Origin of the sequence: Aeromonas sp. 1HA1 (genome assembly GCF_029237385.1) — a bacterium.
GTDB classification, from domain to species: Bacteria; Pseudomonadota; Gammaproteobacteria; order Enterobacterales; family Aeromonadaceae; genus Aeromonas; species Aeromonas popoffii.
The window spans coordinates 1-56,022 of sequence record NZ_JAACGC010000001.1; the positions used below are offsets into that span (position 1 = coordinate 1).

General features: G+C 60.2%; 52 protein-coding genes, 7 pseudogenes and 1 riboswitch. Of the genes and pseudogenes, 31 read left to right on the forward strand and 28 right to left on the reverse strand.

Features of this window, described 5'->3' with window-relative positions:
* Positions 1–463, reverse strand: a pseudogene (locus GWQ22_RS00005) (ISAs1-like element ISKpn31 family transposase); the annotation flags it as partial.
* A 94-nt stretch (positions 464–557) separates the two neighbouring features.
* A pseudogene (locus tag GWQ22_RS00010) lies at positions 558–725 on the reverse strand (transposase family protein); the annotation flags it as partial.
* Between GWQ22_RS00010 and GWQ22_RS00015 the strand changes: the two are divergent.
* On the forward strand, positions 724–1,026 hold the full coding sequence (locus tag GWQ22_RS00015; protein ID WP_275929108.1) for a hypothetical protein: 303 nt from the start codon (positions 724–726) through the stop codon (positions 1,024–1,026). The pseudogene GWQ22_RS00010 and the gene GWQ22_RS00015 sit on opposite strands and share 2 nt — an antisense overlap.
* On the forward strand, positions 1,016–1,804 hold the full coding sequence (locus GWQ22_RS00020) for a TSUP family transporter (RefSeq protein WP_275929109.1): 789 nt from the start codon (positions 1,016–1,018) through the stop codon (positions 1,802–1,804). Before GWQ22_RS00015 ends, GWQ22_RS00020 begins: the two co-directional genes overlap by 11 nt.
* A gap of 22 nt (positions 1,805–1,826) precedes the next feature.
* Here GWQ22_RS00020 and GWQ22_RS00025 read toward each other — a convergent pair whose 3' ends face one another.
* On the reverse strand, positions 1,827–2,057 hold the full coding sequence (locus GWQ22_RS00025; RefSeq protein WP_275929110.1) for a DUF3624 family protein: 231 nt from the start codon (positions 2,055–2,057) through the stop codon (positions 1,827–1,829).
* Between the two features lie 25 nt (positions 2,058–2,082).
* Complete coding sequence (locus GWQ22_RS00030) at positions 2,083–2,613, reverse strand: N-acetyltransferase (RefSeq protein WP_275929111.1); 531 nt, start codon at positions 2,611–2,613, stop codon at positions 2,083–2,085.
* 186 nt (positions 2,614–2,799) lie between these two features.
* Here GWQ22_RS00030 and GWQ22_RS00035 point away from each other — a divergent pair, with 186 nt between their 5' ends.
* Positions 2,800–4,245 (forward strand): RimK family protein, encoded by a 1,446-nt coding sequence (locus tag GWQ22_RS00035; RefSeq protein ID WP_275929112.1) that lies wholly within the window; start codon positions 2,800–2,802, stop codon positions 4,243–4,245.
* Positions 4,246–4,269: 24 nt separating this feature from the next.
* Positions 4,270–4,806: an MgtC/SapB family protein gene (locus GWQ22_RS00040; RefSeq protein ID WP_275929113.1), complete on the forward strand. Its 537-nt coding sequence runs from the start codon at positions 4,270–4,272 to the stop codon at positions 4,804–4,806.
* Between the two features lie 60 nt (positions 4,807–4,866).
* Here the strand turns inward: GWQ22_RS00040 and GWQ22_RS00045 are convergent.
* Together GWQ22_RS00045 and GWQ22_RS00050 are read right to left on the reverse strand one after the other, a co-directional pair.
* A pseudogene (locus GWQ22_RS00045) lies at positions 4,867–6,475 on the reverse strand (alpha-amylase family protein).
* Positions 6,476–6,596: 121 nt separating this feature from the next.
* Positions 6,597–8,564, reverse strand: coding sequence for a TonB-dependent copper receptor (locus GWQ22_RS00050; RefSeq protein WP_275929114.1), 1,968 nt, complete (start codon positions 8,562–8,564; stop codon positions 6,597–6,599).
* Here GWQ22_RS00050 and GWQ22_RS00055 point away from each other — a divergent pair.
* The gene (locus tag GWQ22_RS00055) at positions 8,563–8,817 is read left to right on the forward strand and encodes a hypothetical protein (RefSeq protein WP_275929115.1); all 255 of its coding nucleotides are present in this window, start codon (positions 8,563–8,565) and stop codon (positions 8,815–8,817) included. The two genes, GWQ22_RS00050 and GWQ22_RS00055, sit on opposite strands and share 2 nt — an antisense overlap.
* Here the strand turns inward: GWQ22_RS00055 and GWQ22_RS00060 are convergent.
* Both GWQ22_RS00060 and GWQ22_RS00065 read right to left on the reverse strand, forming a co-directional pair.
* Positions 8,810–9,067, reverse strand: coding sequence for a DUF2442 domain-containing protein (locus GWQ22_RS00060; protein WP_108535832.1), 258 nt, complete (start codon positions 9,065–9,067; stop codon positions 8,810–8,812). The genes GWQ22_RS00055 and GWQ22_RS00060 overlap by 8 nt on opposite strands.
* A 275-nt stretch (positions 9,068–9,342) precedes the next feature.
* The gene (locus tag GWQ22_RS00065) at positions 9,343–9,813 is read right to left on the reverse strand and encodes an Lrp/AsnC family transcriptional regulator (protein WP_042038432.1); all 471 of its coding nucleotides are present in this window, start codon (positions 9,811–9,813) and stop codon (positions 9,343–9,345) included.
* Positions 9,814–9,970: 157 nt separating this feature from the next.
* Between GWQ22_RS00065 and GWQ22_RS00070 the strand changes: the two genes are divergently transcribed.
* Positions 9,971–10,489 (forward strand): cyclin-dependent kinase inhibitor 3 family protein, encoded by a 519-nt coding sequence (locus GWQ22_RS00070; protein ID WP_275929116.1) that lies wholly within the window; start codon positions 9,971–9,973, stop codon positions 10,487–10,489.
* A gap of 18 nt (positions 10,490–10,507) precedes the next feature.
* Here the strand turns inward: GWQ22_RS00070 and metA are convergent, their stop codons facing one another.
* Positions 10,508–11,452 (reverse strand): homoserine O-succinyltransferase, encoded by a 945-nt coding sequence (gene metA, locus GWQ22_RS00075; RefSeq protein WP_275929117.1) that lies wholly within the window; start codon positions 11,450–11,452, stop codon positions 10,508–10,510.
* 145 nt (positions 11,453–11,597) lie between these two features.
* Here metA and GWQ22_RS00080 point away from each other — a divergent pair, with 145 nt between their 5' ends.
* The 5 genes from GWQ22_RS00080 to GWQ22_RS00100 all read left to right on the forward strand — a co-directional run bounded on the left by GWQ22_RS00080 (position 11,598) and on the right by GWQ22_RS00100 (position 18,121).
* Positions 11,598–12,836, forward strand: a complete 1,239-nt coding sequence (locus tag GWQ22_RS00080; RefSeq protein WP_275929118.1) for a DUF3391 domain-containing protein — start codon at positions 11,598–11,600, stop codon at positions 12,834–12,836.
* A 58-nt stretch (positions 12,837–12,894) separates the two neighbouring features.
* A complete protein-coding gene (locus GWQ22_RS00085) occupies positions 12,895–14,046 on the forward strand; it encodes a CinA family nicotinamide mononucleotide deamidase-related protein (RefSeq protein WP_275929119.1) in 1,152 nt (383 codons plus the stop codon).
* A 299-nt stretch (positions 14,047–14,345) separates the two neighbouring features.
* Positions 14,346–16,016: a FapA family protein gene (locus GWQ22_RS00090; RefSeq protein ID WP_345893604.1), complete on the forward strand. Its 1,671-nt coding sequence runs from the start codon at positions 14,346–14,348 to the stop codon at positions 16,014–16,016.
* Positions 16,017–16,172: 156 nt separating this feature from the next.
* The gene (gene yidA, locus GWQ22_RS00095; protein ID WP_275929120.1) at positions 16,173–16,982 is read left to right on the forward strand and encodes a sugar-phosphatase; all 810 of its coding nucleotides are present in this window, start codon (positions 16,173–16,175) and stop codon (positions 16,980–16,982) included.
* Between the two features lie 365 nt (positions 16,983–17,347).
* Positions 17,348–18,121 (forward strand): gamma-glutamyl-gamma-aminobutyrate hydrolase family protein, encoded by a 774-nt coding sequence (locus GWQ22_RS00100; RefSeq protein ID WP_275929121.1) that lies wholly within the window; start codon positions 17,348–17,350, stop codon positions 18,119–18,121.
* On the opposite strand, the gene GWQ22_RS00105 is transcribed toward GWQ22_RS00100, so the two are convergent.
* The gene (locus tag GWQ22_RS00105; RefSeq protein WP_042038421.1) at positions 18,122–18,535 is read right to left on the reverse strand and encodes a hypothetical protein; all 414 of its coding nucleotides are present in this window, start codon (positions 18,533–18,535) and stop codon (positions 18,122–18,124) included.
* A 115-nt stretch (positions 18,536–18,650) separates the two neighbouring features.
* On the opposite strand from GWQ22_RS00105, the pseudogene GWQ22_RS00110 reads away from it, so the two are divergent.
* A pseudogene (locus GWQ22_RS00110) lies at positions 18,651–18,992 on the forward strand (hypothetical protein); the annotation flags it as partial.
* A gap of 70 nt (positions 18,993–19,062) precedes the next feature.
* Entirely contained in the window at positions 19,063–19,452 is a 390-nt protein-coding gene (locus GWQ22_RS00115; protein WP_275929123.1) for an STY0301 family protein, read from the forward strand.
* Between the two features lie 29 nt (positions 19,453–19,481).
* Here the strand turns inward: GWQ22_RS00115 and GWQ22_RS00120 are convergent, their stop codons facing one another.
* From GWQ22_RS00120 to lysA, 5 genes are all read right to left on the reverse strand, one after another.
* Positions 19,482–20,192 carry an HAD-IA family hydrolase gene (locus tag GWQ22_RS00120; RefSeq protein ID WP_042038418.1) on the reverse strand — a complete coding sequence of 237 codons (711 nt, stop codon included), beginning with the start codon at positions 20,190–20,192 and terminating at the stop codon, positions 19,482–19,484.
* 34 nt (positions 20,193–20,226) lie between these two features.
* Positions 20,227–21,183 carry a tyrosine recombinase XerC gene (xerC, locus tag GWQ22_RS00125; protein WP_275929124.1) on the reverse strand — a complete coding sequence of 319 codons (957 nt, stop codon included), beginning with the start codon at positions 21,181–21,183 and terminating at the stop codon, positions 20,227–20,229.
* Positions 21,176–21,856, reverse strand: a complete 681-nt coding sequence (locus tag GWQ22_RS00130) for a DUF484 family protein (protein WP_275929125.1) — start codon at positions 21,854–21,856, stop codon at positions 21,176–21,178. The genes xerC and GWQ22_RS00130 overlap by 8 nt, the downstream gene beginning before the upstream one ends.
* Before the next feature lie 81 nt (positions 21,857–21,937).
* Positions 21,938–22,768 (reverse strand): diaminopimelate epimerase, encoded by an 831-nt coding sequence (gene dapF / locus GWQ22_RS00135; RefSeq protein ID WP_042038414.1) that lies wholly within the window; start codon positions 22,766–22,768, stop codon positions 21,938–21,940.
* An 88-nt stretch (positions 22,769–22,856) separates the two neighbouring features.
* Complete coding sequence (gene lysA, locus GWQ22_RS00140; protein WP_042038412.1) at positions 22,857–24,107, reverse strand: diaminopimelate decarboxylase; 1,251 nt, start codon at positions 24,105–24,107, stop codon at positions 22,857–22,859.
* Between the two features lie 269 nt (positions 24,108–24,376).
* Here lysA and cyaY point away from each other — a divergent pair, with 269 nt between their 5' ends.
* Positions 24,377–24,691 carry an iron donor protein CyaY gene (gene cyaY, locus GWQ22_RS00145; protein ID WP_212512544.1) on the forward strand — a complete coding sequence of 105 codons (315 nt, stop codon included), beginning with the start codon at positions 24,377–24,379 and terminating at the stop codon, positions 24,689–24,691.
* Positions 24,688–25,341: an alpha/beta fold hydrolase gene (locus GWQ22_RS00150; RefSeq protein ID WP_212512545.1), complete on the forward strand. Its 654-nt coding sequence runs from the start codon at positions 24,688–24,690 to the stop codon at positions 25,339–25,341. The genes cyaY and GWQ22_RS00150 overlap by 4 nt, the downstream gene beginning before the upstream one ends.
* Positions 25,342–25,467: 126 nt before the next feature.
* On the opposite strand, the gene GWQ22_RS00155 is transcribed toward GWQ22_RS00150, so the two are convergent.
* On the reverse strand, positions 25,468–27,999 hold the full coding sequence (locus GWQ22_RS00155) for a class I adenylate cyclase (protein WP_275929126.1): 2,532 nt from the start codon (positions 27,997–27,999) through the stop codon (positions 25,468–25,470).
* A 324-nt stretch (positions 28,000–28,323) separates the two neighbouring features.
* On the opposite strand from GWQ22_RS00155, the gene hemC reads away from it, so the two are divergent.
* The 4 genes from hemC to GWQ22_RS00175 are packed head-to-tail and all read left to right on the forward strand — an operon-like array spanning position 28,324 to position 32,254.
* Complete coding sequence (gene hemC, locus GWQ22_RS00160; protein ID WP_146181529.1) at positions 28,324–29,253, forward strand: hydroxymethylbilane synthase; 930 nt, start codon at positions 28,324–28,326, stop codon at positions 29,251–29,253.
* 46 nt (positions 29,254–29,299) lie between these two features.
* On the forward strand, positions 29,300–30,034 hold the full coding sequence (locus GWQ22_RS00165) for a uroporphyrinogen-III synthase (RefSeq protein ID WP_275929193.1): 735 nt from the start codon (positions 29,300–29,302) through the stop codon (positions 30,032–30,034).
* Entirely contained in the window at positions 30,031–31,080 is a 1,050-nt protein-coding gene (locus GWQ22_RS00170; protein WP_275929127.1) for a uroporphyrinogen-III C-methyltransferase, read from the forward strand. Before GWQ22_RS00165 ends, GWQ22_RS00170 begins: the two co-directional genes overlap by 4 nt.
* Before the next feature lie 10 nt (positions 31,081–31,090).
* Positions 31,091–32,254 carry a heme biosynthesis HemY N-terminal domain-containing protein gene (locus GWQ22_RS00175; RefSeq protein ID WP_275929128.1) on the forward strand — a complete coding sequence of 388 codons (1,164 nt, stop codon included), beginning with the start codon at positions 31,091–31,093 and terminating at the stop codon, positions 32,252–32,254.
* 102 nt (positions 32,255–32,356) lie between these two features.
* On the opposite strand, the gene GWQ22_RS00180 is transcribed toward GWQ22_RS00175, so the two are convergent.
* Both GWQ22_RS00180 and glpX read right to left on the reverse strand, forming a co-directional pair.
* Complete coding sequence (locus tag GWQ22_RS00180) at positions 32,357–32,608, reverse strand: YkgJ family cysteine cluster protein (RefSeq protein WP_042038401.1); 252 nt, start codon at positions 32,606–32,608, stop codon at positions 32,357–32,359.
* A 288-nt stretch (positions 32,609–32,896) separates the two neighbouring features.
* On the reverse strand, positions 32,897–33,907 hold the full coding sequence (glpX, locus tag GWQ22_RS00185) for a class II fructose-bisphosphatase (protein ID WP_042038400.1): 1,011 nt from the start codon (positions 33,905–33,907) through the stop codon (positions 32,897–32,899).
* 218 nt (positions 33,908–34,125) lie between these two features.
* Here glpX and GWQ22_RS00190 point away from each other — a divergent pair.
* The 4 genes and pseudogenes from GWQ22_RS00190 to GWQ22_RS00205 all read left to right on the forward strand — a co-directional run bounded on the left by GWQ22_RS00190 (position 34,126) and on the right by GWQ22_RS00205 (position 37,635).
* Positions 34,126–35,190, forward strand: a pseudogene (locus GWQ22_RS00190) (porin).
* A gap of 133 nt (positions 35,191–35,323) precedes the next feature.
* Positions 35,324–36,238, forward strand: a pseudogene (locus tag GWQ22_RS00195) (ABC transporter substrate binding protein).
* A 281-nt stretch (positions 36,239–36,519) separates the two neighbouring features.
* The gene (locus GWQ22_RS00200) at positions 36,520–37,077 is read left to right on the forward strand and encodes a hypothetical protein (protein WP_275929129.1); all 558 of its coding nucleotides are present in this window, start codon (positions 36,520–36,522) and stop codon (positions 37,075–37,077) included.
* Positions 37,078–37,206: 129 nt separating this feature from the next.
* Positions 37,207–37,635, forward strand: a complete 429-nt coding sequence (locus GWQ22_RS00205; protein ID WP_275929130.1) for an N-acetyltransferase — start codon at positions 37,207–37,209, stop codon at positions 37,633–37,635.
* Between the two features lie 193 nt (positions 37,636–37,828).
* On the opposite strand, the gene GWQ22_RS00210 is transcribed toward GWQ22_RS00205, so the two are convergent.
* Positions 37,829–38,452 carry an outer membrane beta-barrel protein gene (locus GWQ22_RS00210; RefSeq protein WP_275929194.1) on the reverse strand — a complete coding sequence of 208 codons (624 nt, stop codon included), beginning with the start codon at positions 38,450–38,452 and terminating at the stop codon, positions 37,829–37,831.
* 242 nt (positions 38,453–38,694) lie between these two features.
* On the opposite strand from GWQ22_RS00210, the gene GWQ22_RS00215 reads away from it, so the two are divergent.
* On the forward strand, positions 38,695–39,327 hold the full coding sequence (locus tag GWQ22_RS00215; RefSeq protein ID WP_275929131.1) for an exopolysaccharide biosynthesis protein: 633 nt from the start codon (positions 38,695–38,697) through the stop codon (positions 39,325–39,327).
* Positions 39,328–39,393: 66 nt separating this feature from the next.
* Here the strand turns inward: GWQ22_RS00215 and GWQ22_RS00220 are convergent, their stop codons facing one another.
* Positions 39,394–40,410: an HAAAP family serine/threonine permease gene (locus tag GWQ22_RS00220; RefSeq protein WP_258224557.1), complete on the reverse strand. Its 1,017-nt coding sequence runs from the start codon at positions 40,408–40,410 to the stop codon at positions 39,394–39,396.
* A 944-nt stretch (positions 40,411–41,354) separates the two neighbouring features.
* Here GWQ22_RS00220 and GWQ22_RS00225 point away from each other — a divergent pair.
* Positions 41,355–41,672: a hypothetical protein gene (locus GWQ22_RS00225; RefSeq protein ID WP_042037900.1), complete on the forward strand. Its 318-nt coding sequence runs from the start codon at positions 41,355–41,357 to the stop codon at positions 41,670–41,672.
* Between the two features lie 2 nt (positions 41,673–41,674).
* Positions 41,675–42,007, forward strand: a pseudogene (locus GWQ22_RS00230) (GNAT family N-acetyltransferase).
* Between the two features lie 67 nt (positions 42,008–42,074).
* Here the strand turns inward: GWQ22_RS00230 and GWQ22_RS00235 are convergent.
* Positions 42,075–42,656, reverse strand: coding sequence for a penicillin-binding protein activator LpoB (locus GWQ22_RS00235; RefSeq protein ID WP_212512555.1), 582 nt, complete (start codon positions 42,654–42,656; stop codon positions 42,075–42,077).
* Positions 42,657–42,893: 237 nt separating this feature from the next.
* Between GWQ22_RS00235 and GWQ22_RS00240 the strand changes: the two genes are divergently transcribed.
* From GWQ22_RS00240 to GWQ22_RS00260, 5 genes are all read left to right on the forward strand, one after another.
* On the forward strand, positions 42,894–43,529 hold the full coding sequence (locus GWQ22_RS00240; RefSeq protein ID WP_275929132.1) for a Vat family streptogramin A O-acetyltransferase: 636 nt from the start codon (positions 42,894–42,896) through the stop codon (positions 43,527–43,529).
* Between the two features lie 28 nt (positions 43,530–43,557).
* Positions 43,558–43,974, forward strand: coding sequence for a GNAT family N-acetyltransferase (locus GWQ22_RS00245; protein ID WP_275929133.1), 417 nt, complete (start codon positions 43,558–43,560; stop codon positions 43,972–43,974).
* The gene (locus GWQ22_RS00250) at positions 43,974–44,525 is read left to right on the forward strand and encodes a GNAT family protein (protein ID WP_275929134.1); all 552 of its coding nucleotides are present in this window, start codon (positions 43,974–43,976) and stop codon (positions 44,523–44,525) included. Before GWQ22_RS00245 ends, GWQ22_RS00250 begins: the two co-directional genes overlap by 1 nt.
* A gap of 332 nt (positions 44,526–44,857) precedes the next feature.
* Positions 44,858–45,049: a hypothetical protein gene (locus GWQ22_RS00255; protein WP_131730208.1), complete on the forward strand. Its 192-nt coding sequence runs from the start codon at positions 44,858–44,860 to the stop codon at positions 45,047–45,049.
* 53 nt (positions 45,050–45,102) lie between these two features.
* Positions 45,103–46,704: an anti-phage dCTP deaminase gene (locus tag GWQ22_RS00260; RefSeq protein WP_131730209.1), complete on the forward strand. Its 1,602-nt coding sequence runs from the start codon at positions 45,103–45,105 to the stop codon at positions 46,702–46,704.
* Positions 46,705–47,171: 467 nt separating this feature from the next.
* Here the strand turns inward: GWQ22_RS00260 and thiH are convergent, their stop codons facing one another.
* The 7 genes from thiH to aerA all read right to left on the reverse strand — a co-directional run bounded on the left by thiH (position 47,172) and on the right by aerA (position 55,775).
* Positions 47,172–48,440, reverse strand: coding sequence for a 2-iminoacetate synthase ThiH (thiH, locus tag GWQ22_RS00265; RefSeq protein ID WP_275929135.1), 1,269 nt, complete (start codon positions 48,438–48,440; stop codon positions 47,172–47,174).
* Complete coding sequence (locus GWQ22_RS00270; RefSeq protein WP_275929136.1) at positions 48,437–49,204, reverse strand: thiazole synthase; 768 nt, start codon at positions 49,202–49,204, stop codon at positions 48,437–48,439. Before GWQ22_RS00270 ends, thiH begins: the two co-directional genes overlap by 4 nt.
* 1 nt (position 49,205) lies before the next feature.
* Entirely contained in the window at positions 49,206–49,418 is a 213-nt protein-coding gene (gene thiS, locus GWQ22_RS00275; protein ID WP_275929137.1) for a sulfur carrier protein ThiS, read from the reverse strand.
* Complete coding sequence (locus GWQ22_RS00280) at positions 49,415–50,191, reverse strand: HesA/MoeB/ThiF family protein (RefSeq protein ID WP_275929138.1); 777 nt, start codon at positions 50,189–50,191, stop codon at positions 49,415–49,417. Before GWQ22_RS00280 ends, thiS begins: the two co-directional genes overlap by 4 nt.
* Positions 50,181–51,755, reverse strand: coding sequence for a thiamine phosphate synthase (thiE, locus tag GWQ22_RS00285; protein ID WP_275929139.1), 1,575 nt, complete (start codon positions 51,753–51,755; stop codon positions 50,181–50,183). Before thiE ends, GWQ22_RS00280 begins: the two co-directional genes overlap by 11 nt.
* A complete protein-coding gene (thiC, locus tag GWQ22_RS00290) occupies positions 51,752–53,788 on the reverse strand; it encodes a phosphomethylpyrimidine synthase ThiC (RefSeq protein WP_212512565.1) in 2,037 nt (678 codons plus the stop codon). Before thiC ends, thiE begins: the two co-directional genes overlap by 4 nt.
* A 289-nt stretch (positions 53,789–54,077) precedes the next feature.
* Positions 54,078–54,191: riboswitch (TPP riboswitch) on the reverse strand.
* Positions 54,192–54,296: 105 nt separating this feature from the next.
* Positions 54,297–55,775, reverse strand: a complete 1,479-nt coding sequence (aerA, locus tag GWQ22_RS00295) for a beta-barrel pore-forming toxin aerolysin (protein WP_275929140.1) — start codon at positions 55,773–55,775, stop codon at positions 54,297–54,299.
* Positions 55,776–56,022 lie beyond the last annotated feature (247 nt).

The following is a 56,022-nucleotide window of genomic DNA, read 5'->3' on the forward strand; positions in this document are numbered from 1 at the left end:
CGGTGATTTCATTGGACTTGGCGTCGGTTTTTATCTGTCCGAGCACCAGTTTATTAGCGGCGGCATAGGCGCTTACCATGTGAATGGTCGACGTTCGATCTTCACGGTTATAGGAACTGCGCAGGGTTTTGCCATCGATAGCGACCAAGGCGCCTTCGGTGTGCTGGTTGATGGCTTGAGTCCAACGTACGAACGCGGCCTGAAACGGCTCTGGTTTGATACCGGAGATGATCCTGGCGATGGTGTCATGGACAGGAATACCATTTTTAAACAGCCCCTTGGATTGAAACCAAGGAAGATGAACCTCACCGAAATCTTCAATATCTTCCCACCCGTCTGCGCCACCGATCACTGCGCAGACGGTGAGAAACAGGACATCGTAGAAAGGATAATAAATCTTGGCATGCTGGCGAGGGTCGGGAATATTATCGAAAAACTGAGCAAAAACAGCATCAATAGACATGAAGGCACTCCTGAAAAAGGAGCATAAGATCACAGCTGGATCGCAGGGTCAAACCTATTTTTCTTGGTCAAAAAACGTTCGCGATCTTGCCCTGAAGATGAACCTCACCGAAATCTTCAATATCTTCCCACCCGTCTGCGCCACCGATCACTGCGCAGACGGTGAGAAACAGGACATCGTAGAAAGGATAATAAATCTTGGCATGCTGGCGAGGGTCGGGAATATTATCGAAAAACTGAGCAAAAACAGCATCAATAGACATGAAGGCACTCCTGAAAAAGGAGCATAAGATCACAGCTGGATCGCAGGGTCAAACCTATTTTTCTTGGTCAAAAAACGTTCGCGATCTTGCCCTGGGAGCCTGGGCAAGTGCTGACCTTCGACAACCAGAGAACGCTGCATTCCAGAAATGGTTTCGTGCCGGATTTCAACGGCCGCGATCGCTGGTTATTAAGGATGTTCGGTCTCTACCAAAAACCGGACAACTCATTATTTATCTCCACCGACTGTCGCCATCATCTCAAGACGGCTTAATTACGATAGGAAATCGCTATGTTTATTGAAGGTAGTTTGATCGCCGAATATTTTTACGTCGGGCTGGGCATCCTGGTCCTGGCCTCTTTCGTCGCCGGTTATATCGACGCGATCGCCGGTGGGGCGGGCCTGATCCTGATCCCCGCCTTCATCATGACGGGATTGCCGCCCCAACTGGCCCTGGGCCAAGAGAAGCTGGTCAGCACCATAGGCACAGTGGCCGCGATCAAAAATTTCATGAAGAGCAGCGCCATCGTCTGGGCCATAGTACCGGCCGGTATCGCCTCGGCCCTGCTTGGCGCCTACATCGGCGCCAAGGCAATCCTCTGGCTGCCGACCGAGACGATCACCTATGTGATCTTGGGCATGCTGCCGTTGGGGCTGCTCGCCACCCTGTTCAAGGGCAAGATGCAGGACGGCGGCGAGGATCGCCCGCTCAAGAAGTCGGCGCCGGCCGTCTCCCTGACCTGTCTGGTGGTGGGTTTCTATGACGGCTTCTTCGGGCCCGGAACCGGCAGCTTCTTCATCATCGCCCTGTGCCTGCTGAACAATCTCAACCTGCTCAAGGCCTCCGCCACCTCCAAGATATTCAACTTCGCCTCGAACATCGGTGCCTTCGTGGCGTTCTGCATCGCCGGCCAGATGGCTTTCGTGATCGGCATCCCCATGGTCATCGCCAGCCTGATCGGCAACCATCTGGGTAGCAACCACGCCATCCAGAGCGACGGCAAAATCATCAAGAAGGCCCTGATGGTGACCGTCATGGCCATGATGGCGACCCTCTGCTACAAGCTGTTGACTGCCTGACGACACGGGGGCGATGGGACGCTCATCGCCCCCCGACCTGGTGCCAGAGGAAGGCTAGCAGATGGAGCAGGAGCAGGCCCCCTCCCCCCAGCGCAAACAGCAGGCCGGTGAGGGCATTGACCGAAGTGTCGGCGCCGCACCACCACCACACCAGCCAGCCGATCAGCCCGATGATCAGGGTCTGGCCGGCGCATACCGGGCAGCGCCCCAGCTTAGCCTTGATGGCGGTGGCCAGACAGTCATCACAGCTCATGTCAATCCTCCGGATTCATTGCCGCTCAAGGCGTGGACTTGGCGACGCCGGGCAGTGTATGCATGGCACTGCGGCGCTGGCGCCTGAGGGTGCGCACCTCGTCGCTCACCAGCGGCAGCACCAGCCGGTGGGCATGCTGGTCGCGGCCATAATAGTCCGGCAACCTTTGCTGGGGTCTGAATCCCAGCCTCTGGTAGAGGGCCTGCGCCTCTTCGTTGGCATCGCCGACCTCGAGGCGGATCGCCCCCCAGCCTGCCTCGCGCCCCTCCCTGATCACCTGCTCCAGCAGGCGACGGGCCCAGCCCTGGCGACGAATGGTCCAGCGGATGGCAAGGGTCTGGATCACCAGTCGATCCCAGCCCCTGTGCTCCAGCAGACTGAGATAACCCATCAGCTGATCCTTTTCATCTAACACCAGCAGGGTGCGGCCCTTGGCGTGGGTCAGCAGATAGTGCCAGCGACTGCGGCCAAAGGCGACTTCAGGGGGAAAACAGTAGCGTTCCAGCTTAACGATGGCGCCCAAATCATCAGTTCGGGCCGCTCGTACGGTCAACACGGGGAGTCCTTGTTCGGTTATTTATCTTCAGCACCAACAATGCGACTTGTATCACAAGTTACCAAAGCAGAATATTAGGCACTGTAACCTCTTGTTTCCCCTCGCGCCATTGTCGTGCTTGTCGGTGCATCGAAGCCCACTGGGGATCCTGCCATTCAAGGCAGTCTGATCTGTGGAGCCGAAAATATGAGTACCTACGTCATCGTCGAAGAGCTGGGCGACTGGCCTTGCCATGCCAATTATCTGCTGACCGCCCGCACCTATCTGCAACACGGCGTGCCGACTACCGGCGGCCGCCCTCGCATCATCAACCTCTGCCGCAATCTGGAGCACCTGAGCGCGGGCTACTACTGCTCCCTGCTGGCACAGGCCCGTAGCCACCACTGCCTGCCGGGATTGCAGGCCATCAGCGTGCTGCAACCCCAGCAGCCGCCGGCCAAGCTGTGGCGCAAGGTACAGGGCTGGCTGGCCCAGCAGAGCGATGATCGCATTCGGGTGCGCGCCATCTTCGGCCAGAGCGAACAGATCGAGCTGGCGGGGCTGGCCCGCTACTATTACGGCCTGAGCCAGCTGCCGCTGCAGGAGCTGACCCTGAAACGCGGCCGCCACGGCTGGTCGGTGCGCCAGCAGCAGAGTCTGTCGCCGCTGGAGTTGAGCCAGAGCGAGAAGACGCTGATGCTGCACCACGCCCAGGCACTGGTTGGTGCTGGCGGCGATGAGGAGCACGCGGCCCCGCTCTACCAGCTCGCCATCCTGGTGGATCCCGATGATGGCCGCGCCAGCAGTGACACCCTGGCACTGGATCGCTTCATTCAAGCCGCCGCTGCCCAGGGGATCCAGGCCGAGAGGCTGGCGCCGTCCGCCATCGAGCGGCTGCCGGAGTACGATGCCCTCTGGTTACGCGCCGAAACCGCGGTCGGTCACTACACCTTCGAATTTGCCCGCCGCGCCGAACAGCTCAAGATGCCGGTGATCGACAGCTCCCGTGCCATCCTCGCCTGTAGTAACAAGCTCTACCTCTACGAGCTGATGGTGCGCAGCGGCGTGCCCATGCCGCCCACCATGGTGGTGACCCGTCGTGGCCGCCACCACGTGGATGAGCTGGTGCAGCGGCTCGGCTTGCCGCTGATGGTCAAAGTACCCGACGGTGCCCAGGGGCGGGATCTCGCCATGGCCAGCGACGAGCAGCAACTCGCCCGCCTGCTGGATGAAGGGCTGGGCCGCTCCGCCCTGCTGCTGGTGCAGAGCCGGATCCCCGCCGAATTTGATTGGCGTATCGGCTTTCTCGACGGCTCGCCGCTGTTCGCCTGTCGCCGCTACCGGCCCGAGCCGGGCAACCGCATTCGCCGCCGCAAGCATCCCCTCGACATGAGCCGGATCGAAGCACTGCCACTCACCGAGGTGCCGGAGCGGGTGCTGCAGACCGCCCGCCGCGCCGTGCACCAGCTCGGCAATGGCCTGTTCGGGGTGGATCTGCGCCAGCAGGATCGCGACTGCGTGCTGCTGGAAATCATCGACAATCCCTGGATACGTGGCGATATTGAGGACAGGGAGGCAAAGGACCTCTACGAGCGCCTGGCCAGGGCCTTCCGGCAACGGCTGGAAAACAGGGGGCAGAGCGCGGCAGGATAACAAGCATCGACAGCAGAGGTGATTATGATGACAACTGATTGGTGGGACATAGCGCCCCTTGGCTGGGAGAACATCCTGGCCTGCCTGGTGTGTGGCACTCTCGTGGGGGTGGAGCGGCAACTGCGCGGCAAGCCGGTCGGGATCCGCACTTCTTCGCTCATCATTCTCGGCACTTACTGCTTTCTCGCCATCGGTGCCGCCGTCAGCCCGGAAAGCGCCGATCAGGCGCGGGTACTGGGTCAGCTCATCACAGGCATCGGCTTTCTCGGCGCCGGCGTCATGATGACCCGGGATGGTCAGGTGCTGGGGGTGACCTCGGCCGCCACCGTCTGGATGCTGGCGGCCCTCGGCGCCCTCATCGGCATGCAGATGCTGCATCAGGCCGTGCTGCTCACCGGTGTCACCCTGGCCATCCTGGTGGGAGTGGATTATCTCGAAACCAGCTTCAAGAGCCTGCGCCGCGGCGTGCACAACCGGCTGGAGAACTGGCGCCACGGCAATGGTCACCCCCCGGCCACCAACACCCCTCAAAAGGAGCTGGGCAGCGGCATCGAGAAGTGATCCCGCCTCGATTTGCCAATGAAAAGGGCTCCCGCAGGAGCCCTTTTGCTGTCAGCCATCTTATTGCAGCAGCAGGAAGCGGCCGCTCAGCGGCGGCAAGTCCACCGTCACGCTGCTGCCACCTGTGGTCAGGCTCTCGCCACTTTGCAGATCCAGCAGGGTGCTGCCACTGCGTAATTTGCCGACCGGCAGGGCATAGCTCTGGGGCGTGCTGGAGACGTTGAGCAGGTAGACGATCTGCTCACCCGCCGTCTGCTTGATGTCGCCATAGACGCTGCCATCGACCACCAGCTTGACCCGCTCCCCCTGATAGAGGGCGGGATGCTTGGCACGCAGGGCCAGCAGCCTGGCGAGCCACTCTTTCAGCTCAGCCTGTTCGGCACTGGGCACGAAGCCGGTAACGCCGGGCACCTTGCCATCGCTGCGGGCCACGTGATCGTCACAGAGCCCCTGCGCCGCGCAATCACCGCTTACCTGCTTGGTAAAGCCCGGCACCTCGTCACCAAACTCCTCACCGTAATAGAAGGTGATGGGGCCAGAGCGAGCCGCCAGGAAGCTGAAAGCCGCCTTGTGACGCAACCAGTACTCGGCCGGTTTGAAGCGGCCGCGCTCCAGCAGATCGCCGAAACGCACCAGATCGTGGTTACCCAGCATCAGGTTGGGCATGGCGTGGTCGGGGTAGTTCTCCACCTTGTTCCAGCTGGCGTCGAGCACGCTGGCGCCCTGCCCCCCCCTTGCCGGACTCCTCCACTGCCAGTGCCTGCACCAGGCTGTAACGCTGCGGGAAGTCGAACGCCGAGGCGAGCGCCGGATTGTCGCTCGGGCCGTAAGCCTGGGCACGGATCTCGTCGGCCCCCTTCCATACCTCGCCCACCATATAGCCGAGGGAGCCCCACTGCTGACCGGCTGCCTTGCGCGCTGCGCTGGCCTGCTCCACTTCGCTGCGAATGGCGCGCCACTCGTCCAGCCCCAGCTGATAGGCCTGATCGAGGCGCCAACCGTCGATGCCATACTGCTCGACCCAGTAACGGGCAACCTCCTTGAAGTAGGCAAGGCTCTGGGGCTGGCTGTAATCCACCAGCTGACCGGGATAACCTGCACCGCCGCTCTTGAGAGCAGGCAGGCGCCCCTCTGGCGACGGCTTACTCACCCCCACCTTGTTGACGTGGCCAAACACCCCGTCGAGGAAGAGATAGAGGCCGCGCTGGTGCGCCGCATCCACCAGCTGTTTGAGCTGGGCATTGCTGCCAAAGTTGGGATCCACGGTGAAGAAGTCACAGGCGAAGTAGCCGGTGGCATCCAGTTTGTCATCCCCGCCCTGACCGGCGCAAGAGTCGAAGACCGGCGTGAGCCAGATGGCATTGACGTTGAGACTCTTGATGTGATCCAGGCTGTCGATGATCCCCTGCAGATCACCATTGTGCCGGGAGGGACCGTAACCGACGCCGTAGTTGGCGGCGTTATCGCCATCGACGAAGGATTCCACCATCACCTGATAGGTGCGCAGGTTGCAGGCGGGCTGATCATGGCCGTGGCAGGCGCGGCTGGCGGTGGCAAGCGGCGGATTGACCACGGGAGGCTGGGGCTCGCTGCGGGATCCACTGCAGCACGCCGTCAGTAACAGGGCGGCCCCGAGCAGGCCGCCATAGCACAACGTTCCTTGTTTCATTGTTATGTTCCCGCTGGGGTGATATCGGCACAGAAGGCGCCACTTCGGGGCCATGATAACGGCCCCGCCAGTACCGGTCCGTGACTGAAAACGTTACCTGCCTCAGCCGACGCTCACTCGCCTAGAGCACGCCAGCGGAGGCGAAACGGTAGTTGAGGGAGAGCCAGACGGCGCGACCCGGCTCCGGAATGCGACCGACCTGTTCATAGCCCAGCCCCGCCTGACTGGCGTGCACCGACTTGGAGAGGTGCTCGTAATAAAAGGTGTCGAACAAGTTGTCCACCCCGGCCGACAGCTGCCACCGCTCTGCAAACTGCCAGGCACCGCTCAGGTTCAGGGTGAAGAAGCCGGGGGTCTCCCCCTGATCCTGACCCGCGACCGTGCCAGCGCCCACATCCACCCTGCCCTGCGCGGCGACAGCGCGGCCAAGCAGGGTGACGTTCCACGCCTCGGCCGGTTGCCAGCCAAGCGCCAGCTTGCCATCGAGCGGCGGCATCTGTGCCAGCGGCTGGTGGTCGCTGTGGTTTTCGCCGTAGACCACCGCCAGGCCGCCATCGAGGCGCCACTGCTCGGCAAACTGCCAGCGCCCTTCCAGCTCACCGCCCCGGGTCTGGGCATCTATGTTGCGCACCTTGTTCGACTGGTTGTTATAGAGCAGGTAATCCTTGATGTCGGCGCTGAACAGGGAGAGGGTCAAGTCCAGCTCGCTGCTGCGCAGAGCCAGCCCCGCATCCCACTGGCGGCTACGCTCGGGATTGAGGGTGAAAGGGACGCTGTCCTTGCTGCGCTCCCAGTAGTCCGGCGCCCGCTTGGCCTGACCCCAGGCCAGATAGCCGGACCAGGCTGGCGACCACTGATATTCGTAGCGGCCAAAGCCGCTGCCCAGAGTCAGGGTATCGCTGTAGAGGGTCTGATCCCCTGCGCCATAGCGGGTGGTCTCGACCCTGTCCTGCCGATACCCCCCCTTGTAACTGTGCGATCCCTGCTGGCGGCCCAGCTCGGTAAAGCCCCCCTGCTGTTCGAAACGCAGGGTACGCTGGCGCGGCTGGCTGGCATAATCGACCCCGCTGCGGGCCCTGTGCTGATCCCGGTTGGCATCCAGCCCGGCGGTCAGCAGCCAGTCGGCCGGCAGGGCGATGTCGTTAGCCCAGCGGCCGCCGGTGTTGCGCCGATTCGGGTTGGAGAGCATCTTCATACCGCTGCTTTGCCGCAGACTGAAGTTGTCCATGATGTGGTCTATGTCGTTGTCCCACAGGGTCAGCTCGCTGCGCTGCCAATGGCTGCTGATCTGATCCTGCCTGAGCTTGAGGCCGAAGGACTCCCGATCGAACATGGGGCCGTCCATGGTGCGATCCGCATAGGCGGCGCGGGCATTGCTGCGCTCGGCGGTGAGTTCGAGCCAGCTGTGCTCCCCCGGCGTCCAGCCAAGCTGGGCGGTGCCATTCTCCCGGCGATAGAAAGAGCGCACCCTGTCGCCATGGCCATCTCGATAGTCATCGCTGTCGGAGTGGGTGAACTGACCGCGCAGATAACCCTCGGGGGAACCGACAGTGGCATCCAGCATCTGGTCGTCACGCCCGAAGCTGCCATAGAGCGCCGAGGCCTCCGCCTTGACGCCGGGGGCCGTGAACTCGGGCCGGTCGCGTTCGAACAGCACAGTGCCCGCCAGGGTCGCGCCCTGCTCGAGAGATTGCGGCCCCTTCAGCACCCGGATCCGGTCGAAGGATTGGGGAAACACATAGGCGGTGGGCGGGTCCATGCGGCCTCCGCAGCCACCGGCCAGCATGCCACCATCCATCTGCACATTGAGGCGGGACATCCCCATCCCCCGCAACACAGGATCGCCCCCCAGCCCCCCCTTGCGCACCATGCTCATGCCGGTGACATTCTTCAGATAACCGGCACCGTCGGCGGCAGGCATGGGAGAGCCCGGGGCCTTGGGATCCAGAGTCACTTCCAGGGTGCTGGCGGGGCGGCTGGCGACCACCACCATGGGCTCCAGCTGCTGGACCCGCTCCTGACCGGCGGCGCCGTGACAGGCGAGACCGCCCACCAGCAGGGCAAGTGGGGTGCGCATATGACAAGCCATGTTTCTTCCTTATTTTTTTGTTTATTTTGTGTTTTTCATCCCTCCCGGCAAACCTTTCATCTGGGGAAAGGTTTGCCATCCGGCCGTAAAAAAGGCCTGCGGCGGGAAGCGGCAAGCCTTGACGGGCAAAGCTAAGAGAGGGGTTGGCAAAATGTTGCGCAGGTTTTACCCAAATTGGGTAGAGAAGGCAAACACACAAACATTCCAGTTGAAGGAATCTGGGGATGGCTCACAAAAACAGGGGCTTAGCTGAAGGCCTCCCACTCATTGATGGGTCTGATCAGGTGATAAACATCATGGGCCGACAGGGTGCAGCCGGCAGGCCACTCCAGCTGGTGGTGACGATTGATGAAGACCCGGGCACAACGCTGCTCCGAATCCAGCGCTGCAAACAGGGGCTGCGCGCGCCAGGGGGTCAGATCCAACGCCCCCGTGGTGCCGTCGGAGAGCACCACAAACAGGCGCCATCCCTGCAAATATTCCACATCGATAAAGACCGGCATCCCTTCGGCTCCGATTGATAAAATCCGGCGCCATTATAAATAAGCTTCCTACGTTGCTTTGCAAAAGGGATCACAGTTTCTCCAGCCGTTTATGCTGTCTTGGAGCCCTGCACTCCCTCACATGAAAATCATGAATCGTGCCGCGCTCGGGCTGGCGCTGTGGGGCAGCCTGGCTTATCAGAAAGGACTCAACCAGACTGCGCGGCACTGAACCCGCCACCGCAACCACATAAAACCCGCCAATTGGCGGGTTTTATGTGGGGTGCAACACAGGATCAGGTGTTGAGAAAACAGGGCAGCGAACGACTGAACCTGTGTTCGAACACCAGCGAGGTCTCGAGGTGCACCACTTCCTCCCGGGAGGTGAAGTGATCGAACACGAAGTTGCGCAGGTGCTCGGTGTCGGAGACACACAGATGCACCAGAAAATCATCCTTGCCTCCCATGTGAAACAGGCTGATCACCTCGGGCAGCGCCAGTATGGCGTCGCGGAAGGCATCGATGATCTGGCGGCTGTGTCGGGCCAGCTGCAGGGAGACCATGGCCTGGATATGGCCACCGAGCGCCTGATGATCCACTTCGCAATGCGCCCCCTTGAGCACCCCATCCTGTTGCAGCTTGCGCACCCGCTCCAGGCAGGTGGACGGCGCCACGCCGACCAGCGCGGCCAGATCTTTGTTGGTCATGCCCGCATCGCGAAACAGATGGGCCAGGATATCCAAATCCAGTTGATCCAGGTTTCTCATCTTAACTCCTTGCACCGATCAATTTTTTAGACTCTGCCCGTAAACCGGGCCGAACACAACGCAGATTGACATCGGGGCCGCGCGCCCTATGCTTTGGCGCACTCAGAAACCGGCCATGCCGGCTCGCCTCGCCCTTGCTGGCCTCATAAGGACCTTTATGCTCCCGTCTCACCCTTTCTGGAGCCAGGAAGTGCCCCGCGTCGATGGCCAGCTACTGCTGACCCCCTGCCCCGGCACCCAGCAGGTGGCGCTGCCACTGACGCTGGATCAGCTCAGGCTGGCGGGTGCCCATGGCGTCCTGACCCTGATGACAGAGGCCGAACTGGCCCGACTCGCACTGAGCCAACTTGGCCCGCTGGTCGAGGCGAGCGGCATGCGCTGGTTCCACCTGCCTATCGAAGACGATCAGGCCCCCGATGCCACCTTCGAACAGGCCTGGCAACAGGCCCTGCCGCAACTGACCGGGCTGCTGTTCGAAGGCAAAAACCTGGTCATCCACTGCAAGGGGGGCAGCGGCCGCACCGGTCTGATCGCCGCCGCATTGCTTGTCTCCCTCGGCCAGCCACAGCAGGAGGCCATGGCCGCCATCCGGGCCCTCAGGCCCAAGGCCTTCACCCTGGCGGTGCATCGCCAGTGGCTCGACGCCCTGACCGCACGACGGGAGCAGGCCGACTGAGCCCCACCACGCTGATCCTTACTTGGGCTGCTGGTAGGTAAACACCTTGCCTATGTCTTCCACCCGATAGCTGGTGAGCTGATAGACGTAGTAGTTGAGCCAGTTGGAGAACAGCAGGTGGCCGTGGCTGCGCCAGCTGGCGCGCGGGGTCTGGTCGGGATCGTTGGCCGGATAATAGTTGACCGGGATGACGGGCTCGAGCCCGGCCGCCAGATCCCGCTGGTACTCCCCATCCAGGGTCAGGGCATCGTATTCAGGGTGACCGGTGACGAACACCTGGCGACAATCCTTGGTCGCCGCCAGATAGACCCCCGCCTCTTCGGACTCGGCAAAGATCTGCAGGTCGGTGTGGGCGCGGATAAGATCCCCGTCGAACGCGGCATAGCGGGAGTGGGGCGCCACGAACTCGTCATCGAAGCCGCGCAGCAGCGGCTCGTGCTCATCGAGCCTGTGATGGCGGTAGACGCCGGAGAGCTTCTCGCCGTGGGTCTGTTTTTCCATGCCATACAAGGCTTTCAGCGCCGCCTGTACCGCCCAGCAGAGGAACAGGGTCGAGGTCACATGCTGATGGGACCACTCGATGATCTCGACGATGCGCGGCCAGTAGACCACCTCCTCGAACTCCACCAGCCCGAGTGGCGCTCCCGTGATGATCATGCCGTCGTAGTTGTTGCCCCGTACCTGTTCGAAGTCGTGATAGAAGTTCTCGAGGTGCGCCTGGGGCGTGTTCTTCGACTCCCGATCGTCGATACGCAGCAGATCCACGTCCACCTGCAACGGCGAGTTGGAGAGCATCCGCATCAGCTGGATCTCGGTTTCAATCTTCTTGGGCATCAGGTTGAGGATCAACACCCGCAACGGGCGTATGTTCTGGGTGACGGCCCGGGATTCCGTCATCACGAAGATGTTCTCCTGCCCCAGCACTTCGGCGGCGGGTAACTGATCCGGGATCTTGATCGGCATGCTTACTCCCTGTACTGCATCGGTAAATATGTCTGGACATCTAGAAGCCTATAATAAAGCGCTTACCCTGTCATCAGATACCTTTTGTATTCACCTCCGCCTTTGACTAGCATACGGCTCACATGTGTCTCTCGCAGCCAAGACAATGACAGGTATCAAGATTTCCGTAGACCGACTGCAAGTCGGCAATTTCGTCTCTCTGCCACTGGGTTGGCGCGAACACCCTTTCCTGTTTTCCAGCTTCAAGCTCAAGAATGAAGAGGAGATCGAGCTGATCCGCCGGCTCGGTCTAAAACTCGTCACCATCATCCCCGACAAGAGCGACGTCCCGCCCAAACCGCTGGACCAGATCCAGAGCCAACCGGTGGAGGCGCCCGACACCTCCCAGCGCCAGGCCGAGATGCAGCTGGAGAAGACACGCCGCATCGAGCAGTTACAGCAGTATCGCCGCGATCTGCAGCTGTGCGAGAAGCAGTTCCAGCAATCCCTGGCACAGGTGCGCAGCGTCATGAGCAAGCTCCAGTCCCGCCCCCTCAACGCCATCGGCGAGGCACAGGAGCTGATCAACGCCATGACGGAACAGCTGCTGTCGGTGGATGAGATGGTGCTGCACCTGGTCTCCGACAGCGAGGATGGCAACAACCTCTACTTCCACTCCCTCAACGTCAGCGTGCTCAGCATGCTGCTGGCCAAGGAGTGCAACATGTCGGCTGACCAGATCCGCCAGGTCGGCATGGGCGCCCTGTTCCACGACATAGGCAAGCTGAAGATCCCGAGCCAGATCCTGCGCAAGACGGAGCCGCTGACCAAGCCGGAGCAGAACCTGATAGCCCAGCACCCGCGCTATGGCATCGACCTGCTCAATCTGGTCAAAGATTTCCCCGCCGAGGCCAAAGGCATCGTGCTCCATCACCACGAATATCTCGATGGCAGCGGGCCTGAGGGGCTCAAAAAGGGGCAGCTCGATCCGCTCACCCAGATGGTGTCGCTGATCAACGAGTACGACAACCTCTGCCACATGCAGGCCAAGGTGCCCTACTCGGCCCTTAGCGGCCTCTACAAGCAGCGCAAGGCCCAGTTCAACCCGGAATACCTCAGCATGCTGATCCGGCTGATGGGCATATACCCACCCGGCAGCGTGGTGCAGCTCTCCAATGGTCAGGTGGGGCTGGTGATGTCGGTGAATGCCTCCCGCCTGCTCTACCCCTCCGTGCTGGTGTATGATCCCCGTATCCCGCGCCAGGAGGCGGCCATCATAGATCTGCAACAGGCCGAGCTGTCGATCGCCAAGGTGATCCACCCCAAACGACTGCCGCCGGCGGTGTTCGAATACCTCAATCCGCGTACCCGGATCAGCTACTACTTCGAACACACCAAGCCCTGATTGTCCCGGCCATGGTGCATGGCCGTCCCAGTTTACTTCCCCATTTCAAGGAGCCCCCATGCGTATCGAGATCATCAGCACCGGAGACGAGATAGTGACGGGTCTGGTGGTGGATACCAATGCCGCCTGGCTCAGCGCCCTGCTGCTGGAGCAAGGCTGGCAGGTGCGCCGCCGTGCCACTGTGGGAGACAACCTCACCGATCTGAAAACCGTGCTGCAGGAGAGTGCCAGCCGCGCCGACGTGGTGCTGGTGTGCGGCGGGCTCGGCCCCACTGCCGATGATCTCACCGCGCAGGCCGCCGCCGAAGCTTTCGAGCAACCGCTAACGCTGTACCCTGAGTGGCTGGCCACCATAGCGGCACGCTACGCCAGTCGGGGCCGCCCCATGGCGCAAAGCAACGCCAAGCAGGCCTGGTTGCCACAGGAGTGCGAGATCCTCGACAATCCGGTCGGCACCGCCTGCGGCTTTGTCGTGCACAGTGGTCAGAGCCAGCTCTTCTTCACCCCGGGAGTGCCGTTCGAGTTCAAGCAGATGGTGCGCGAGCAGATCCTGCCGCGCCTCAAGCAGCTGGCTGGCGCGCAGACCGATACCGAACTACGCCGCTTCTACAGCTTTGGTATCTCGGAATCGGCGCTCTCCGACATGCTGGATGCAGCCCCCTGGCCAACCGGCATAGAGCTGGGCTACCGCTCCTCCATGCCGCTGATCGAGCTGAAACTCATCGGCCACAGTGCCAGCGCCGCCGACATGGATGACGCCGAGGCGCGACTGCTCGCGGCGATCCAGCCCTGGCTGGTGGGACGGGGAGATGAAGAGCCTGCGCGGCAGATCCTGGCCCTGCTGGGGGAGAGGCCGCTGACCCTGCTGGAGGGGGAAAGCCGGGGTGCGCTGCTCGCCCTCTGCCACGAGTATCCCCGGCTTGAGGCCGGCTTTCGCGGCAACGTCGCCAGCGAGCTGGCGCAGTTGGAGGCAAGAGGTGAGGGGCTGAGCCTGACCATAGGATGGGAGGGGACGGAGGGCGTGCCGCTGCTGCTCTGCGCCGGCGGGCAACAGATCGGCCAGACACTGAAGGCCAGCCACCCGGATCCCGAGAGCCGGCGCAAGATCCTCGCCTTCGCCGCCCTCGACATGCTGCGCCGCCACCTGCAAGGCTTGCCAGTGCTCGGCGACTACCTCACCTTGGCCAGAACGGCGCAGCGCGGCCGCTAGGCATCCAGCGCCGGTACCCGCAAAGATCGGATACCGGCCAACGCCTCAAGCCAGACTCTTCCGGTACACACCGCCCCCGGGCGACCTGCGGGCTTCCCGTGCCGTCAGCATACCCGCTGTCATCCTTGATTTCCTCGTCCAGGCTCACCCATTTGTGCCTAGCTCGTTGACCAAAAAGGAGAAATGCCCGAATACTGCAGACCAGCGCCATATTGATGACTCGCATTTTTAACAAAAAGTCGATTAAATAGAAATCAAAGGCTATCTCGATATGGGTAAAAACGAGAGAAGGAAACCGGGTGTTAAGCAAAGAGTGGTTACTGTTATCAGCCGATATGGAGTACGCCTGCCTGCGCATCATACCCGGGCTGACCACCCCCGTTTCGGAGAGCGATATCCAGACGCTGTTGCTGGCTTCCAACTGTCGCCGCTACCAGCCGCTGACGGAAGGGATCAAGCAGGCCATCAGCTTGCTCAACACCCTGTTAAGCAACCCGGACACCCCCCTGCCCGACAATCCGGTCCCCGTCGCCCAGCGCCACGATGCCCGTGTCACCCTGGTGGTGGAGAAAGACCGGATGAGCGCCATCGCCCAGATCACCGCCGACTGGGGTGGCAAGTATCTCACCACTGAAGATCTGGAGCAGGCGGTGCAGGCCAGCGAGATCAGCCGGGGAGTACAGGCGCCTCTCATCGCCGCCGCCATTCTGGCCGCCAAGGAGGCGACACCGGGCACCCTGCTCAAGCTGCCGGTGGCGCTGGGCAAGGCCGCCGTCAACGGCCAGGACACCCGATTCGAGCGGCTGGTGGAGACGCCGGCCGAGCGGATCCTCAAGCCCCGGGAGCTGGATCATGGCCGGGTCGACATGCGCGACCTCGGCACCCTGATCACCGTCAAGGCCGGCGCCCAGCTGATGCGCCGTCACCCCGCCACTCAGGGCGTGCCCGGCTTTACCGTCACCAACCAGGAGCTGCCCGCCAAGCATGGCAAGGACAGCCCCATGGTGGCCGGTGAGGGCACCTTCATCTCGCCGGATAATGCGGATCTGCTGCTGGCCAGCCGCCCAGGCCTGCCCCGCCAGGAGAAGAACGGCATGAAGGTGGATGACGTGCTGAGCGTCAAGCAGGTCGACATCCGCCACGGCCACGTCATCTTCGAAGGTGCCCTGATAGTGGCGGGGGATGTCACCCCCGGCATGAAGATAAAGACCAGTGGCGACGTGGTGATCGGCGGCTTCGTCGAGGGGGGCTACATAGAATCGAGCGGCACCATCACGGTGCGCAACGGCATCATAGGCCGCAAGAGCAAGCAGAGTGACGAATACCTCTGCCACCTCAATGCCCAGGGCGAGATCCACGCCAGCTATGCCCAGTACGCCAAGCTGGAGGCCGGGGGCGACATCCAGATCCAGAACCAGCTCAGCCACTCTTACAGCCGCAGCGGGCAAGACATCAAGGTGGGCGACAGCGGCATGCGCAAGGGCCACCTGCTGGGGGGCATCAGCATTGCCAATCGCCTCATCATGGCCCCCATCCTGGGCGCCTCGGCCTACAACCAGACCCGGTTGCAGATCCTCGGCGGCTACTTCACCCACAAGGAGCAGGAACAGGCCCTGCGCCAGCGCAAGCAGGAGTGCCGGGAGCAACTGGACAAGCTGCAGGATCTGCTGCTCAAGCTGTTACAGCTGCCAGGGGACAAGCGCAACCCCCAGACCCTGCAGAAGATCAAATTGATCCGCACCCGCCATATCGACGAGAGCAAGCTGCTGGATGAACAGCTGGAGGCCGCGCAGGAAGAGCTGCAGAAACTGATGGCTGAGATGGACATCATAGCCACCCAACGCGCCTTCCCCGGGGTCGAGGTGGAGATGGCCCACCACCACTACAGAGTCGACATAGAACACGGCCCCATCCACTTCGCCATCCGCGAAGATCAGTTGCAGCTGACCCCCTACGAACCCCACAAGTGACAGCAGCTGGCCCTGCGGCTCGCCTTCCCCCTGGCAACATTCCCCCTGCTGGCCCAGCCTCTCGCCGCCAACCCGTGATCCTGGCTGCGAATTTCGCTACACTCGGCCTTCCATTGGCCCCATAGGGCGGGCCAGCCAGACTTCAGGTAGTGAGAGATGTACAAGCTGATCGCATTGGATATGGATGGCACCCTGTTGGACTCCCAGGGCCAAATTTCACCCCGCACCCACGCCGCCATCCAGGCCGCCCGCGCCAGGGGCGTGACTGTGGTGCTGGCCTCAGGTCGCCCGCTGGAAGGGATGAGCCGTTACCTGGTCGAGCTTGGCCTCACGGGCCAGGACGACTACGTCATCTGCTACAATGGCGCCCTGGTGCAACAGGTGGCCGATCAGCGCATCATCCGCAGCCAGCTGCTGACCGGCAGCGACGCCAGTGCCATCGCCAAGCTGGCAAACGAGCTGGAGGTTAACGTACACGGCTTCTCTGTCACCCGGGGCCTCATCAGCCCCAGGGTCAGCACCTATACCGAGCACGAATCCCGCCTCATCGGCATGCCCATCAATCTGATCGATTTCGCCACCCTGCCCGCCGACGAGCAGATCATGAAGGTGATGATGATCGACGAGCCGCCCCAGCTCTCCCGCACCATCGAACGCCTGCCCGCCGAGCTGCATGAGCGCTACACAGTGGTACGCAGTGCCCCCTACTTCCTCGAGTTCATGCACAAGCAGAGCAACAAGGGCACAGGCGTCGCCGCCCTGGCCGAGCATCTGGGGCTGGACGCCACCCAGGTGATAGCCGTGGGGGATGCGGGCAACGATCACCACATGATCGAATACGCCGGGCTGGGAGTGGCCATGGGCAACGCCACCGACGAGATCAAGGCGCTGGCCCAACACACCACGGCGCGCAACGATGAAGATGGGGTCGCCCAGCTGATTGAACGGTTCGTGCTGAACGCCTGACCCACAAAAGGGGCCTCCACCCAGGCCCCTTTTGCTATCCGGCTACCCCGGCCGGATGTTTAATATATCCACCACATCCATCTCCCTCATCTCGCCAACATGCCCCACAGCCCCCTTAAAAAGGGACTCAAGGCAGTTCCTTGATTACATTAGTTAACATTTCAGCATCATTTCGTTTGACATATTGAACGGCCTTGGCAGACTGGGATCAGGATCCAGGCTGTCATTGCCCAGGCTGACCGACGATTCTGGTACTGCGGCATGACCCTGATCCCATGACCATGCCTTGAGGCATGCCCTTGCCCTTTCAGCGGCAGCAAGGGCCTTCCCAAGGCGCAGGACCGCAAAGGATAGCAAGGTGAATCATGACAGCTCGCAACCCCCCCACCCCGCGTAAACCCGTCGTACTCATGACCATGGGCACCCAGCCTCGCAATGGTCATCCCTATCAGGTGATGACCCACAAATACATATTGCCGCTGGTGGAGATCAGCGGCTGCGTGCCGCTGCTGGTGCCGACCTGCTGTGGCACAGAGGATCTGGCACAGTATCTGGATCTGGCGAATGGCGTCTATCTGAGTGGTGCCGGTTCCAACATAGATCCCGCCCTCTACGGCCAGGAGAACCTGACCCCGGAGAAACAGCAGGACAGAGACAGGGATCTGTTCGACATCCCGCTGGTGCGCGCGGCCCTCGATCGCGGCCTGCCGGTCCTGGGGATCTGCCGCGGCATGCAAGAGATCAACGTGGCCCTTGGCGGCGACATTCATCAGCAGGTCTACAAGGAGCCGGGTTATGACGATCACAGGGAAGATTCGGACGATCCGGTCGACGAGCAGTACGGAGAGAGTCATCAGGTCAAGCTGGTACCCGGCAGCTGGTTTGCCGCACTGATGGGGCAGCCGTCGATCCCGGTCAATTCACTGCATGGGCAGGGGATCAAGACGCTGGCCAAGGGGCTTGAGCCGCTGGCCCACGCCGAGGATGGGTTGATCGAGGCGCTCCATGCCCCCACCCTCGCCTCCTTCCTGCTGGCGGTGCAGTGGCACCCGGAGTGGAAGGCGAGTGAGAATCCCCACTCCATCAAGATTTTCGAGGCCTTCGGCGAGGCCTGCAGGGCCCACGCCAGCAATAGCTGACTAGTCACCAAACCCTCGCGCCTTGAGCTTGGGCAACCCACCCCGCTCGGGGCGCAGGGTGCGGCATATCTCCATTCCCTTGAGCCCACGCTGGATGTGATCCGGCGTGTGGCCGAACACCATGCCGTTGCTGCGATAGAGAGCATTGTCATCCAGCTCGAACAGCTCGCCCCCTATGAGCAGCTGCTCGCGGCCATTGATCGTTTTGCCCCGCTTGAGCGGCAGCGTCATGTCGGTCAGCACCTCACCGGTGGCACAGCCCTCGCGCCAGCGGGCCTCGTCGGAGAAGGGGGTAATGGCGATCTCGCGCCAGGAGCCATCGCGAAACTCGACCCGATACTTGTCGGCCAGCTGATCGCAGCCCACCAGCAACCAGGCTCCCGCGATCCAGACCATCTTGTTCAACTTGCGCACACTCGCCACTCCCTTGTCACATGGGCGCCAAGCATAAATAAATTGCCCTCACCCCGCATCCATTTACCGGTTTGAAAGCAACTATGCTGGAAATAACCAATGATAAGGGGCTGTTATGTTGAGTGATCACCTCATTGCGCTACCTACCCTGCTGTGGATTGGTGAGCACCCGTTCTGGACCCTGCTTTTACTCGTGACCCATGTTTGGCGCTCCCCTGGCCGGCGGAGGGAACTGGTCTCCGAGCTCAGCTTTGTCATGCTGAGCATTGGCTCTATCCTGTTGATCCAGTTCGAGGGCGGCTGGTTTCGCCTGCCCCTGCCCCACCACTGGCTGGTGGAGATCTCCAGCCTGCTGGCCGGCCTGGTGCTGAGTGCCAGACAGCAGGAGCAGCAAGCCCTGCTGGCACGGGAGGCGGAATCCCTGAGGCAGGTAGCACCGCCGCGAGATCTGCTGGATAAACTGAAGGCGCTGTTTGGCGGCCGATGACGTAGCATGAGGCCTGAACTTTAGACAAGAGAGCGACTCCATGCTGCTGACCGCACTGGCCCTGAGTGCCACCCTGCAATTTGACTGCCCACCCGGAATCGAGACCCGCCAGCAACTGTTGACCACACCAGAGGGCTGGCAGGGGCTTAGCCGGGATCAGGAAGGAAAACCGAGTCAGGTACTGAGCCACCTGCTGGCAAACCTGGCGCTGTTTGATGGTGAACAGGTTCAGCTCAAACCGGACAATGGTGACAACGACGAGCTCCACTACTGGAGCCTGCTCGGCAACAACCTGCGCCCCCTCTATCTGGTCTGCCACTATCAGGATACCGCCCTCACCCTGCAGCAGGCGCTGCCCCTCGGCATCAGCTACTGCCGGGTCAATCAGGGCGACCCTTACGATCTGCGCGGGCTGATCTGCCGCAAATAACGGCCGTGAAGAGCGATCAGCCATCGCCGTCAGAGCAGCAACTCGGCCAGCTCGCCGAGTGCATTGAGCTCCACATCCGGCAGCAGTTGCAACCCCAGCCCGGGCTGCTGGCGATCGTTGAGCCAAGCAGCCCGAAAACCGTGCAAGCGGGCACCCAGCACATCCGTCTCCGGGTGATCCCCCACATGCAGGATCTGGCCGGGTGCCAGCCTGAGGGCCCTCTGCGCCTGCACAAACATGTCCGATGCCGGTTTCATTCTGGTGCCCGCGCCCGCTTTGCAGACCAGGGTGAAGTAATCCCCCAGCCCCGCTTGCACCAGGTCCAGGTTGCCGTTGGTGATCGCCACCAGCGGATAGCGCCCGGCCAATCGCGCCAGCAAGTCGTGGGTCGCGGTGCTCACCGCTATCTTGGAGCGCTCGGCGAGAAAGGCGGCGAATACCTGCCCGGCCTCCCGGCTGGCGGTGGCGGCGGCCATCCCACCCTGCACCATGGCCTCATGAATGGTGCGCTGACGCGCCAGACTGACATCCTGGCGCAACTCGGGATGGGCAAGCAGCATGGCGCGCTTGAGTGCCAGCCAGCGCGGCTTGTCCAGCATGGCGGTCGCCAGATATTCGCTGCGCAAATGGGCCAGCATCCACTGCTCGGCCCGTTCAATGGCGGGGCCGTTGTCGTAGAGGGTGTCATCGAGGTCGAACGATATGGCGGCCACCGGCTGCCAGCGGCGATAAAAATGCATTCATGCTCCTTCACGGCGGGGTAACCAGACCCCGTTATTCATCTTCCGGCGTGGCAGGATCCCGCTTTGCTCTGGGATGGGCGTTGTCGTACACCTTGGCCAAATGCTGAAAGTCGAGATGGGTATAGATCTGGGTGGTGGAGAGATCCACGTGCCCCAACAGCTCCTGCACGGCCCGCAGATCGCCGGACGACTCCAGCATGTGGGTGGCGAAGCTGTGGCGCAGCTTGTGAGGGTGAATGTGGGCATTGAGCGCCTGCTTGTTGCCCCAGCCATCGAGCCGCTCCTGCACCGAGCGGGCCGACAGTCGCCGCTTGCGCTGCGAGACAAACAAGGCCTCGGCCTCGTCCCCTGCCAGCAGGGGGCGCACCTTGAGCCACTTGTGCAACCACTCCACCGCCATCCGCCCCATGGGCAGCACCCGCTCCCGCGCGCCCTTACCGGTCACCTTGAGCTGACGATCATCGAGCTTGATGTCCGTCAGATTGAGCCCCACCAGCTCCGCGAGGCGCAGGCCGGAAGAGTACATCAGCTCCATGATGGCCCGATCCCGTACCGCCAGCGGATCCTGCTCGTCGGTGATGTTGAGCAACTGGTACATCTCGTCCACATCGAGGTTTTTCGGCAACGGTCGCCCCTGCTTGGGAGTCACTATGCCGCGGGCCGGGTTGGCGGTGAGCCGTCCCTGGCGCACCTGCCAATCACAGAAACTGCGCAAGGCGGAGAGCTTGGTGGCGAGGGAGCTGGGCACCAGTCCGGCCTTGTGCATCCGGGTCACCAGATTGCGCACCTGACTCGCCTCTAGCCGGGCCCAGTCGTTCAGGCCAAGCCTGACCAGCTCGGCGGCCATGAGATCCAGGTGAGATCGGTAGTTGCTGCGAGTATGCGGGCTGAGCTGACGCTCGACCCTCAGGTATTCGATGAAGGCAGCCAACTCATCGGCCAGGCTGGCCGGCAGCGGCTCTGCGGCGGGAGATGGTACCTTAGCCACGAACCAGCTCGGGCAGGCGCAGTTGCAACAAGCGGCCCAGCTGACCCAGCAACAGGGTGTCATTGTGGGGGCTGAAGTGGCTGGGATCCGAGCTGGCAAAGGCCAGCACGCCGAGATCGCCGAGCCGCATCAGGGCGACGGAGTTGACCAGCACATCGTGGCCAAACAGCGCCTGCTTCTCGCTCTGGTTGAGGCGACCGAAGAAGTAATCCTGCCCCGGCAGCCGTTGACCCAGCAGCTGATCGAGCTGCTTGCCCTCCGCCATGAAGCGCTGCTCGGGGCCGCTCAACTGGAATTTTTTCGGGCTGAGCCAGAGCCGCAGGCCAGTCAGTCGCAGTCGCTGCACAAACGCCTTGCCCATCACGGCACTCACCTCGAACAGGGTCTGGCAGCCGTAGAGCTCGCCGTAGAGGTCGGCGTACACCCGGAAGATCCGTTCGTTCTCGCTGGCGATCCCCATCAGCTCGGTGATCTCCTGCTCCAGCTGCTCGATGCGCTCGCGCTGTCGGTCCATCTGGCGCTCAACCAGCGAGACCGAACCTTTGCGCTCGTGAGGAATGCGGATCCGATCCAGCATGGCCGCGTGGCGCTGGAAAAACTCGGGATAACGGGCCAGGTACTCCAGCACTGTGGCTTCCTCCACCAGTGATTCCTGCCGTTTGAGTTCGCTCATAACTTGGTTGGTCCATCTGAAAAAGGGGCACAAGGCCCCGACATTAGCGCTTGGCAGAGCGGAGCCATCCCCGCCCCATGCCTACAACTCTATCTGGCCGTCGAATACATGCTCGGCCGGGCCCGTCATATAGACCGGCTGACCCGGCCCCTTCCAGGCGATGGTCAGCTTGCCACCCGGCAAACTGACGGTGACCCGTTCCTTGAGCTTGCCCTGACTTATGCCGATCACCGCCGCCGCACAGGCGCCGGTTCCACAGGCAAGCGTCTCGCCCACTCCGCGCTCGAACACCCGCAGCTTGATCTCGGTGGCGTTGACCATCTCCATGAAGCCGACGTTGACCCGCTCAGGGAAACGCTCGTGCCGCTCCATGATGGCACCCAGTGTCTCTACCGGCGCGTCGGCCACCGAAGGCACTTCGATGACGCAGTGAGGGTTGCCCATGGAGACAACACCACACATCACAGTATGCTCTTGCGCACGCAACAGATAGGTTTTTTCCGCCTTCTGGGCCCGAAACGGGATCTTGCCCGGTTCAAACTGGGGGACACCCATGTTGACCGTGACCTGATTCTCCCCTTCCAGCTGCAGGGTAATGCGACCTCGGGCCGTGCTGACCGCGATGCGATCCCGGTTGATCAGCCCCTTGAGACGCACGAAGCGGGCGAAACAACGGGCACCATTGCCGCACTGCTCCACCTCGCTGCCATCGGCATTGAAGATACGGTAGTGAAAGTCGAGTTCAGGATCATAGGGCGGCTCCACCAGCAGCAGCTGGTCGAAGCCGATCCCGAAGTGGCGATCCGCCAATTTCTTGATGACGTCATTGCTGAAAAACACCTTCTGGGTGACGCCATCCACCACCATGAAGTCATTGCCCAGCCCGTGCATCTTGGAAAAATCTATCAACATCGTGCGTTCCTGTACCCTTTAGGCAGTAAATGCTCACTGCACCAGCGATCGGTCAACTTATCACGCTCAATCGTGCGTTTCCCTGCTATCAGGGCAGTAGATGCTCGCCGCGCCAGAGATCGGCCAACTGCTCGCGCTCTCTGATGAGGAAGGATTGCGTGCCATCCACCAGCACCTCGGCCGCGCGCGGACGGGTGTTGTAGTTGGATGACATGGTAAAGCCATAGGCACCGGCCGAACGCACTGCCAGCAGGGACCCCTCAGCGATAGCGAGGGAGCGCTCCTTGCCGAGAAAATCACCCGTCTCGCACACAGGGCCGACCACGTCGTACAGCGCTGGCTCATGGGCCGCGCGGCTGTCCACCTCTATGATGTTCATCCAGGCGCCGTAGAGGGAGGGACGTAGCAGATCGTTCATACCGGCGTCGATCAGCGCGAAGTTGCGGGTCTCGCCCGGCTTCAGGTACTCCACCCGGGTCAGCAGCACACCGGCGTTGGCGACGATGGCGCGGCCCGGTTCGAACAGCAGGGTCAGATCCCGGCCCGCCAGCTTCTGCTTGAGCGCCTCGGCATATTCGGTGGGGTGCGGTGGCTGCTCGGCGCCATAGTTGACCCCGAGCCCACCGCCCACGTCCAGGTGATGGATCTGGATGCCTTCTGCCGCCAGTTCGTCGATCAGTCGCAGCAGCTTGTCAGCCGCCTCCATAAAGGGTGTCAATTCAGTGAGCTGGGAGCCGATATGGCAATCCACCCCCTTGATCTCTATGTTGGCCATGGCGGCCGCCTTGCGATAGATGGCGGGCGCCTGCTCGATGGGGATACCGAATTTGTTCTGCTTGAGGCCGGTGGAAATATAGGGATGAGTCCCGGCATCGATATCCGGATTGACCCGCACCGAGACCCGGGCTTTCTTGCCCATGCTGCCCGCCACCCGATTCAACCGTTCCAGTTCGGCTTCCGACTCCAGGTTGAAGCAGAAGATCTCTTTATCCAGCGCCAGTTGCATCTCGGCTTCGCTCTTGGCCACACCGGAGAAGACCACCTTGGCCGGATCGCCGCCAGCCGCCAGTACCCGCGACAGCTCGCCGCCGGAGACGATGTCAAAACCCGATCCCAGGCGGGCAAGCAGGTTGAGCAGCGCCAGGTTGGAGTTGGCCTTGACCGCATAGCAGATCAGATGGGGAATATCGCCAGCGGCCTGATCGAAGGCATGCCAGTGGCGTTCAAGGGTCGCGCGGGAGTAGACATACAGCGGAGTGCCGTACTGCTCGGCCAGGTATTGCAGCGAGGTGTGTTCGGCCTGAAGCTGGCCGTCGGCGTCGTAGTTAAAGTGATCCAAGGGGCGGTTCCTTCCTAAATTATTGCGGCGCGGCCTCTGGGGCGGCCTCGGCGGTCACAGGCGTCTGTGCTTGCGGTGTATTCTGGGTCTGGGGCTGCTGGGGGGGCGGCATGTAAAGCGGCCCCGTCAGGCCACATGCGGCCAAACCAAGAGACAGAGGAATGGCAAGCAGACACTTGGTAAGCTGGGTAATCATAATGGTTCGCTGCGAAAAATTTTTTGGCCCTCTATAATCGCACTCACATTGTTAAAAGCAACAGGATAAACCGATGAAGGATCACGAGTATCACGCCCTGACCGACGCCTTTTTCCAATATGTGGAAGACACTGTCGACGTAGGATATCCGGATATTGATTGTGAACGCGCCGGCGGGGTCTTGACCCTGTCATTCGAGAACAGGACCAAGGTCATCATCAACAAGCAGGAGCCCCTGCACCAGATCTGGGTCGCCACCCGCGAGAACGGTTTCCACTTCGAGCTGCAAGGGGAAACCTGGATAGACAACCGCTTCGGCCATGAGCTCAAGGCCCTGCTGACCAAGGCCTGCACCACCCAGGCGGGTGAGGCAGTGGTATTCCCATGATCGACCGATATCCGCAGGACGCCCGCCACGCCGTGATCTGGCTGCACGGGCTGGGGGATTCCGGCGCGGGTCTGGCACCGCTGGTGGATGCGCTGGACTTGCCTGCCGACCTGCCGGTGCGTCATCTGCTGCCCGATGCCCCCGAACGCGCCATCACCATCAATATGGGCTACAAGATGCGCGGCTGGTACGACATCAAGAGCTTCGACGATCCGGTGGATCGCGCCGTGGAGTCCCATGTGCGTGAATCTGCCGATCGTATCGCCGCCCTGCTGGATCAGCTGGTGGCCGAAGGCTTTGCTCCCGAGCGTATTCTGCTGGCCGGTTTCTCCCAGGGCGGCGTCATCGCCTCCTTCACCGCCCTGCGTCATCCGGCACGGCTTGCCGGGCTGCTCTGCATGTCCACCTATCTGGCGGCGCCCGACGCCCTGCTGGCGGAGATGAGCGAGGCCGCACGCAGCCTGCCCATCTGCTACATGCACGGCATCTATGATGACGTGGTGAGCCTCTCCATGGGCTGGGACGCCAAGAATAAGCTGGAAGCAGCAGGGCTGACCCTCGAGTGGCACGAGTACCCCATGCGTCACGAGATCTGTCGCCCGCAGCTTGACGACATCCGCAGCTGGCTGCTGGCCCGCCTCGCGCACTGAGCAGGCTCCGGATAGCCAAACGGCCTGCATCTGCAGGCCGTTTTTATTCGGCAGGTTCGAAGACCCGTATCAGCAAGAGAGTCAGGCCGGCGGCCTTGTCGCCAACCCCATGCCCGACCTCTGGTGCTACCCCGTCGCCGAACCCAATTCACGGGTCTGGCCTGCACCGTCACGCTGCTGTCCCTGGCTGCGGTAGGGGATCACCTCCAGCTCGCCATTGACCTGCACTATCTCGTAGTACTGTGGCAGGTTGAAGTTGCTGAACTGGCCTGCATCGCTGAAACGCTCATGGCTGGAGGTGTAGAAACGGTTCACCCCCTGAACCAGCTCATCCTTGTTGCCGGCAAAATGCTGGTAGATCTCCACCCGGTTCGCCTCATCCAGGATATAGATGTTGGTACCCGCATCCCGGGTATCGAAGAAGAACTGCACCAGCCCTTCGCTGGCATAGGAGTCGACGATACCGGGCAGGTGCTGGCTGTGGGTCTTGTCGAGTCGTAGCGGCAGGTGATCCAGCTTGTTGTGGGAGATGTGACGGTAAAAATCGATGGCGTTTTCCAGCTTCTTGACCGACACCCCGCGCCGCTCGAAGAAGATGCCGTACTTCTCGCGACCCAACGCCAGCGTCTTGACCAGCTGCTGCTTGTCACGGGCGAGGCGCAACTCGATGCACTCGGCCACCAGCTGCTGGAAACGGGTCCGCACCAGGGAGCGGAAGTGCTGGCTGTAGCAGAACACCTCTATCATCTCGGGGGCGGCGGCGTCCTGGTGCATCTTGCCGAGTATGGTGGTAAGGGCGTCCACCACGGCTTCGTCACCCTGGAAGTGCAGGGTGCGGATCTCGCTCCAGGAGTTGCGATAAACCAGATCCACAGATCCCACCAGACACTCCAGATTGCGGCCGAACGAGAAGACATCGGCGGCATTGGCGTCGAATTCGATCACCTGACCCACCCAGTGGCTGGTCGGATCCGTCTCCAGGTTGAGGAAGATGGAGAGCTGGCGGATCTCGCACGGACGGCTGAGGGCCAGGTTGGTGGCGCGGGGATACTTGACCGGGAAGGTGCCGGACAAGTCACGACAAAACTGGTGCAGATTGTCGATGTGCAGATCCGACCCCTGATTGAACAGGTGTACCCGGGACTGGGGCGTCAGCAAACCGTTGAAGTAGGCCCAGGAGACCAGCTTGCTGATGTAGCCGTTATATTCGAGCGGTGCCCGGCCTATGATATCCACCGGTTCGAGGGAGTGCTTGTAGAGATACCAGCCAGCGCGGTTGAGGCGGCCGTGGGGCACCTGCACCAGGCTGAGGTCCGGTTCGCTCAGATCCGGCGCTATGGTCAGGTTGATGCGCTGCACCTTGCCCGGCAGGCTCTCGAACGCAGCGTAGAGCTTGCGCGACAGTATGCCGATGTCTTCCGGGTTGATGGACTCGCTGATGTTGTTGCGCCGGGCAAACTGGATCAGATTGCGATAGCTCTGCATCAGGGCTTCCAGCAGCTCGGCGTGGGCCACCTTGACGTCCTCGACCTTCCACTCCTGGCGGTGATCCAGATGATGCAGCCGCTCCGGACTCCAGCCCCAGTAGGCCACCAGCTGGCTCATCTGCTCGCGGCGCCAGGCCGGGGAGTGATCCTCCTTCGGATGGCTGAGGCCGTCACACACTTTCAGATAGAAGCAGCGTCGCACCAGATCCAGCCGCTGCATGTCGCCGATGGACTTGAGGTAGTTGGTCACCTTGTCCAGCATCAGGCAGTAGTTGTCGAGCCGGTAGTGCATGCCCTCATTGTGCTGGAACCAGTCGCGGCTGGTGACAGACAACAGGCGGGTGTTGGGATACTCGTGGGAGTAAGCCTCCATCAGCACCGACTTGAGCACGGCTTTGTAAGGGGAGTCGATGCCCTTATAGAGCTGCCACAAGGCGGAGCCGAAGTACTCCTCGGCGGGAATGCGGTTGAAACTACCAAGATCGAGCCAATCGTCCTGGCTCAGCTTGTCGTGGGCAAACAGGCCGTTCACGTACTCGTCGTAGTGATCGTCATACTCGGCAGGCACCAGATACCAGAGCAGGCGCTTGCCAGCGATCAGCATGGCGCTGCGGTAGAACTCGTCGAGCAGCAGCAGGTGCTGGGCGCTACCGCAGCTCTCCCCCTGCATCTGGGCATCGTTGCGCTGGCGGAACTTGTCCTCGGGGATCAGGAAGAAGTTGAGATCGACCCCACGCTGCTCGGCCCACTTGGAGAGTTGCTGGCACTTGAGATCCAGCAACTCGAGCCGCTCCTGCGACAAACCGGCCACGTGGCAAACCCAAATATCGAGATCCGAGTAGCAGCACTGGCCAATGGACGAGGTGCTGCCCATGGAATAGAGCCCCTGAATCGACTTGTCATGGGTCGTGAGGCCGTTCTGGCAGTTAGCGTTCTGGCACAGATCCTGGATGAAGGCCTGCTGGGCCTCGTTGGCGGTAAAACTCCAGATACCGTGGGGCACATCACCTGCCACATAACCGGGCAACAGGGGATGATTGAAGTGCAGCATGACGGGCAGCAGTTGGAAGACCTGCTGCCCGTAGCGACTCATGAGACCTAACGCCCGTTGCGTCTTGAGACGATTGAGTTCGTCGTAGCGCGCCACCAGCGTATCGAGTTTTACCAGCAATGCCCTGCCTATACCGAGGTAAGAAATGACGCACCAAAACGGGGAAGACGTCAAAAAAGTGTGATCATGTTAACAATGCAAACAGCGGTGGTAAACAAGCCCGCACTGAATCACTGGATTATTTATGACTCACTGCTTAACAGTATCAGCGGAAAGCAATAAAAATGAATAAATTCAATACATTAATAAATTAATTCTACTTAATGAAAATCATTTTCAACCCCTCTTTTTGAGCTTGGCCCCGCTTTTGCTGGCTACGCCATGAAAGCCCCTGCAAAGGGTGGTAAGATCGTTTTCCTTCTAAAGATGAAACAACTGATTGATATGGCAGCCCGAACCCTGAAAATTGCCACTCGCAAGAGCCCATTGGCCCTGTGGCAGGCCAACTTCGTCAAAGACCGGCTGGAAGCCCTGTACCCCGAGTTGCAGGTCGAGCTGGTACCCATGAGCACTCAGGGTGACAAGATCCTGGATACCCCTCTCGCCAAGGTGGGCGGCAAGGGGTTGTTCGTCAAGGAGCTGGAGACCGCCATGCTGGAGGGGCGTGCCGACATCGCCGTCCACTCCATGAAGGATGTGCCGGTGGAGTTCCCAGAGGGACTGGGTCTGCACACCATCTGCGAGCGCGAAGATCCGCGCGATGCCTTCGTTTCAAACCGTTACAGCCAGATAGACACGCTGCCGCAGGGTGCCGTGGTCGGCACCTCCAGCCTGCGCCGTCAGTGCCAGTTGCGAGCAGTACGCCCTGATCTGGTGATCCGCGACCTGCGCGGCAACGTCAATACCCGTCTCGCCAAGCTGGATGCCGGTGAATATGACGCCATCATACTCGCCGCCGCCGGCCTGAAGCGTCTGAAGATGGCGCACCGCATTACCACCTTCCTCGAACCGGAACAGAGTCTCCCCGCCAACGGCCAGGGGGCCGTCGGTATCGAGTGCCGGCTCGACGATGAGGAGCTACACGCCCTGCTGGCGCCCCTCGAACACCGCGAGACCCGGATCCGGGTGCTGACCGAGCGCGCCATGAACCGTGCCCTGCAAGGGGGCTGTCAGGTGCCTATCGGTGCCTATGCCCTGGTGCAGGGGGATGAGGTCTGGTTGCGCGGCCTGGTGGGCAGCCCGGATGGCAGTCAGGTGATCCGCGACGAGATCCGCGGCCCGCTGGCAGACGGTGAGGCGCTCGGCCACACCCTGGCCCAGCGTCTGCTGGCAGCCGGCGCCGACCTCATCCTGGCCGAGGTCTACCGGGCATGAGTGCGGGCCGGGCCAGGTCATGGCCACAACCGCTGAGCGCTGCCTGATGGTCCCGCTGGTGGTGCGTCCGACCGCTCAGGCCACCGAGCTGGTGCAGATGTTGCGCCAGCACGGCCACGCACCGCTCTGCTGTCCGCTGCTGGAAACCGTGGCGGGCAGCGAACTCTCTCGCCTGCCCGAACTGCTGCCCCAGGCTGACATAGTCATAGCCGTCAGCATGCATGCAGTTAATTTTACTCATCATTTTCTGTTGCAAACTGGTCAGACCTGGCCACATATTGACTACTTTGCGGTCGGTCAGGCCAGCGCGGACGCCTTCGCCGACGCAGGCATAGCGGCGAGCTGCCCGGACGATCCGCGCAGTGAAGGGCTACTGGCCCTGCCCGCCCTGCAACAGGTGAGCGGCAGGCGGGTGCTGATCCTGCGCGGCAATGGCGGTCGGGATCTCATCGCCCGGACGCTGGCCTCACGAGGTGCTCTGGTGCACTATTGTGCAGCCTATGAGCGTCACTACCCCGAGCTGGACGGGGAAGCATTGACTCACCACTGGCAGGCGACCGGGCTCGACAGCCTGCTCATCACCAGTGGCGAACTGTTGCAGCGGCTGCTGGAACTGGTGCCCAGTCAGCAGCAGCCCTGGCTTTATGACCGCCTGTTGGTGGTGCCCAGCCCCCGCGTAGCCGAGATGGCCGAGGCGGCGGGCTTTACCCGAATCACGATTGCCCAAGGTGCATCCAACCAGGCCCTGACGGCTGCTCTGGAAGCGAGGAAGATGGAATGACTGAACAACAAGAATCCCAGGTCAAGCCCCAGCCGACCCCTGTGGTCAACGGCGGAAAGAGCCGTTCCGGCACCCTGCTGGGTGGCGTGGCCATATTGCTGGCCCTCGGCCTGACCGGCAGTCTCTACCTGCACGGCCACAAGAGTGCGGTGGCCCAGCAGGGGGAACTGGATCAGCTCAAGCTGCAACTGGCCGGAGCCATCGCTAAGATGGATCAGAGCAACAGCAAGGAGAGTGAACAGCTGGCGGCTTTCGGCAAGCAGCAGCAACTGCTGCAAGACGAGCTCAAGGACCTGCAGAGCCGGGTGCTGGATCTCAACGACAAGCGCCCCAACGACTGGATGCTGGCCGAAGCCGAATACCTGGTGCGCATGGCGGGCCGCAAGCTGTGGCTGGAGCATGACCTCATCTCCGCTATCACACTGCTTGGCAATGCCGACGAGCGGATCAAGGCGCTCAACGACCCCAGCCTGATGCCCATCCGCAAGGCACTGGCGGCAGACATAGCCCAGCTCAAGGGGATGCCGCGCATCGACCGTGAGGGGCTGACGCTCAAACTGGCAGCGCTATCCGACCAGATTGAGCTGCTGCCGCTCTCCACCGTCAATATGCCGGAAGCGAAAATCGAACCGGATCAGGCCGTCAGCACCAACCCGGACGAGTGGCAAAGCAACCTGAAGAAGAACTGGCTCAAGTTCACCGAGAACTTCATCACCATACGTCGCCGCGATGGGGGCGTGGAGGCCCTGCTCTCCCCGCAGCAGGAGATCTTCTTGCGCGAGAACCTCAAGACCAAGCTGCTGCAAGCCCAGTTCGCCGTCTACCGCGAGCAGCAGGCACTGTATGACGACAGTCTGGAGAAGGCACAGCGCTGGCTCACCCAGTATTTCGATACCGACAACAGCGCGACCCACTACATGCAGACCGAACTGGACAAGCTCAAGGGTGAGCAGATCCAGTTCGACTATCCGGATCGCTTCAAGACCCAAGCCATGCTGGAAGAGGTGCTGAACGAGCGCCTGCAACGCATTCTGGCCAGCAACTGAGGAGGGCACCATGATTCGTCTGATTGTTCTGGTGGCCGTGATGGTGGCGGGGCTGATATTCGGCCCGCAAGCCTCCGGCAACAAGGGGTACGTCCTGATCTCCCTGGGTAACTACACGGTGGAATCCTCGGTCACCAGCGCCGTGATCCTGGCCGTGCTCTTCTATGCCGCCCTGCTTATCGTCGAGTGGGTGCTGGGCCGGCTGTTCGGCCTGCGTCGCAAGACGCTGGGCTGGTTCGGCTCCCGTCGGCGCCGCAAGGCCAACCAGCAGACGGTAGCCGCCACCCTGGCCATGGCCGAAGGTCACTACATCCAGGCCGAGAAGCTGATGCTCAAGGGGGCCAGCAACAGCGATACCCCGCTGCTCAACTACCTGAGCGCCGCCAAGGCCGCCCAGGCCCGTGGCGATGACGTGCGCCGGGATCAATACCTGCAAAAGGCGCAGGAGGAGCACCCCAAGGCCGAGCTGGCGCTGACCCTGACCCAGACCCAGCTGCAGATTGAGCAAGGCCAGTACGATACGGCCCTGGCCATGCTGGAATCCGCCTATGCCCTCAATCCACGCCACCCCATGGTGCTGGATCAGCTGCGTCAGGTACACCTGGCGCGCGAGGAGTGGACGGCCCTCATCGACCTCATTCCCGCCCTGCACAAAGTGGGCAAGCTGACCCCCAAACAGGAAGACGCTCTGCTGCATCAGGCCTGGCGCGGTCGGCTCAAGAGCGCCAGCGGCGCCCTCGAAACCCTGCGCCCTGTCTGGCAGGAACTGCCGCGCAAGCTGCGCCAGGATCCGGATCTGCTGGCCTGCTATGGCGATCGACTGCGCCAGCTCGGCGCCGACCAGGAGGCTGCCGAGCTCTGGCTGGATGCGCTGCGCAAGCAGGTTTCCCCCCAACTGCTGGCTCGCCTGCCCAGGCTCAAGCTCGACAACTACCAGCCCATGCTGACCCTGTTGCAGAAGATCCAGGATCAACCGGCCGCAGAAGCGGCGCTGGCCCAGATCTATCTGCTGGCCGGTCAGCTGGACGAAGCGCAGCGACTGCTGGAGAAGGCGGTGGAGACAGCACCGAGTGCCGCCATCTACAACGCCCTCGGCCAGGTAATGGACAAGCGCCGGCTCACCAACAAGGCCAACGAGTATTATCGTCAGGCCCTGCAACTGGCCGACATCTGATCCTTACCCCTGTGCCAACAGCACAAAAAAGAGAGGCCGCTATTGCGGCCTCTCTTTTATCTGTTCATCTCTCTTTTTACCCGGATTAACACCAGTTCTGGCTTATGCCGTCAACCGCTCCAGCTCACCGATGAGCCAGATGGCCTCCTCCCTGTGATAGCCGCACACATCCGGCATGGGTCTAAAACCGCGGCACACCAGAGGGCGATCCGGCTGATCGAAAATCTTGCAGCCCAGCCGCACATCGAGCTGGACACAGGGTACCCCGGCCGGTTTGCCGGCGGGCATACCCGGAATAGCGCTGCTGATACTGGGAGCAATGCAACAGGCTCCACAACCTTGACGACATTCCATGTAACGCTTTCCTGAGCGTGGCGAACCAGTCTATCAAAGGGCTGCGATTCCCCTTAGCCTTATCCCCTGCGCCCGTGAAATAGTCGCCAGTCGGGGGCAGTGTCAGCCCGCAAACAACAAAAAGCCCGACAGCGGCAGCGGTCGGGCTCTTCATGTTGCAATGGCAGGTTCAACCCATTCTCATCAGAGAATGATATCGCGCACCACGCTGTCCTTGCGATCCAGGCAGTGGATCGACTTGATGCGACGGAATAAGTACGGGACTTGCCGCCACATCGCTCATCCCCATTACAGGATGATATCGCGCACCACGCTGTCTTTACGATCCAGGAAGTGGATCGACTTGATGCGACGAATGGTGCGTGACTTGCCACGGATCAGCAGGGTTTCCGTGGTCGCCATGACGCCATCGCTGGTGATGCCATCCAGCAGATCACCCTTGGTGATGCCGGTTGCCGAGAAGATGACATTGTCATTCTTGGCCAGGTCTTCCAGCTTGAGCACCTTGCTCACGTCTATGCCGAGCGCCTCGCAGCGGGCAATTTCCTGCTCGCCCAACGCACGCACTTCCGGGCTGTCACCCTTGACCTTGTGACGGGGCATCAGGCGAGCCTGCATGTCACCATCCAGCGCGCGGATCACCGCCGCCGAGATCACCCCTTCCGGCGCACCGCCAATGCCATACAGCATGTCGACTTCGCTGTCCGGCAGACAGGTGAGGATGGAGGCGGCAACATCACCATCGGGGATGGCAAACACTCGCACGCCCAGCCCCTGCATCTCCTTGATCGCCTTGTCGTGACGCGGCTTGGCCAGGGTGATCACGGTCAGGCGGGAGAGCGGCTTGCCAAGCGCCTTGGCCACGGCCTTGAGGTTCAGCTCGAGGGCCTGATCCAGGTCGATGGCACCTTTGGCCTTGGGACCCACGATCAGTTTTTCCATGTACATATCAGGCGCCTTGAGGAAGGAGCCCTTGTCGCCGACGGCCAGCACGGCCAAGGCGTTGGCCTGGCCCATGGCGGTCATGCGAGTACCTTCGATCGGGTCGACCGCGATATCCACGGCGTCGCCCAGACCCGTGCCTACCTTCTCGCCTATGTAGAGCATGGGGGCTTCGTCAATTTCACCTTCGCCGATCACAATCTCACCATCGATCTGGATCTGATTGAGGATATGGCGCATGGCCGCTACGGCCGCCCCATCGGCGATATTCTTGTCACCACGTCCGAGCCACTTGTAGCCAGCCAGTGCAGCCGCTTCCGTCACTCGGGAAAACTCGATTGCCAGTTCACGTCTCATCGCATATCCAACCTTTGGAGCTCGAAAACGGGCGGCATTCTATCACAAGGGCAAACCTTTGCGCGCAAAAGTGGCGGATCGTCAAATAAATCACGGCCCTTCACCAAACTGACATCAAATCGCCACCGACACGTCACTTGGGTGTCACCCCGCTGTCATTCCCCGCACCTAGCATGGCCCCGTCTTTAAAACCAAAGCTTGCAACACAAGGAATTAAGATGAAAAAGCTGACTGTAGTGGCACTGGCTCTCACCGCGGCCTTCCAGGCGCAAGCCGTTGAAGTTTACAAAAATGACACCACCAGCCTGGATCTGTAAGGCCGCATCTACGCCGGCCAGTTCTTCGGTGACAAGAAGGAAGGGGTCGACACCGCCCATCCGAACGGCACCCAGGAGTACAGCGACAAGCAGGGCGCCAACCAGTTTGTCCGCTTCGGCGCCAAGGTGGATAGCCAGATCAACAGCCAACTGAAGGCGCTGGCCCAGTACGAAGTGCAGATGTACATCAACGACAGCGAGAAGACCATCAGCGAGGATTCCGACAACCTGCGCACCCGTCTGGCGTTCGCCGGTGTCGGCGCCGACTGGGGCAATATCACTTTCGGCCGCCAGAAGGGGGCCCCTGGCTTGCTGGCCGACTGGACTGATGTCTCCCTCTCCGATGGCTATGGCAACGAGGCCCTCGGTGCCAAGACAGACACCTTCGCCACCAACCGCGCCGGTTCAGTGTTGAAGTACTCGGGTCTGTTCAACGGCTTCCAGGTAGACACCAGCTACAAATTCGATGGCGGTGACACCGAAGAGACCACCAGCAAGGACAGCGATGCCGCCTACGGCGCCGCCGTGGCCTACACCTTCCCGTTCAACCTGGCGCTGGGTACCGCCTACAACGTGGGTATCCGTGACAAGAACGAGGAAAAGGATGCCAAGCTGTGGCTGCTCTCCGCCAAGTACGACAACAAGGCCGTCTATGCAGCCCTGAGCTACGCCGACGGCACCGACTTTCTGGCCACCGGCAAGGATCACACTGGCTGGGAAGGGGCGCTCGGTTACAACTTCGAAAACGGCTTCGGCCTGATGGCACTGTGGAACAAGCAGAAGGTGGAGCAGGACGGCAAGGCCAACTACGACTCCATCGACTACTACACCCTGGGCGCCCAGTATAAGTTCAACAAGAACCTGCGCGTCATCGGCGAGTACCGCATCAACAACCTGGACAGCAAGGAGAGCGGCAAGCTCAACGTCAAGGATGACTTCCAGCTGGCGGCCCGTTACGACTTCTAATCTCGGCTCTCAGTCAACAACAGAACGCGCCGGCTTATGCCGGCGCGTTTTTTGTTGGCCGGTAAGGGGAGACAGGCCAGCTGCCGTCCGGCCCATGATCTAGGCTCAACAGAACCACGAAGAGGAGGTCACCATGCCGTTACGCCTGCTCATCTGTTGCTGCCTGCTGCTCGCCCTTCCCGCTCAGGCGCTGACCATCGCCATGGTGCTGTGACGCGGCGAAACGGATGCCGAGCGGAGCTTTCGCGCCGAGCTGATCCGGCTCGGCCATCAACCCACCTTCGTCACCTTCAACGCCAATCAGGATCGCGCCGCCTTCGCGACCCAGTTGCGCCAGCAATTGCTGCCCTCCCTCGCCCGCTACGACTACATCTACAGCTTCGGGACCACGGCCACAACCATGGTCAAGAGCCTGCTCGGCGAGCGCAAGCCACTGATCTTCAACATAGTCTCTGACCCCGTGGGGGCCGGGATCCTGTCGGAAGATCAGGCGGAAAACCGGATGGTGGCAGGAACCAGCAACCTGGTACCCATGGCGCTCCAGCTCGCCAACGCCCGCAAGCACCTGCCCACCGACAAGGGGCTACTGCTGCCCTTCAACCCCCGCGAACAGAACACCCTGCTGACAAGTGAGCTGCTGCTGCACGAAGCCAAACGCTATCAATGGGATCTCGCCACCTGGCGCATCGCGCCTGACAAGCGGCGGCTGGCCAACGAGCTCAAGCGCCTGCAACAGGATGCCCGCCAGCGCATTGTCTTCCTGGCCGCCGACAGCTATCTGCTCTCCATCGCCCCCGAGTTGCTGGCCGCTCTCAACGAAGGGGGCATCCCCACCATCTGCAGCGCCGAGCTATTTGTCGAGCACGGCTGCACCGTCGGCACCATCAGCAGTTATGAAACCCTGGGCCGGATGACGGCCAACATCATCCACCGCAACCTGCAGGGCACACCGCTGCAAGACATTCCATTGCAAACGGATCCGGCCCCTCGGCTGGTTCTGGGCAAACAGCTGACATCTGCCGACAATCAGAGCACTCAGGGCCAGTGACCACGCGGCCCGCCCATGGACCCCAAAACCGCCGCCAGCCTAACCCGGCTGCATCGCGGCATGGGCTCTGGCAGCCATCGCCACTGTGCTGGTCGCCCTGACCTGAAACGCTCACGCCAGCCCTGGTCTATACTTCCAAGGCACTATATGGGAGCTGTTTAGCCGTTTGATGCAGATGCCTTGCTTATATAACCTGAATGGCAGGTTCAAATTTTATTCATCGCAGTTCGATAAACTCTGAGTCATGCCCTACAACATACACGCCAAGGAGTAATTACAAGATGAAGTTATTTACCAAGAAGCACGGCCTTGTCCTCATTCTGCTCGCCGCCAGCGGAACCCTTAGCGCCACCGAGATCGCCAACAACAACATCACGGAAACCGAGATAAAAGCGGCGCAAGATGCCTGGGGTAAGGCACTTATCCAGATCAGCGATGATTACCGTAGCGGTGGTATCGAGAAAGCCAAAAAGACCGCCACTGCGGTTCTCGACAGCGCCTACGGCTATTCCCAAGGTCCCGTACTGTTCAAACCGACCCTGGCCAGCGGCGAACAGACCTTCCGTATCAATAAAGAAGGGGCCCTCGCCTACTTCGTCGGCCACAACACGGCCTATCCTGCCGACAGCGGCTTCGCCCTCAAAAACTGGAAAAGTTACAGCTACGACAACGCTGCCATCTACATCAATGGCAACATGGCACTCACCATGGGCAATGTGCAGCTGATTGACCGGGATAACAAAGAGACCACGGTCGACAAGACCTGGGGCTTCAAGAAGGGGGACGACGGCAAGGTGCGCATAGTGCTGCATCACTCCTCCCTCCCCTTCAGCAAATAAAATAAACAAGCAAAGGCGACCAATGGGTCGCCTTTTTGCTACAGGGCCATCAGTTTTGCTGCCTGTGGGGATGACAACAACACCAATTCTGTTAGCATGCCCGCCATCATGAATCCAAACGAAACACAGATGCAGATCCGCCCCTTCACCACAGCTGACATGGAAACCGTCCTCACCATCTGGCTGGATGCCTCCCTGCTGGCACATCACTTCATCCCATCGCGTTACTGGCACGACAATCTGGGCCCGATGCGAGAGCTTTATCTACCCGCTGCCGACTCTTATGTGCTCTGGCAAGATGGCAAGGCTCTCGGTTTTTATTCCCTGTATGAAGAGACCCTGGCCGCCATCTTCGTTACCCCGGCGCAGCAAGGACACGGCTATGGCAAGGCACTGCTGGCCCATGCCAAGCAGCAGCGGCAAACACTGCGCCTGCAGGTGTATCAGCAAAACCGGGCCAGCTGCGACTTCTATCTCGCTCAGGGCTTCCAGATAGAGGCCGAACAGCAGGATCCCCACACCGGCTGCGCCGAGTGGGTGATGGCCTGGTCGGCGTAAGACTAACGCCGTTCGATGGCGAGGAAGCTTGCCGAGCCATCACCGGCCCGCGCCAGCAGGTCACCCAAGTGCAAGGTCTGCGCGCGCAGATGAAACAGGATCGCCGGTCAGCTGAACGGGAAGTTCGCGGGGCCCTGGTTGCAACACATTCAAGGCGCCTGCTCCTGTGAGGAGAGCCTCCCCATCATGGGACTTAAAACCTCAGAGTCAGGCCGATATTGGCCTGCCATTGGGTCACCAGCTCGCCGCGCACCTTGAACACACAGTTATCCGGGTTGCAGAGAAACTGGTTGCTGTCATTGACCAGCGAGCCATAACCGCGCACCTCGGCCCGCAGCGCCAGATGCTCGGTCAGGCGTGGCAGCACCCCGAGCGCCAGCGACATGGAGGGCGTCACCTCGCTGTCATAGGCGGCAAAACGGGTCACCCCGATACCGGCACCTATGTAGGGCGCCATCAGGTTGTCCGACAAGATGAGCGCCCCGGCAAAATGCAACATGTCTACCGTCAGGCGATCCGGCTGATCCGGGGAGAGGCGGGTGGATTGGTGGCTGTAGAGCAGCTCTACCATTCCGGGGTCGTCCACCTCCTTGCTGATAAAGAGGCCCCAGTTGCCGGAGCTCTGCCCCTGCAATGAATCCAGCGAGGCCGAGAGCGGCACCGGCTGCACCACATCGCCGCTCTTCTCGAAATCGATGGATGAGCTGTAGCCGAAAAACGGCGTCATCTGCCAACCGGTGCTGGCGGCTGCCTCGGCGCTCCAGGCCTGCCCCAGCGGCAGCAAGAGCCCCATCATCATGATCCCTGCTCGTTTCATCACAGTCCCTCTGCTTGTGCACCAGCGCCCACCAAGCATATCAGAGTCCCCTGACCCCCATCCTAAACCCAGCCTGTATCAGCCCATTTTCTCAGGGAGGATCACACCGCCGCGATCCTATCCCGCCACCACGTGGCACATAGCCACTGCCGTTATTCATCCGGGATTAACCTCTGCCCCGTATGCTGGCACCTAACCGGCTCATGGTGATCCGGTTCAACTCACCATAAGGACATCCGGGGATGGTTGCCGCGCAACTCAAAGACCCGCAACACAAGCTCTCCGACACCCTGCGGGCGACCGCCATCGAGGAGAGCCATATCAGCCTGCGCCAGATGCTGGCCCTGGTGGGTGAGCAGGGCATGTTGCTGTTTTGCGTGCTGCTCACTGTGCCCTTCCTGCTGCCGGTCTCCATCCCGGGCGTCAGCACCCCGTTTGGCCTGCTGATCCTGTTTATCGGCATCGGCATCACCCTCAACCGGGTGCCCTGGCTGCCCGCTATCCTGATGGAGCGTCGCTTCGCCGCCGCTCAGCTCAAGCCGACCCTGCACAAGGGCGCGAACCTGCTGGCCCGTGTCGATCGTTTCATTCGCCCGCGCCTCTTGCTGCTGACCGGCAGCGGCCCCATCAACCGCTGCAACGGCCTGCTGCTCATGCTGGCGGCCCTGCTATTGATGCTGCCGCTGGGGGCCATCCCCTTCACCAATGCCATGCCCGCCTGGGCCATATTGCTGCTGGCCATCGGCATGTTGCAGCGGGACGCCCTGTTCGTCGCCAGCGGCTACCTGCTGGTCAGTGCGACCCTGGTCTGGTTCAGCGTACTGGCCATCGGTCTGCTGATGGCGGGGCAGAACATCTCGACCCTGCTGAGCTGACGGCACCGACATGAAAAAGGGGCGACCAAGTGGTCGCCCCTGTTGTTTTGCGCTCTCTTCGGCTCGTCAGAGCAGATCGTAGATGAGGGCCGAGATGGCCAGCAGTCCCACCACCATCACGAACAGTGTGCTGGGCCCGCGATAGCGCGCGAGCGCTGGCAGGCGATAGATGGAGTAGGCTGGCAGCAGGAACAGGATCACCGCGATCAGCGGTCCGCTCACCTTCTCAATGATGTCCAGCACATTGGGGTTCAGATAGGTGATGATCCCGGTCACGACAAACAGGATAACGGATGAGACACGGGCTATGGTGACCTCCCGGAGGGAGAGCCCCAACCCCTGACAGGCGCCGCTCACCATGCTCACAGTCCCCTCGCTCACCCCCATGGAGGTACCGAGAAAGGATTTGGACATGGCCAAAATGGCGATGAGCGGACCCACATAGGCGATCAGCGGATTGGAAAACTTGTTCGCCAGCGCCGACAGCACGGAAATATTGTCGGTGCGGGCCAACGCCATTTCCGCCTGGCTCAGACTCATTACACAGCTGATGACAAAAAACAGCACGCTGCCGCAGATCAGCAGGCTACTGCACTTGATGATGCGCTTGCTGCGCACGTCGGCGCTCACATGGCAGCGCTTCTTCTGGGCGGCAGTAAAGGAAGAGATGATGGGGGCATGACTGAACGAGAAGACCATCACGGGCACGATCAGCCAGAGGGATTTCCAGAAGGCGGGATCGCGCCACTCCACCGCCGGACTCTCGCTGAAATAGGAGAGGCTCCACTGGGGCAGCAGAAAAACGGAGATGCCCAGCAAGAAGACGACCATTGGCAACGCCAGCAGGCTGATGGCCGACACCACCACCTGTTTGCCGGTCAGCAGGATCAGATGCAGCCCCAGCATCACCGCCAGCACCAGCCAGCCACGGCTCAGCACGGCGCCCCCCAGCTGATGCGCCATGAAGCTCTCGATAGCATTGGTGATGGAGATGCTGTAGACCAGAATGATGGGGTAGAAGGCCATCAGATAGACCAGCATCAGCAGCTTGCCCGCCCTGGCACCGAAGTGCTCCTCCACCACATGGGTAATATCCCCTTCCCGATGGGAACTGGATAATACCAGGCGACTCAGCGCTCGGTGGGAATAATAAGAGAGCGGGAATGCCATCAATAATATAAACAGCAGAATAACGGGGGAATTACTGCCTACGGTAATAGGGAGAAAGAGTGTACCAGCACCGACTGCAGTGGCATATAAGCCCATGGTCCATACCGAATCACTTTTCTCCCATTTCAACTTTGAAGCAGGATTCTTCTTTTCAGCAATAGCAACACTCATTGCGATATACACCTTACTTGTCTGTCATATTTGTTATTTTATTAGCCTGTGTAATAGGCAGGTGATATGTCAGTTCATATCAACCAGATTGTAGAAAAAGCAAATCCGCCAGCGGTCAATAAGACAGCTAATATGAAGCGGAAAAGTCACGCTACCATCGTTGAAATCGCTATAAAGGTCAAGGTTAATAATTCATAGTTGTTTGAGTGGTGTTGTTTCAAAAGACAATGAGATGTATCATTTTGTTCTCAATATGACCAGTTCGTTCCCGGCTGATAACATAAGACAACACTGCTGGGCGTGCTCCAATAACATGAATAAAATCAGTCATCAGACCGATAATATTAGCACTATCAGCCGGGTATATCAGCGAAATCAGCTGGTCATAATATCGGCTAATTGACTCACTCACCAATAGTCGACATGGCCGTATATAGATACCGCCAGCCCCCTTCATTATTCTGTCGCCCCCCCTCACCCGCCCCGTCAGGACCGGCTACAGTGGGTCCTGCGTTCGGATAAACCGATCCCGCTCACACTGCGCACCGTCCAGCCATTGTCTCCGCTGGCTGGTTCCATTAGGCTGACCTTCCTGAGTCTGTTTTTGTTGTCTGTCCAGACTCACCATTTCATGCTCATCGCCTTGGCGAAACAGGATTGTGGGCAAGCGGAGAAAGGATATCCAGATGAAGAAGACCATAGTGACCGCCAAGTTCGAGGCCGTGAGCATCGAAGGCGAGCAAGTGACCCTGAAAATGGCAATCAAGGCGCCGGAGCGGGACCCCAAATCCGCCAGTGGCGACTGGCGCTGCAAGGTGAAGCTGGAGGGGCTGAGCGACAAGACCTTCATCTATGGCGTCGATGCCCTGCAGGCCCTGAGCCTGGCCCTGAAATTTGTCGAAAATGAGCTGCGCGCCTTCGCCGATGCCGGCTGGCAATTCTATCTGCCCGGTTGCCCCGATCAGCCCGTCGATATTGCCGCCTGCTATTTTCCAGAGGTGTGACAATGCAGCTGACCGCCCCTCAACCACCCGACACAACAGAATTCGACGCCCTGCGCAGCGGCCTGAATTAATTCAACGAAACCATCACGGGCCCATTAGCCCGTGAGCGGATCGCCAGCGTTATCAGGGATAAAGAGGGCGTGGTGCAGGGCGGTATTCTCGGCGAGATAAAATGGGGCTGGCTGCATATAGAGGGCATCACCCACTACCATCTGGAAACCACCCGTTTCCAGGCGCGGCCCTTCCACCAGAAACAGGGCTACACCGTCTTTGGCCAGCTGCCGGATAGGCCGCCGGGGCATATCAGCTATTTTCAGAACAAGACGGAGCAGTAACAGGCGCAGCCAGGGGCATGGAAACAAGAGGGTTGAATGCAATGACCATCAACCCTCTTTGTCATGTTTAGTGACTGGCTGAACGGCTGCCGTTCCAGAGCAGCTCGCCACTGCGCAACTCCATCAGGCTCATGGTGAGTCGATAGCGACTCCCCTCAGACACCAGATCCCCATAGAGCATGTAACCGGCCCCGGTCTGGCGGCCGAGCCGCACCAATGAAGCCGGATTCATTCTCCCCTGTTGATACTCAAGCTGGCCTGTGATGGCAGCCACCTGGCCGGGATCGACGAAGCGAAAACCGCTTTTGGACTGGATCCGCTTGCTCATGGCCGCCGCCATGGGGCGGGTATCGAAGGGTTCACCCGTCCCGTTCTGGGGCGGAGTGAGCAGCAACACGGGATTACCGCTCTTCACCAGCTCCCGCACCTCGGGAGCCTGTACGAAGGCATCCGCCATGGCCAGTGCCAGCCCGGTCGGGGCCACCGGCTTGGGCAGGGGCGCCCCGGTATCCGGCTTGGTAACCGGTTTATCCGGCTGGCTCACAGGCTGGTCCGGTTCACTGACAGGCGCCTGAGTGCCGCCGTAGGGATTGACCGCACAGCCGCCCAACAGCAGGGCGCTCAGCATAAGCAGGTGACGCATCTTCATCGTGTTCTCTCCGCCAAAAGTCCGTAGAACGGACTTCGCCAAAAGCCCGTGGCGGAGCCCTTGCCCCGCATCTGCTCCATGCTAGAGACAAAACCGCCCCGGGTCGATACACCAGATGACACTGGACGACAGAGCCTGGCCAACCCGCACCCGGCCAGTGATGCGCCAAAAAAAGGTGGCAGGCCCTCATCACATTCCTTTACGGTAGTGTGCTGACAGATTCGAAAGGAGAGCACAGTGCACGGACCCGACCCCGCCAATCCCCACCCCATGAACGGCTTCCCCCAGGTGTGCTTTATCAAGAACACCATCAAGGGGCCCAATATCGAGGTGGGCGACTACAGCTACTACGACGACCCGGAGGATTCGGCGGGCTTCGAGCGCAACGTCCTCTACCACTTCCCCTTCATCGGCGACAAGCTCATCATCGGCAAATTCTGCGCCATCGCCCGCGGGGTCAAATTCATCATGAACGGCGCCAACCACCAGACCTCCGGTTTCTCCACCTACCCCTTCTTTATCTTCGGCAACGGCTGGGAGAGTGCCGCCCCCGCCCCGGGCAGTCTCCCCTACAAGGGTGATACCGTCATCGGCCACGATGTCTGGATAGGCTTCGAAGCCCTGATCATGCCGGGTGTGCACGTAGGCAATGGCGCCATTATCGCCGCCCGCTCAGTGGTCACCGGCGACGTACCCGCCTACGCCGTGGTCGGCGGCAACCCCGCCAAGGTGATCCGCTACCGCTTCGACGACGACACCATAGAGCGCCTCAATGCCATCGCCTGGTGGGACTGGCCGGTAGAGCAGATCAGCCGGAATTTGCCGCTCATCAGCGGCGGTGAGATAGCCGCGCTGGAAACCGTAACCCGATAGAAACAACCACCATCAAGCAGGAAGCACGATGCAATTAACCCCGCCCCAGGCACCGCAAGAGGATGAGATCGATGCGCTGCGCATTGGTCTCTCGGGCTACAACATGGGACACGCCGGTACTCATCTGCGCGAGCGGATCGCCAGCTTTATCAAGGATGAAGAGGGCAAGGTACACGGCGGCATCATCGCCGACATCAAGTGGGGCTGGCTGCACATCGACTGGCTCTGGATCGACGAAAGCCTCCGCCGCGATGGCTGGGGCGGCCGCCTGCTCGGCGCCATGGAGCAGTACGCCCAAAGCAAGGGCATCACCCACTACCATCTGGAAACCACCAGTTTTCAGGCCCTCCCCTTCTACCAGAAGCAGGGTTACGAGATCTTTGGCCAGCTGCCCGATATGCCACCGGGGCATATCAGTTACTTTCTGAAAAAGCAGGATAAGTGATGACATTCCAGCGCCTTGCCAACGCCAGACTCGTGATCCGCCCGTTCGAACCGGGCGATGCCGATGAGTTTGTCCGCGCGGCGCACGAATCCATCGACACGGTTGGCACCTGGATGAGCTGGTGCACTCCCTCATTCAATCGGGACAGAGCGCTGGAATGGTTTGCCACCTGTGACAAGGATCGTGAGGCCGGGTGTGCCTATGATATGGGCCTCTTTTGCGCAACCACCGGCCAGCTCTTGGGTGGTGCTGGCATCAACCAGCTGTTGCCCCATCATCGTTACGGCAATATCGGCTATTGGGTGCGCCAATCTCGGCAAGGCTGCGGCATCGCCCGACAGGCGGTCGCTCTGCTGCGTGATTTCGGCTTTCAGCAGTTGGGTCTATTTCGGCTGGAGATCGTGATGGGCGTTGGCAACACAGCCAGCGAAGCCGTTGCCATCGCTGCCGGGGCAACCTTTGAATGCCGGGCAAGGAATCGCATCTTTCTTCATGGCCAGCCTCTTGATGCGCATGTTTATGCGCTTACACCCTCATATTCAGTTCTTTAGAAAGCCATATCGTTCATATAGGTCTATCTAGCTATTGTAACGGCCTAAGACCTCCCTAGAACCCGCCACCAACACTCATTCGAGTCGGTGGTGGTGTCACAATCCAACCCCTGATGCACAAAGGCATGGCTCACCAGCTCAGCGTTAACTATATGATATTAAATAACTTTTAATCTTTTTGATTTCTCCTTAATAAATGGCAAAAATGGGATAAAGATCATAGACATACGGGCACCAGACAACTACAGTTGAGGAACGAGTTAGAAAGGATGCTACGTGTTGACGCTCAAAGAATAACTAGTAAAATGGCGCGTCCGATTAGGAGCCAAATCATGAAAGTTGTTGAATTTAAGGTTCATAAAGAGAAGCTGAAGAAAGAGACTTCTTTGTCTCAAAATTATAATGGTGCTGCAAGACCAGCTGGGAGAGTATTTGAGTTTGAAAAAAATGGAGAACACCGTTCAAGCTTAGATATAGAAATTTTTGAGAGCATTTTGAAGAAGGCCAAAAATCTTGGCTGGTAAAATTAAATTTCACTATATATATTGGTGGTATTCTACTCAATTAGGATGCCACCATGAATGTCTCAAGAGCAAAAAAAACTCAAAACTTAGCTCATCCAACTGACTCTACCTCTAGCAACTCAATAAAAGAAATCTCTGCTAGGACATCTAATGACCTTATCATTGGTCTCTGCGGTACAATAGGTTCAGGGCTCCATGCACTTAGAACCAGTATTGAATCTAGGCTATCTTTACATAACTACGTTGTCCGTCATGTTCACATCAGCAAACTGATGAAAGAATTCTTCCCTTCAGACTATTCAATATTTGAAAAAGACATTGAATCAGACTCTTACAATAGATATAAAGGGCTTCAAGATCTAGGAAATGCTCTTAGAGAAAAGTATAACTCTCATATATTGGCAGAAGCGGCAATCACTAAAATATCATTTTATCGTGAACGTGACAAAAAACTTGAATCTCCAACACCAGATCGAGTCGCGTATATAGTTGATCAATTAAAACACCCAAGTGAACTTGAGTTATTCAGACTGATTTATCAACACAACTTCTACCTCTTTGGTGTCATTCGCACTGAATCAGAGAGAAAAAGAAATTTACGAGATGAAGGCATACCAGCCAAACACATTGATGAGTTATTCCATCGTGACAGAAAATTTGACGACCCAAATGGACAACAGACAGAAAAAACTATAAGAGATGCTGATTTTTTCATTAAAAACAATCAAAGCCATGTAGCTGAGTTAGATAAGAAAATTGGACGTTATGTTGACCTCATTCACGGTGTAAATGGAATAACCCCCACCATGGATGAGAAAGGAATGTTTTCAGCATATAGTGCTTCAATGCAATCAGCATGTCTTTCAAGACAAGTAGGTGCAGCCATCTTGGATGAAGATGGAAATATGATCGTTACAGGTCGAAATGATGTGCCAAAGTTTGGGGGGGGATTATATAACTCTGAGGATGGTGAGCAAGACTACCGTTGTATACATAAAGGTGCCAAGTGCTACAATGACTTCCATAAAGATAAAATGCGAAAAAAAATCTTCAGCATAACAAAAAAATTCTTTGGAGAACAAAATAGCATATACAAACCAGAAGACTTGGAAGTAATAAAAAAATATACGAACAAAGAACACCTAGAAAAGCTGGTTGATAACATATATAACGAAAGCCCAATAAATGCTTTAATAGAATATTCTAGAGCTATTCATGCGGAGATGGATGCGATTACTTCTCTTGCTCGTTTACATGGGGCGAACAGTAAGAAAAAAATAATCTACACGACTACATACCCATGTCATAACTGTGCTAGACATATTGTAGCGGCGGGGATACAGAAAGCTATATATATAGAGCCATATGAGAAAAGTCTTGCGTTAGATCTTCACGATGATGCAATTTGTGATGCAAATAGTAAATCACCTAACAAAGTGATTTTCGAACAATTTGAAGGCGTTTCACCACGTAGGTACACCACTTTATTTTTATCAAGAACTGATAGAAAAAACGATAATGGGAGTGTGATAAAAGTAAGTGTGCGATATGGCTCCCATGCTGACAATCAGTTTAAAGATTCGTTTATCGACTACGAAGCAAAAGTTTTTGAAAACTTCAGCAAGAAGGTTCAGCTGGTTCCGGCCAATGAATAATAAGGTTGGGAGCGGTCACTGTCTTCATAGACTGTTCCCCCTCCAATCCGCCGAGGGGAAGGGGCAAGGTCAGGAGCGCCATCAGGGATGATGGCGCAGACGCAGCTGGCACAGGGATGTGCCGTCTGCGGCGGTCCGTCCGACCTTGCACCTGACCCGAGGGCAACCGCGTAGCGGTCGGATTGGCGGGGGAAAAGACCTTTGGTGACTTTGGGTCTTTCCAAAGTCACTCGCCCCAGCCCGAAGGGCGGGCGAAACCCCTTCGAGGCCAGCGGCCTCGCGTCCTGCACGGCAAAGCCGTGCCACCACACAACGGCTCCTGCCGCCAACGCCATACCTCGGAACGGACGATTACGCCTGACGGCTAATCGACCCTACGATTGCACGGCGCAGCCGGGCCTCTCACCACAGGCACGGAGTCTGACTGGACGCCCGGATGCCACCGACAAAGGGGGGCGTGGCCGCCCCTATCGGCCCAAAAACGGCTCCCAGTCCTTGAACACCGGCTGCAATCCAGCCTGCCTGACGGCATCGGCTACCTCACCCAGCGGGCGAGCGTCGTGGATGGCAAACTGCTCCAGCTCCTCCGCATCCCCCTCGGCATAGCCGCCCGGCTGGGTGCGCGACTCCGCCGACATCTGGGTGATGCCAAGGCGCAGGGCGCCGTTGCGAAACGCAGGGGATTCCCGGGTTGAGAGCGACAACTCCAGGGTTGGCGAGAAGAGGCGCCAGGCGCAGATGAGCTGCACCAGCTGCCTGTCCGACATCACCACCTCGGGCTGCAGGCCGCCGGTGCAGGGGCGCAGGCGCGGGAAGGAGAGCGAATAGCGGCTCTGCCAGTGGTGACGTTCCATCCAGGCCAGATGCTCGGCCACAAAATAGCTGTCGGCACGCCAGTCCGGTGACAGGCCGATCAGCGCCCCCAGCCCAATCTTGTCGATGCCAGCGCGACCGAGCCGCTCCGGGGTGGCAAGCCGCCACGCAATATCCTGCTTGTTGCCGCGCAGATGATGGCGGGCGTAACTGGGGGCGTGATAGGTCTCCTGATAGACCATGACGGCATCCAATCCCAGGGTTTTGAGCTCGGCGTAATCGGCTTGCGACAGTGGCTGCACCTCCATCGCCACTGCGCTGAAATGGCGGCGGATCTGCGGCAGGTGCTCACAAAAATAGGCCATGCCTACCTTGCTCTCGTGCTCGCCGGTCACCAGCAGCACACTGTCGAAACCGCGCGCCTTGATGGCCAGACATTCGCGTTCAATTTCCTCTGCATCCAGCGTCTTGCGCTTGAGACGGTTGCTCATGGAGAAGCCGCAGTAGGAGCAGTCGTTGGCGCACAGATTCGACAGATAGAGCGGCACATAGAAGCCGATGGTATTGCCGAAACGCTGGCGGGTGAGGCGCTCGGCCTCTGCCGCCAGCTGCGGCAGGTACGCCTCGGCGGCGGGCGAGATCAGCGCCATAAAATCGGCCAGGGTGCGGCGGGGAGTGGTCAGCGCCCGCTCGACATCCCGGGTCGTCTTGGCGCGGATCTGCATGCCGATATCGTCCCAATCAAGCTCGCGCCAGCGGTCGGCAAAATCCAACCCCCTCCCGGCCGCCCCCTTGGCAGGGGAAGGTGCGCAGGGCTCGCCCCATGCCAGCGCCGGATCAGCCTCTGCCCTCACCCCCAGACCCGATCCCAAAGGGAGAGGGGAGCATACAGACGCCTCATTTTCCCCCACGCCCTGGCTCATAGCGCCCCCAGAAAATCGGTGAGCGGGCTGGAGGCGCTGGCTTGCAGAGCACGCGCGCCGAGACCCGCCTCATAGGCGCTGCGACCGGCCTCACAGGCCAGCGCGAAGGCGCGGCCCATGGCGACCGGATCGCCGCTGACGGCGATGGCAGTGTTGACCAGCACGGCGTCGGCACCCAGCTCAAAGGCAGCGGCGGCGTGGCTCGGCGCCCCTATCCCCGCATCCACCACCACAGGCACCCGCGCCTGTTCGATGATGATGGCGAGAAACTCCCGGGTCACCAGCCCCTGATTGGAACCAATCGGCGCGCCGAGCGGCATCACTGCGGCGCAGCCCACCTCTTCGAGCCGCTTGCAGAGCACAGGATCGGCCCCGCAGTAGGGCAGCACCACGAAGCCCTCTTTCACCAGCTGCTCGGCCGCCTTGAGCGTCTCGATGGGATCGGGCAGCAGGTATTTGGGATCGGGGTGGATCTCCAGCTTCAGCCAGTTTGTCCCCAGCGCCTCGCGGGCCAGATGGGCGGCAAACACCGCCTCGGCGGCTGTCTTGGCGCCGGAGGTGTTGGGCAGCAACTTGACCCCGAGCTTGATCAGGGGAGTGAGGATATCGTCGTGGCGCTTGCCGGGTTCGAGCCGCTTGATGGCCATGGTCACCAGCCGGGAGCCACTTGCTTCAATGGCGGCAGCCATCAGATCCGGGCGGGCAAACTTGCCGGTGCCGGTAAAGAGGCGGGACGAAAATTCATGGTCGGCAATGGTCAGCATCTCAGCCTCCGGCAATGGCAGTGAAAAGGTGGATCTCGTCCCCGTCATTGAGTCGGGTATCTGACCAGCGGCGACGGGGCAGTACGGCGCCGTTAAGAGCCACCGCCACCCCCTGCGGGGCAACCTCACGGGCCGCCAGCAGCTCGGCCACGCAGATCTGGCTCTCCGGGCTGGTCGTCAGCACCAGCTCGCTATCGTTCAATCGGATCTTCATTGCGCATCCTCCATGGAATTGGCAAAGGGAGTGGCGCCGCCGCACACAGAGCAGGCGGGGTCGGAAGGCAACCCCAGGGTCTGCCACTCGTGGGTCAGGGCATCGAAACGGCGCAGCGTACCCGCCACCGGACTGGGCTTGCCCAGCAGCAGACGCAAGGCTTCCAGCGCCTGCAAGGCGCCCATCACGCCCACCAGGGGGCCGGTGACGCCGCTGCTCTGGCAGCTTTCTGTGGTGCGGGTATCCAGCGGATAGAGGCAGGCATAGCAGGCATGTTCGGGGGCGGTTCTCACCATCAGCTGCCCCTGCCAGCCGACGGCGGCGGCGGAGATCCACGGCTTGCCCTGCCCTACGCAGGCGGCATTGATGGCGTAGCGACTGGCCAGGTTGTCGCAACAGTCGATCACCAGATCTACCTCAGCCACGAAGGCTGGCAGGCTCTGCTCATCGAGCCGCTGATTGATGGCAATCAGCTCCACATGGGGGTTGTGAGCCGCCAATCGCTCGCGGGCCAGCTCGGCCTTGGAGTGATTGACCGCATCCGCATCGAACAGGATCTGGCGCGGCAGATTGCTGGAATCCACCGTATCGCCATCGGCGAGCCACAAGGTGCCCACCCCGGCCCCGGCCAGATAGAGCGCCAGCGGCGAGCCAAGCCCGCCGAGGCCAACGATCAGCACGGATGCCTCTTTCAGCCTCGCCTGCCCCGCCTCGCCGATTTCACTCAGCATCAGTTGTCTGCCGTAGCGCAGGTACTCCGCATCAGAGAGCATGATCGGCCTCCTGCGGCGTGATGGCCTGATGGATAAGCGCAGAGCAAGGCTCATCCCCCGCCCCCGCTGCATCGAGCAGCCGTTTGGTCGCTCCCTGCCAATCGTCACTGGCAGTGATGGCCGACACCAGCGCAATGCTGCCCACCCCGCTCGCCTTGACCGCCGCCACGCGATCCTCGCTGATGCCGCCGATGGCGACCGTCGGCCAGTCGCACATGAGTGCCCGGTAGCGGTGCAGCCGCACCAGCCCCTGTGGGCGCGAAGGCATCGCCTTGGTATTGGTCGGGAAGATATGACCCAGCGCGAGATAGGAGGGGGCCAGCTCGCGGGCCCGCATCAGCTCGAAGTAGCCGTGGGTGGAGATGCCAAGACGCAGCCCCGCCGCCTGAATGGCGGCGAGATCCGCCGTCTCCATGTCCTCCTGCCCCAGGTGCACGCCATAGGCACCCGCGGCGATGGCCTGCTGCCAGTAATCGTTGATAAAGAGCCGCGCCCCATGACGGCGACCGAGCGCGACAGCATCGCGAATGGCTGGTGCCACGTCTGCGGCAGGCAGGTTCTTGATCCGCAACTGGATGGTCTTGACCCCCTGCCCCAGCAGGCGCCTGAGCCACTTGACCGAATCCACCACAGGATAGAGACCCAGCTGATGTTCGGTCGCGGCAAAGGGGCCCTCGGGCAGGCGGGCCTCGCTGACGGGATAGAGACCAAAGCGGCGATCCAGGTTCGACCCCGCCAGCACGGCACGGGGGAAGTGGGCAAGATCGCCCGGCCAGCCAAGATGAGCGATGGGGCCAGGGCCTGCCCCTACCCCTTGCGCCGCAGCCAGCCCCTGTTGCAAATAGGCGCGCGCCAACGTGATGGCGTCCTCCACCGGATAATCCTGCGCCACCACGGCGGCGATGGCGCTGGCATAACAGCAACCGGTGCCGTGGCCGTGGCGGGTGTCGAGGCGCGGCGCCGCCAGCCAGAATTCACGGCTCTCGTCCTGGTAATAATCGAGGCAGAGATCGCCACTCCACCCAAGATGCCCGCCCTTCACCAGCACGGCGCGGGCTCCCAGTTCGCGCAGGCGCGCCGCCCCCGCCCGCACCAGCGCGGGGCTGCTGGCAGGAATACCGGCCAGCGCCTCCAGCTCGGGACCATTGGGGGTAATGAGCGCGAGGCGTGGCAGCAAGTGTTCGCGCACTGCCGCCAGCATGTTGGCTTCGGCCATGGGGGTGCCGGTGCTGGCGATGGCCACCGGGTCGTAGACCACGAAGGGTGCTTCGATGGCTGCCAGTCGGCGTGCCAGCACCTCCACATGGAGCCGGGTCGGCAACAGGCCGATCTTGATGGCCGCTGGGGGCAAATCGACGCCGAGGGCGTCGATTTGGGCGGTGAAGGTCTGCATCAGCACGGGGTCGACCATCTTCACCGCCACCGAGTTCTGGGCGGTAATGGCGGTGATGACAGAGCAGCCGTGCACGCCAAGGTCGTGCATCGTGTGCAGATCGGCCTGAATGCCGGCACCGCCGCCTGAGTCCGATCCGGCTATGGTCCAGACGATGGGTCGGCTGCTCACGCCTCCTCCCCTGCGGCCTGTTTCAGCACCGCCGCCTGATGGTAGATCTCGCCGCCGGTCTCCTTGAAGGTTTCCGCCATGCGAGCCATGCCGCTCGCTACTTCAGCCACCACCCGCTCCTGCTGGCCATCCATGCCCACCAGTGTCACCTCGACCGCTTCCAGGCTGGCCGCGTAGTCGCGCACGTCCTGAGTGATCTTCATGGAGCAGAACTTGGGGCCACACATGGAGCAGAAGTGCGCCACCTTGCCGGACTCCTGGGGCAGGGTCTCGTCGTGATAGGCGCGGGCGGTTTCCGGATCCAGCGCCAGATTGAACTGATCCTCCCAGCGAAATTCAAAGCGCGCCTTCGACATGGCGTTGTCGCGGATCTGGGCACCCGGATGACCCTTGGCCAGATCGGCAGCGTGGGCGGCAATCTTGTAGGTGATCAGCCCCTGCTTCACATCCTCCTTGTTCGGCAGCCCCAAGTGCTCCTTGGGGGTGACGTAGCAGAGCATGGCGCAGCCATACCAGCCGATCATGGCGGCGCCTATGCCGGAGGTGAAGTGATCGTAACCCGGGGCTATGTCGGTGGTGAGCGGGCCCAGGGTATAGAAAGGTGCCTCGTGACAGTGCTCAAGCTGCTCCGTCATGTTGCGCTCTATCATGTGCATGGGCACATGACCCGGCCCCTCTATCATCACCTGCACGTCGTACTCCCAGGCAATTTTGGTCAGCTCGCCCAAGGTGCGCAGCTCGGCGAACTGGGCCTCGTCGTTGGCGTCATAGACAGAGCCGGGGCGCAGACCGTCCCCAAGCGACAGGGCCACGTCATAGGCGGCACACAGCTCGCAAATCTCGCGAAAATGCTGGTAGAGGAAATTCTCTTTATGGTGCGACAGGCACCACTTGGCCATGATGCTGCCACCGCGCGAGACGATGCCGGTGAGGCGCTTGGCGGTCATGGGCACGTAGCGCAACAAGACGCCGGCATGGATGGTGAAGTAGTCCACCCCCTGTTCGGCCTGTTCGAGCAAGGTGTCGCGAAACAGCTCCCAGGTGAGGTCTTCGGCGATGCCGTTGGTTTTTTCCAGCGCCTGATAGATGGGCACTGTGCCGATGGGGACCGGGCTGTTGCGCAGGATCCACTCGCGGGTCTCGTGGATGTTGCGACCGGTGGAGAGATCCATGACGGTGTCGGCGCCCCAGCGGGTGGACCAGACCAGCTTCTCCACCTCCTCTTCAATGCTGGAGCTGACCGCCGAGTTGCCTATGTTGGCGTTGATCTTCACCAGGAAGTTGCGGCCAATGATCATGGGCTCGGTTTCCGGGTGGTTGATGTTGTTGGGGATGATGGCGCGGCCGGCCGCCACTTCATCACGCACGAATTCGGGGGTGATGTTCTCGGGCAGGCGGGCGCCGAAACCCTGACCCGGATGCTGGCGCAGCAGCAGCTCGGATCGCACCCGCTCGCGGCCCATGTTCTCGCGGATGGCGATAAATTCCATCTCGGGGGTGACCAGCCCCTGACGGGCATAGTGCAGCTGGGTCACCCGGCGACCGGGCTTGGCGCGGCGAGGCTTGGGCAAGTTATCGAAACGCAGGTGATCCAGCCCCTCATCGGCCAGGCGCTCCTGAGTGAATGCGGAGCTGAGATCATCGAGCGCTGCTGTGTCCCCCCGCTCCAGCACCCAGCCTTGTCGCAAGCGCGGCAGACCGAGGCGCACATCGATGACGGCATGCTCATCGCCATAGGCACCCGAGGTGTCATAGACGGGGACAGGTTCATTGGCTTCGAACTGCGGGTGCTCTTTGCTGCCGCCGACCAGGGTGTCGGCCAGGGCGATTTCACGCAGCCCTACCCGGATATCGGGGCGAGAACCTTCGATAAAGATGCGGCGGGAGTTGGGGTGAGCCATCCCCTTGAGGTTGTCGATAAAGCGCTGGGCGCTGGCGCGCTGCTCGCGACGACTGGGGGCTGGCTTGCGCGGCTCGGAAACAACCTGCTCGGATACGGCCTGTTCAGTGGCGGATGATACGGAAGTAGACATAGCAAAACTCTCATTAACTGATTGAAGTTATGGGTGTTTGCTTGTCTGGAGTTCGAGGAGAAGTGATGAACTTGCGGCGGGGTCTTCACGTCAGGAGGGAGTGCGCGCGGGATGGATCTCCGCTGTGCTGCGCGACTGCTGTCCTGCTGCCTTCAGGCCAGCAACCCGGTGCCCTGATGGACAACCGGACGGGACAGACTCCCTCCTGTGCGCCCTGACCCATCTCGGGTGATCCCTTCGATGAGCGGGGGCTCTGCTCTCTGTAGCGTGACGCCCCCGGCGCGGTAACCCGCAAGTTACCCTTGTTTCCCTTCGCAGGTTTTAACCTGATCAGGTTCCACGGATCCCGAATTAACGGTCTCAGCTTTGCGTCGTTCGACGGTCAGCACTCCGACAAGATGGCGCCAGTATAAGTGGGGAAATGGAAAGCACAAGCATTTAACAAGACCGACCAGTGCAAACAACAACCGGGCCATGGGCCCGGTTCTCTTACTGCAACACACTGCCATTATTGGTTGGTAGCAGGGGTCACACTGAGGCTGACATTGTTGAAGCCAAGCCCGGAGAGCTCTTGTGCATCGAGCGGGATATCCAGTCTCAGACCCTGACCGGCACCCAGGTTGCGAGCACGGCTCGAGTGGCTGGCGGCAGCGACCGGCACGGGAGCGCCGATTTCGATGTTGCCAGCAAACTGGCTCTCGGCACTGAAATCACCTGTGATCCCGGCCCGAGCCGGGCGCAGCACCCTGGCCAGGTTATTCTGCATGGTAGGCAGACCATTCTGCTGTATGGTCCAGTTCCAATCCCACCACTTCACTTCACCCGGGATATAACGCTTGTCCCACTGGTAACGGATACTGCTGGCCTTGTCCTTATATGGCCCTATGACGAAGGTGTGGTTCCAGTTCGGACGGTTGTCCGGATGGGTATACCAGGCATTGCCGCCCCAGCGCAGGAAGCCGCTCATGGTCAGGTCATAGCTGATATCGGCCTTGAACTCGTAGGGGTAGGAGATGTCGGCCTTGTAGAGCTCTATCTTCACCGGGATCTTGGAGTGGGCCGGTACTGTCGGGCGCACGGACTGGGACAAAGAGGTGGTGGTCGAGCCCCCGTTCTGGGAGGCCCAGGACTGGTTTGCAGCAATCTCGATGGAGAGCTCGGTTTCCCCCACCAGCGGCCACTTGAACTTGTTCTTGGTGGTCACCTTCTCGCTCAAGCCATAGGTGTTGGTCTTGGACCAGTTGGTGGCCGTGTCGTAGCGCAGGGTAACGTCATAACCGGATTGAGGCGTGTCGCTGTCGTTGATAGCCCACCCCACTACGGTCTTGACCAGTTGGCGGTCAGACTGGGTCACATCGCCATGCTTGAAACTGTCAGGATCCAGGTTGTAGGCAAAATTGCTCACCTTGATGGAGGTCTTGTCACCACAGCGATAGCCGTCACAGCCACCATCATTGTTGCCACGGATCACCCAGCCATCGCCATCACGGGTCACATCCATGTCTTCACCGACATATTGACTGTGATTCCCCCCTACCCAGGCATAGCCGAGGTAATGGGCCAGATAACTGGTTGGTTTGATGAAATTCGCACTGTCATGTACCAGCCGCCATTGCACATCAACTTCATCACCATCTGGAAGATCCAGGGCAGACAGATTCGGTATTTCTCCGGTGGCAGGATTGGTCGGATAACACCAGGTATTGGACGCTGTTCCTGGTTTTATTTCGCCGTTATAACCCGGACCCATAATGACCCAGCCATTGGCCAGCCCGCTTATTTGCCATTGTCCCATCATGCCGACAATATTGCTTTTAACGCTCTGCGCCTCTTCTCGATTGACGGGGCGATACTTGTCGCCACAGACCTCTTGACCCAATGAAAACAGGCGAAGCTGGTCTGGATAGACGGGCTCTGCCGCTTGAGCCTGCGCCATCAGCAGGCCAGACATGATTAATGACAAGCCAGTTAGCTTTAATTTTTTCATAGCAACCCCTATATGTTTAACATTGGCATGCATTCACCAACTTTATATATCAGCGGGTGGCATGTGGGTATAGCCGTATCAGTCGCATCAATCTCATTATGCGGTCAAACCCACACTTAAATACATTAAAAAAATTAATCGACAGATATATTAAGCATTGTTTTATATTGAGCAATGTAATATCAGAGCGTGCGCTCTATTATTTTATTCGTCACTTAATAACATTTGATAACCTCTTAAAAAAGAG

Coding starts and splice junctions, on each gene's coding strand:
- yidA (WP_275929120.1), top strand. CDS start 16,173: ATGTACAAGCTGATCGCATTGGATATGGATGGCACCCTGTTGGACTCC.
- GWQ22_RS00120 (WP_042038418.1), bottom strand. CDS start 20,192: ATGCATTTTTATCGCCGCTGGCAGCCGGTGGCCGCCATATCGTTCGAC.
- thiC (WP_212512565.1), bottom strand. CDS start 53,788: ATGTCTACTTCCGTATCATCCGCCACTGAACAGGCCGTATCCGAGCAG.
- GWQ22_RS00130 (WP_275929125.1), bottom strand. CDS start 21,856: ATGAGCGAACTCAAACGGCAGGAATCACTGGTGGAGGAAGCCACAGTG.
- GWQ22_RS00225 (WP_042037900.1), top strand. CDS start 41,355: ATGAAGAAGACCATAGTGACCGCCAAGTTCGAGGCCGTGAGCATCGAA.
- glpX (WP_042038400.1), bottom strand. CDS start 33,907: ATGAGACGTGAACTGGCAATCGAGTTTTCCCGAGTGACGGAAGCGGCT.
- GWQ22_RS00175 (WP_275929128.1), top strand. CDS start 31,091: ATGATTCGTCTGATTGTTCTGGTGGCCGTGATGGTGGCGGGGCTGATA.
- GWQ22_RS00025 (WP_275929110.1), bottom strand. CDS start 2,057: ATGAGCTGTGATGACTGTCTGGCCACCGCCATCAAGGCTAAGCTGGGG.
- GWQ22_RS00260 (WP_131730209.1), top strand. CDS start 45,103: ATGAATGTCTCAAGAGCAAAAAAAACTCAAAACTTAGCTCATCCAACT.
- GWQ22_RS00210 (WP_275929194.1), bottom strand. CDS start 38,452: ATGAAACGAGCAGGGATCATGATGATGGGGCTCTTGCTGCCGCTGGGG.
- GWQ22_RS00055 (WP_275929115.1), top strand. CDS start 8,563: ATGTTTCTTCCTTATTTTTTTGTTTATTTTGTGTTTTTCATCCCTCCC.
- GWQ22_RS00060 (WP_108535832.1), bottom strand. CDS start 9,067: ATGCCGGTCTTTATCGATGTGGAATATTTGCAGGGATGGCGCCTGTTT.
- GWQ22_RS00040 (WP_275929113.1), top strand. CDS start 4,270: ATGATGACAACTGATTGGTGGGACATAGCGCCCCTTGGCTGGGAGAAC.
- GWQ22_RS00150 (WP_212512545.1), top strand. CDS start 24,688: ATGATCGACCGATATCCGCAGGACGCCCGCCACGCCGTGATCTGGCTG.
- GWQ22_RS00015 (WP_275929108.1), top strand. CDS start 724: ATGAAGGCACTCCTGAAAAAGGAGCATAAGATCACAGCTGGATCGCAG.
- GWQ22_RS00115 (WP_275929123.1), top strand. CDS start 19,063: ATGCTGCTGACCGCACTGGCCCTGAGTGCCACCCTGCAATTTGACTGC.
- hemC (WP_146181529.1), top strand. CDS start 28,324: ATGGCAGCCCGAACCCTGAAAATTGCCACTCGCAAGAGCCCATTGGCC.
- GWQ22_RS00165 (WP_275929193.1), top strand. CDS start 29,300: ATGGTCCCGCTGGTGGTGCGTCCGACCGCTCAGGCCACCGAGCTGGTG.
- GWQ22_RS00215 (WP_275929131.1), top strand. CDS start 38,695: ATGGTTGCCGCGCAACTCAAAGACCCGCAACACAAGCTCTCCGACACC.
- GWQ22_RS00280 (WP_275929138.1), bottom strand. CDS start 50,191: ATGCTCTCTGATGCGGAGTACCTGCGCTACGGCAGACAACTGATGCTG.
- thiH (WP_275929135.1), bottom strand. CDS start 48,440: ATGAGCCAGGGCGTGGGGGAAAATGAGGCGTCTGTATGCTCCCCTCTC.
- GWQ22_RS00205 (WP_275929130.1), top strand. CDS start 37,207: ATGCAGATCCGCCCCTTCACCACAGCTGACATGGAAACCGTCCTCACC.
- GWQ22_RS00080 (WP_275929118.1), top strand. CDS start 11,598: ATGACAGGTATCAAGATTTCCGTAGACCGACTGCAAGTCGGCAATTTC.
- GWQ22_RS00200 (WP_275929129.1), top strand. CDS start 36,520: ATGAAGTTATTTACCAAGAAGCACGGCCTTGTCCTCATTCTGCTCGCC.
- GWQ22_RS00250 (WP_275929134.1), top strand. CDS start 43,974: ATGACATTCCAGCGCCTTGCCAACGCCAGACTCGTGATCCGCCCGTTC.
- cyaY (WP_212512544.1), top strand. CDS start 24,377: ATGAAGGATCACGAGTATCACGCCCTGACCGACGCCTTTTTCCAATAT.
- GWQ22_RS00245 (WP_275929133.1), top strand. CDS start 43,558: ATGCAATTAACCCCGCCCCAGGCACCGCAAGAGGATGAGATCGATGCG.
- GWQ22_RS00100 (WP_275929121.1), top strand. CDS start 17,348: ATGACAGCTCGCAACCCCCCCACCCCGCGTAAACCCGTCGTACTCATG.
- GWQ22_RS00035 (WP_275929112.1), top strand. CDS start 2,800: ATGAGTACCTACGTCATCGTCGAAGAGCTGGGCGACTGGCCTTGCCAT.
- GWQ22_RS00170 (WP_275929127.1), top strand. CDS start 30,031: ATGACTGAACAACAAGAATCCCAGGTCAAGCCCCAGCCGACCCCTGTG.
- dapF (WP_042038414.1), bottom strand. CDS start 22,768: ATGTTGATAGATTTTTCCAAGATGCACGGGCTGGGCAATGACTTCATG.
- GWQ22_RS00020 (WP_275929109.1), top strand. CDS start 1,016: ATGTTTATTGAAGGTAGTTTGATCGCCGAATATTTTTACGTCGGGCTG.
- GWQ22_RS00065 (WP_042038432.1), bottom strand. CDS start 9,813: ATGAGAAACCTGGATCAACTGGATTTGGATATCCTGGCCCATCTGTTT.
- aerA (WP_275929140.1), bottom strand. CDS start 55,775: ATGAAAAAATTAAAGCTAACTGGCTTGTCATTAATCATGTCTGGCCTG.
- GWQ22_RS00270 (WP_275929136.1), bottom strand. CDS start 49,204: ATGCTGACCATTGCCGACCATGAATTTTCGTCCCGCCTCTTTACCGGC.
- GWQ22_RS00070 (WP_275929116.1), top strand. CDS start 9,971: ATGCTCCCGTCTCACCCTTTCTGGAGCCAGGAAGTGCCCCGCGTCGAT.
- GWQ22_RS00085 (WP_275929119.1), top strand. CDS start 12,895: ATGCGTATCGAGATCATCAGCACCGGAGACGAGATAGTGACGGGTCTG.
- GWQ22_RS00180 (WP_042038401.1), bottom strand. CDS start 32,608: ATGGAATGTCGTCAAGGTTGTGGAGCCTGTTGCATTGCTCCCAGTATC.
- GWQ22_RS00235 (WP_212512555.1), bottom strand. CDS start 42,656: ATGAAGATGCGTCACCTGCTTATGCTGAGCGCCCTGCTGTTGGGCGGC.
- GWQ22_RS00255 (WP_131730208.1), top strand. CDS start 44,858: ATGAAAGTTGTTGAATTTAAGGTTCATAAAGAGAAGCTGAAGAAAGAG.
- thiS (WP_275929137.1), bottom strand. CDS start 49,418: ATGAAGATCCGATTGAACGATAGCGAGCTGGTGCTGACGACCAGCCCG.
- metA (WP_275929117.1), bottom strand. CDS start 11,452: ATGCCGATCAAGATCCCGGATCAGTTACCCGCCGCCGAAGTGCTGGGG.
- GWQ22_RS00050 (WP_275929114.1), bottom strand. CDS start 8,564: ATGGCTTGTCATATGCGCACCCCACTTGCCCTGCTGGTGGGCGGTCTC.